Annotated in this window: 52 protein-coding genes and 1 tRNA gene (2 of these 53 only partly in view); 23 read left to right on the top strand and 30 right to left on the bottom strand. The window is 62.1% G+C overall.

The annotated features are described in order from the left end of the window. From THALAR_RS03345 to THALAR_RS03335, 3 genes are all read right to left on the bottom strand, one after another. On the bottom strand, positions 1–576 hold the 5' portion of the coding sequence (locus tag THALAR_RS03345) for a hypothetical protein (RefSeq protein WP_021100070.1). It extends 6 nt beyond the left edge of the window; 576 of the gene's 582 nt are visible here — the first part of the coding sequence; the start codon lies at positions 574–576; the stop codon falls past the left edge of the window. Between the two features lie 166 nt (positions 577–742). Continuing rightward, positions 743–2,080, bottom strand: a complete 1,338-nt coding sequence (tig, locus tag THALAR_RS03340; protein ID WP_021100069.1) for a trigger factor — start codon at positions 2,078–2,080, stop codon at positions 743–745. 21 nt (positions 2,081–2,101) lie between these two features. Next, positions 2,102–2,186: transfer RNA gene (locus tag THALAR_RS03335), tRNA-Leu, on the bottom strand. Positions 2,187–2,436: 250 nt separating this feature from the next. Between THALAR_RS03335 and THALAR_RS03330 the strand changes: the two genes are divergently transcribed. Continuing rightward, complete coding sequence (locus THALAR_RS03330) at positions 2,437–2,946, top strand: Hint domain-containing protein (protein ID WP_021100068.1); 510 nt, start codon at positions 2,437–2,439, stop codon at positions 2,944–2,946. 65 nt (positions 2,947–3,011) lie between these two features. On the opposite strand, the gene THALAR_RS18990 is transcribed toward THALAR_RS03330, so the two are convergent. Together THALAR_RS18990 and THALAR_RS18985 are read right to left on the bottom strand one after the other, a co-directional pair. Continuing rightward, positions 3,012–3,869 carry an NAD(P)H-hydrate dehydratase gene (locus THALAR_RS18990; RefSeq protein ID WP_021100067.1) on the bottom strand — a complete coding sequence of 286 codons (858 nt, stop codon included), beginning with the start codon at positions 3,867–3,869 and terminating at the stop codon, positions 3,012–3,014. Further along, positions 3,866–4,552 (bottom strand): NAD(P)H-hydrate epimerase, encoded by a 687-nt coding sequence (locus tag THALAR_RS18985; RefSeq protein ID WP_040817135.1) that lies wholly within the window; start codon positions 4,550–4,552, stop codon positions 3,866–3,868. Before THALAR_RS18985 ends, THALAR_RS18990 begins: the two co-directional genes overlap by 4 nt. A 150-nt stretch (positions 4,553–4,702) precedes the next feature. Between THALAR_RS18985 and THALAR_RS03315 the strand changes: the two genes are divergently transcribed. Both THALAR_RS03315 and glnA read left to right on the top strand, forming a co-directional pair. Continuing rightward, positions 4,703–5,041, top strand: a complete 339-nt coding sequence (locus THALAR_RS03315; protein ID WP_021100065.1) for a P-II family nitrogen regulator — start codon at positions 4,703–4,705, stop codon at positions 5,039–5,041. Positions 5,042–5,078: 37 nt separating this feature from the next. Next, on the top strand, positions 5,079–6,485 hold the full coding sequence (gene glnA, locus THALAR_RS03310; protein ID WP_021100064.1) for a type I glutamate--ammonia ligase: 1,407 nt from the start codon (positions 5,079–5,081) through the stop codon (positions 6,483–6,485). A 48-nt stretch (positions 6,486–6,533) separates the two neighbouring features. Here the strand turns inward: glnA and THALAR_RS03305 are convergent, their stop codons facing one another. The 5 genes from THALAR_RS03305 to THALAR_RS03285 all read right to left on the bottom strand — a co-directional run bounded on the left by THALAR_RS03305 (position 6,534) and on the right by THALAR_RS03285 (position 12,434). After that, positions 6,534–7,544, bottom strand: a complete 1,011-nt coding sequence (locus THALAR_RS03305; protein WP_021100063.1) for a FliM/FliN family flagellar motor switch protein — start codon at positions 7,542–7,544, stop codon at positions 6,534–6,536. Between the two features lie 94 nt (positions 7,545–7,638). After that, positions 7,639–10,323, bottom strand: a complete 2,685-nt coding sequence (locus THALAR_RS03300) for an ATP-binding protein (RefSeq protein ID WP_021100062.1) — start codon at positions 10,321–10,323, stop codon at positions 7,639–7,641. Continuing rightward, the gene (locus THALAR_RS03295; protein WP_021100061.1) at positions 10,323–10,673 is read right to left on the bottom strand and encodes a hypothetical protein; all 351 of its coding nucleotides are present in this window, start codon (positions 10,671–10,673) and stop codon (positions 10,323–10,325) included. The genes THALAR_RS03300 and THALAR_RS03295 overlap by 1 nt, the downstream gene beginning before the upstream one ends. Positions 10,674–10,682: 9 nt before the next feature. Continuing rightward, on the bottom strand, positions 10,683–11,066 hold the full coding sequence (locus tag THALAR_RS03290) for a response regulator transcription factor (RefSeq protein ID WP_021100060.1): 384 nt from the start codon (positions 11,064–11,066) through the stop codon (positions 10,683–10,685). A 39-nt stretch (positions 11,067–11,105) separates the two neighbouring features. Continuing rightward, positions 11,106–12,434, bottom strand: coding sequence for a short-chain fatty acyl-CoA regulator family protein (locus tag THALAR_RS03285; RefSeq protein ID WP_040817130.1), 1,329 nt, complete (start codon positions 12,432–12,434; stop codon positions 11,106–11,108). Between the two features lie 249 nt (positions 12,435–12,683). Between THALAR_RS03285 and THALAR_RS03280 the strand changes: the two genes are divergently transcribed. From THALAR_RS03280 to aat, 9 genes are all read left to right on the top strand, one after another. After that, positions 12,684–14,042, top strand: a complete 1,359-nt coding sequence (locus tag THALAR_RS03280; RefSeq protein ID WP_021100058.1) for a substrate-binding protein — start codon at positions 12,684–12,686, stop codon at positions 14,040–14,042. A 115-nt stretch (positions 14,043–14,157) separates the two neighbouring features. Further along, entirely contained in the window at positions 14,158–15,189 is a 1,032-nt protein-coding gene (locus THALAR_RS03275) for a branched-chain amino acid ABC transporter permease (RefSeq protein WP_021100057.1), read from the top strand. A gap of 4 nt (positions 15,190–15,193) precedes the next feature. After that, positions 15,194–16,387 carry a branched-chain amino acid ABC transporter permease gene (locus THALAR_RS03270; RefSeq protein ID WP_021100056.1) on the top strand — a complete coding sequence of 398 codons (1,194 nt, stop codon included), beginning with the start codon at positions 15,194–15,196 and terminating at the stop codon, positions 16,385–16,387. Between the two features lie 12 nt (positions 16,388–16,399). After that, positions 16,400–17,158: an ABC transporter ATP-binding protein gene (locus THALAR_RS03265; RefSeq protein ID WP_021100055.1), complete on the top strand. Its 759-nt coding sequence runs from the start codon at positions 16,400–16,402 to the stop codon at positions 17,156–17,158. A gap of 11 nt (positions 17,159–17,169) precedes the next feature. After that, positions 17,170–17,925, top strand: coding sequence for an ABC transporter ATP-binding protein (locus THALAR_RS03260; RefSeq protein ID WP_021100054.1), 756 nt, complete (start codon positions 17,170–17,172; stop codon positions 17,923–17,925). Positions 17,926–18,063: 138 nt separating this feature from the next. Then, on the top strand, positions 18,064–18,387 hold the full coding sequence (locus THALAR_RS03255; RefSeq protein WP_021100053.1) for a hypothetical protein: 324 nt from the start codon (positions 18,064–18,066) through the stop codon (positions 18,385–18,387). Between the two features lie 139 nt (positions 18,388–18,526). After that, positions 18,527–19,030 (top strand): acetyl-CoA carboxylase biotin carboxyl carrier protein, encoded by a 504-nt coding sequence (gene accB, locus THALAR_RS03250; protein ID WP_021100052.1) that lies wholly within the window; start codon positions 18,527–18,529, stop codon positions 19,028–19,030. A 6-nt stretch (positions 19,031–19,036) separates the two neighbouring features. Then, positions 19,037–20,380, top strand: coding sequence for an acetyl-CoA carboxylase biotin carboxylase subunit (gene accC / locus THALAR_RS03245; RefSeq protein ID WP_021100051.1), 1,344 nt, complete (start codon positions 19,037–19,039; stop codon positions 20,378–20,380). 38 nt (positions 20,381–20,418) lie between these two features. Further along, entirely contained in the window at positions 20,419–21,057 is a 639-nt protein-coding gene (aat, locus tag THALAR_RS03240) for a leucyl/phenylalanyl-tRNA--protein transferase (protein ID WP_021100050.1), read from the top strand. Here aat and THALAR_RS03235 read toward each other — a convergent pair. From THALAR_RS03235 to THALAR_RS03205, 7 genes are all read right to left on the bottom strand, one after another. After that, entirely contained in the window at positions 20,963–21,460 is a 498-nt protein-coding gene (locus tag THALAR_RS03235; RefSeq protein WP_040817126.1) for a DUF2155 domain-containing protein, read from the bottom strand. The genes aat and THALAR_RS03235 overlap by 95 nt on opposite strands. Continuing rightward, positions 21,457–21,906, bottom strand: coding sequence for an outer membrane lipid asymmetry maintenance protein MlaD (gene mlaD, locus THALAR_RS03230; RefSeq protein WP_021100049.1), 450 nt, complete (start codon positions 21,904–21,906; stop codon positions 21,457–21,459). Before mlaD ends, THALAR_RS03235 begins: the two co-directional genes overlap by 4 nt. A 24-nt stretch (positions 21,907–21,930) precedes the next feature. After that, entirely contained in the window at positions 21,931–22,314 is a 384-nt protein-coding gene (locus THALAR_RS03225) for an NADH:ubiquinone oxidoreductase subunit NDUFA12 (RefSeq protein ID WP_021100048.1), read from the bottom strand. 60 nt (positions 22,315–22,374) lie between these two features. Beyond that, the gene (locus THALAR_RS03220) at positions 22,375–22,764 is read right to left on the bottom strand and encodes a Rid family hydrolase (RefSeq protein WP_021100047.1); all 390 of its coding nucleotides are present in this window, start codon (positions 22,762–22,764) and stop codon (positions 22,375–22,377) included. 9 nt (positions 22,765–22,773) lie between these two features. Then, on the bottom strand, positions 22,774–23,286 hold the full coding sequence (locus THALAR_RS03215; RefSeq protein WP_021100046.1) for a hypothetical protein: 513 nt from the start codon (positions 23,284–23,286) through the stop codon (positions 22,774–22,776). A 24-nt stretch (positions 23,287–23,310) separates the two neighbouring features. Then, on the bottom strand, positions 23,311–24,576 hold the full coding sequence (gene clpX / locus THALAR_RS03210) for an ATP-dependent Clp protease ATP-binding subunit ClpX (RefSeq protein ID WP_021100045.1): 1,266 nt from the start codon (positions 24,574–24,576) through the stop codon (positions 23,311–23,313). Between the two features lie 155 nt (positions 24,577–24,731). After that, a complete protein-coding gene (locus tag THALAR_RS03205) occupies positions 24,732–25,370 on the bottom strand; it encodes an ATP-dependent Clp protease proteolytic subunit (protein WP_040817120.1) in 639 nt (212 codons plus the stop codon). A gap of 279 nt (positions 25,371–25,649) precedes the next feature. Here THALAR_RS03205 and THALAR_RS03200 point away from each other — a divergent pair, with 279 nt between their 5' ends. Next, positions 25,650–26,894, top strand: coding sequence for a glycerate kinase type-2 family protein (locus THALAR_RS03200; RefSeq protein ID WP_021100043.1), 1,245 nt, complete (start codon positions 25,650–25,652; stop codon positions 26,892–26,894). Positions 26,895–26,897: 3 nt separating this feature from the next. On the opposite strand, the gene THALAR_RS03195 is transcribed toward THALAR_RS03200, so the two are convergent. The 4 genes from THALAR_RS03195 to THALAR_RS03180 all read right to left on the bottom strand — a co-directional run bounded on the left by THALAR_RS03195 (position 26,898) and on the right by THALAR_RS03180 (position 32,527). Continuing rightward, a complete protein-coding gene (locus THALAR_RS03195; protein WP_021100042.1) occupies positions 26,898–28,067 on the bottom strand; it encodes an HlyD family type I secretion periplasmic adaptor subunit in 1,170 nt (389 codons plus the stop codon). Then, positions 28,067–30,346: an ATP-binding cassette domain-containing protein gene (locus THALAR_RS03190; RefSeq protein ID WP_021100041.1), complete on the bottom strand. Its 2,280-nt coding sequence runs from the start codon at positions 30,344–30,346 to the stop codon at positions 28,067–28,069. Before THALAR_RS03190 ends, THALAR_RS03195 begins: the two co-directional genes overlap by 1 nt. Beyond that, complete coding sequence (locus tag THALAR_RS03185) at positions 30,343–31,701, bottom strand: TolC family protein (RefSeq protein ID WP_021100040.1); 1,359 nt, start codon at positions 31,699–31,701, stop codon at positions 30,343–30,345. Before THALAR_RS03185 ends, THALAR_RS03190 begins: the two co-directional genes overlap by 4 nt. Before the next feature lie 70 nt (positions 31,702–31,771). Continuing rightward, positions 31,772–32,527 (bottom strand): hypothetical protein, encoded by a 756-nt coding sequence (locus THALAR_RS03180; RefSeq protein WP_021100039.1) that lies wholly within the window; start codon positions 32,525–32,527, stop codon positions 31,772–31,774. A gap of 148 nt (positions 32,528–32,675) precedes the next feature. Here THALAR_RS03180 and THALAR_RS03175 point away from each other — a divergent pair, with 148 nt between their 5' ends. Continuing rightward, entirely contained in the window at positions 32,676–33,662 is a 987-nt protein-coding gene (locus THALAR_RS03175; RefSeq protein ID WP_322786911.1) for a zinc-dependent alcohol dehydrogenase, read from the top strand. Here the strand turns inward: THALAR_RS03175 and THALAR_RS03170 are convergent. After that, positions 33,659–34,444, bottom strand: coding sequence for an IclR family transcriptional regulator (locus tag THALAR_RS03170; protein WP_021100037.1), 786 nt, complete (start codon positions 34,442–34,444; stop codon positions 33,659–33,661). The genes THALAR_RS03175 and THALAR_RS03170 overlap by 4 nt on opposite strands. A 140-nt stretch (positions 34,445–34,584) precedes the next feature. Between THALAR_RS03170 and THALAR_RS03165 the strand changes: the two genes are divergently transcribed. From THALAR_RS03165 to THALAR_RS03150, 4 genes are all read left to right on the top strand, one after another. Continuing rightward, positions 34,585–36,204 carry a GMC family oxidoreductase gene (locus tag THALAR_RS03165; protein ID WP_021100036.1) on the top strand — a complete coding sequence of 540 codons (1,620 nt, stop codon included), beginning with the start codon at positions 34,585–34,587 and terminating at the stop codon, positions 36,202–36,204. Positions 36,205–36,328: 124 nt separating this feature from the next. After that, positions 36,329–37,432: a TRAP transporter substrate-binding protein gene (locus THALAR_RS03160; RefSeq protein WP_021100035.1), complete on the top strand. Its 1,104-nt coding sequence runs from the start codon at positions 36,329–36,331 to the stop codon at positions 37,430–37,432. A gap of 84 nt (positions 37,433–37,516) precedes the next feature. Then, complete coding sequence (locus THALAR_RS18765) at positions 37,517–38,143, top strand: TRAP transporter small permease subunit (protein ID WP_040817608.1); 627 nt, start codon at positions 37,517–37,519, stop codon at positions 38,141–38,143. Continuing rightward, positions 38,107–39,474, top strand: a complete 1,368-nt coding sequence (locus THALAR_RS03150; RefSeq protein ID WP_245622334.1) for a TRAP transporter large permease — start codon at positions 38,107–38,109, stop codon at positions 39,472–39,474. The genes THALAR_RS18765 and THALAR_RS03150 overlap by 37 nt, the downstream gene beginning before the upstream one ends. Positions 39,475–39,506: 32 nt before the next feature. Here the strand turns inward: THALAR_RS03150 and THALAR_RS03145 are convergent, their stop codons facing one another. Beyond that, entirely contained in the window at positions 39,507–39,848 is a 342-nt protein-coding gene (locus THALAR_RS03145; RefSeq protein ID WP_021100032.1) for a beta-lactamase hydrolase domain-containing protein, read from the bottom strand. A 57-nt stretch (positions 39,849–39,905) separates the two neighbouring features. Then, a complete protein-coding gene (locus THALAR_RS03140; RefSeq protein WP_021100031.1) occupies positions 39,906–40,262 on the bottom strand; it encodes a phasin family protein in 357 nt (118 codons plus the stop codon). Between the two features lie 124 nt (positions 40,263–40,386). Here THALAR_RS03140 and THALAR_RS03135 point away from each other — a divergent pair, with 124 nt between their 5' ends. Continuing rightward, positions 40,387–41,097: a VIT1/CCC1 transporter family protein gene (locus tag THALAR_RS03135; protein ID WP_021100030.1), complete on the top strand. Its 711-nt coding sequence runs from the start codon at positions 40,387–40,389 to the stop codon at positions 41,095–41,097. A 23-nt stretch (positions 41,098–41,120) separates the two neighbouring features. On the opposite strand, the gene THALAR_RS03130 is transcribed toward THALAR_RS03135, so the two are convergent. Then, positions 41,121–41,432 (bottom strand): chaperone modulator CbpM, encoded by a 312-nt coding sequence (locus tag THALAR_RS03130; RefSeq protein WP_021100029.1) that lies wholly within the window; start codon positions 41,430–41,432, stop codon positions 41,121–41,123. A 3-nt stretch (positions 41,433–41,435) separates the two neighbouring features. Beyond that, on the bottom strand, positions 41,436–42,386 hold the full coding sequence (locus THALAR_RS03125) for a DnaJ C-terminal domain-containing protein (protein ID WP_021100028.1): 951 nt from the start codon (positions 42,384–42,386) through the stop codon (positions 41,436–41,438). A gap of 136 nt (positions 42,387–42,522) precedes the next feature. Between THALAR_RS03125 and THALAR_RS03120 the strand changes: the two genes are divergently transcribed. Beyond that, complete coding sequence (locus THALAR_RS03120) at positions 42,523–43,377, top strand: universal stress protein (RefSeq protein ID WP_021100027.1); 855 nt, start codon at positions 42,523–42,525, stop codon at positions 43,375–43,377. Positions 43,378–43,668: 291 nt separating this feature from the next. On the opposite strand, the gene katG is transcribed toward THALAR_RS03120, so the two are convergent. Beyond that, positions 43,669–45,843 carry a catalase/peroxidase HPI gene (gene katG / locus THALAR_RS03115; RefSeq protein WP_021100025.1) on the bottom strand — a complete coding sequence of 725 codons (2,175 nt, stop codon included), beginning with the start codon at positions 45,841–45,843 and terminating at the stop codon, positions 43,669–43,671. Positions 45,844–45,977: 134 nt separating this feature from the next. Here katG and THALAR_RS03110 point away from each other — a divergent pair, with 134 nt between their 5' ends. Beyond that, positions 45,978–46,877, top strand: coding sequence for a LysR substrate-binding domain-containing protein (locus THALAR_RS03110; protein WP_021100024.1), 900 nt, complete (start codon positions 45,978–45,980; stop codon positions 46,875–46,877). Here the strand turns inward: THALAR_RS03110 and THALAR_RS03105 are convergent. From THALAR_RS03105 to THALAR_RS03095, 3 genes are read right to left on the bottom strand one after another with little or no spacing between them, the layout of a single operon-like run. Then, positions 46,874–47,578, bottom strand: a complete 705-nt coding sequence (locus tag THALAR_RS03105) for a hypothetical protein (protein WP_021100023.1) — start codon at positions 47,576–47,578, stop codon at positions 46,874–46,876. The genes THALAR_RS03110 and THALAR_RS03105 overlap by 4 nt on opposite strands. Further along, entirely contained in the window at positions 47,575–48,342 is a 768-nt protein-coding gene (locus tag THALAR_RS03100) for a hypothetical protein (RefSeq protein ID WP_021100022.1), read from the bottom strand. Before THALAR_RS03100 ends, THALAR_RS03105 begins: the two co-directional genes overlap by 4 nt. Before the next feature lie 4 nt (positions 48,343–48,346). Beyond that, complete coding sequence (locus THALAR_RS03095) at positions 48,347–50,740, bottom strand: hypothetical protein (protein ID WP_021100021.1); 2,394 nt, start codon at positions 50,738–50,740, stop codon at positions 48,347–48,349. 592 nt (positions 50,741–51,332) lie between these two features. On the opposite strand from THALAR_RS03095, the gene THALAR_RS03090 reads away from it, so the two are divergent. Beyond that, positions 51,333–52,061 carry a M15 family metallopeptidase gene (locus THALAR_RS03090; protein WP_169788510.1) on the top strand — a complete coding sequence of 243 codons (729 nt, stop codon included), beginning with the start codon at positions 51,333–51,335 and terminating at the stop codon, positions 52,059–52,061. Between the two features lie 22 nt (positions 52,062–52,083). Further along, positions 52,084–56,588, top strand: partial view of a lysozyme inhibitor LprI family protein gene (locus tag THALAR_RS03085; RefSeq protein WP_021100017.1) — the 5' portion only. The gene runs 424 nt beyond the window's last position; only the first 4,505 of its 4,929 coding nucleotides appear in the window; the start codon lies at positions 52,084–52,086; its stop codon lies beyond the right edge, outside the window.

The following is a 56,588-nucleotide window of genomic DNA, read 5'->3' as shown; positions in this document are numbered from 1 at the left end:
GACGCCTGTGTCACCGCGCAAACGGCTGAGCAGCGGCTCAAGCTCTGCCATGTCGCCGCCCACCAGATTGAACCTGCGCTCGCCATGGGCCTGCAAAGTGATGCGGCCATAGTCCAATTGCGTCAGTGCGCTGCGAAGTTCGGACATCAGGCTCGTTTCGGCCAGATCAATGCGTGTGATTTCCTCGAACCGCAGGGTCTTGCGACCCTTCGACCAGCCAAACGGCCCACGCGTGAGGATGTGCAGCACGCGACCTTTGACGTCTACAAACAATTCCTCGCGCTGCTGCGAGAAAGCGCCGTTAGCCACAAGGGCGGCGGCGACAATGTAGATCGCCGTCGACAGGACGGCCTTGGTCATTGCCGGATCACCCGGAAAACTGGCATCGCTCAGCGTCCAGACCATGCCGCCCGCAGCCATCATGCCGAAGCAGACCATCGCCATGGTCGCACGCGCGGCCTGCACCCGCCAACCGTCTTGCTTCGCCTCGAAGACGCGGTAGCCCGCAGCGGTCGGCTTCACCTCAACAGATGGTTGCTGTTCCGGCTCGTCCAGCGTGAAATCCATCAACGTCATAATCGTTTCCCTCGTATTTCATTCCCTAGGAGAGAGTTTGACTCACAATTAAGACGAAATTTCAGCAATGATGGGCAATTCCCAAGGCCTTTCCCGTGAGCCTCAGGCGGCACAAAAAAAGGCCGCCCCCATAGGGCGACCTTCTTTTTACTGCGTTGTCAGTGACTTAGGACGCGTCGTCTTCCAGAGCCTCGACAGCCTTCTCAAGGTCGGCCTTCTTGACTTCTTTCTCTTTCACGTCGGCAAGCTCGAAGATGTAATCGACGACCTTGTCTTCAAAGATCGGCGCGCGCATCTGCTGCTGCATCTGCTGGTTTTGTTGCACGAACTCGAAGAACTGGCGCTCCTGGCCCGGATACTGACGCGCCTGGTTCATGATCGCCTGGGTCATCTCGGCGTCGGTCACTTCGATCTCGTTCTTGCGGCCCATTTCCGCCAGCAGCAGACCAAGGCGCACGCGGCGCTCGGCCAGCGACTTGTGCTCGTCGGTGGTCTCGATTTCGGGGTGGTCGTGGCCCTGCACGTCAGGGTTTTCCTCGTGCCACAGCTGATGCGCGATCTGGCCCGCTTCGGCGTCGACCAGCGACGGGGGCAGCTCGAACTTCACCAGCTTGTCCAACTCGTCGAGCAGCTTGCGCTTCATCACGGCGCGCGACGCGCCGCTGAATTCGGCTTCCAGACGCTCTGCCACTTGCGATTTCAGCGTTGCCAGATCTTCGGCACCGAACTGCTTGGCCAACTCGTCGTTGATCTCGGCGGCTTTGGGTTCCTTGACGGCTTTGATCTTGCACTCGAACACGGCGGCTTTGCCGGCCAGATGCTCCGCCTGATACTCGGCCGGGAAATCGACCTTCACTTCAACTTCGTCGCCCACTTTGACGCCGACCAGTTGCTCCTCGAAACCGGGGATGAAAGAGCCCGAGCCCAGCACCAGCGGATAGTCTTCCGCAGCGCCACCTTCAAACGGCTCGCCATCCACCTTGCCGAGGAAGTCGATCGTCACTTGGTCGCCATCTTTCGACTTGGCGCCTTTTTTGCGATCTTCAAAGTTCTGCGCGTTTTCCGCCAGATTTGACAGGGCTTCGTCGATATCCTTGTCTTCGGCCTTCACGACCATCTTTTCCAGCTTGACCTTCTTCAGATCGACATCGGGAATTTCCGGCAGTTTTTCATACGACACGGAGACGTCGACATCGTCGCCGGGCTTCCAGTCGTCATTGGTCATTTTGATTTCGGGCTGCAACGCAGGGCGGTCGCCGGTTTCCTCGAAATGCTTGGTCATCGCGCCGTCGATGCTCTCCTGCATCGCTTCGCCCATGACCTTGTCGCCGAACTGCTTTTTCAGCAATGCCATAGGCACTTTGCCTTTGCGGAACCCTTTCATTTCGACTTCGGGCTGCGCCTCGAGAAGTTTTTCGTTCACTTTCTCGTCCATCTCGGCGGCGGTGACTACGATCTTGTAGCCGCGCTTGAGGCCTTCGTTCAGGGTCTCGGTGACCTGCATATTAGTCGTCCTTATATATAATGGTGCGGGTGAAGGGACTTGAACCCCCACGCCTTGCGGCGCCAGAACCTAAATCTGGTGCGTCTACCAATTCCGCCACACCCGCGTATCTCTCTAGACCAAACGGAACCCCGCTGGCCTGCTTCGCGCCCATGTAGCAAAGCCCGACAGAGGATGCGAGACGAAAATCACGCAATTGGGCCGCAAAAGGTAAGGCAACGCTTACTTGCGACAGCCATTGCCTATGATTCATCCTGATATGGCCTCTTCTGTGACAGGGTCGCGTCCACTTTTCGCCTCAATTGCGAATGAAAAGTTAACTATCGAAGGACGCAACCATAAGTACGGAGCGAAACATGTCTGCCAACATGCATAAGACTTTCGGTGGGGGAAATGAGACCATCACCAAACTGACCGGCCTTCTGGGCGGCACTCAAGTTCTCACGATGCGCGGCTACGTGCCGATCGAGAGCCTTGAGGCAGGTGACCGCATCGTCACACGCGACGGGATGCGCAATCTCAAAGAGTTGCACGTGCAGCGCCACATGATGCGCCCGATCCGCGTCGGTCAGGGCACGCTGGGCTTCTCGCGTCCGAACACGGATATGCTGATGGCGCCCGATCAGGAGGTCATGGTCCGGGACTGGCGTGCAGAGATGCTGTTTGGCCGCGACATGGTGATCGTCAATATCAGCCGGATGGTTGATGGCAAACACATCGCCGAGGACACCGAACTTGACCTCCACGACGTCTACCAGCTGCGCTTCGACAGCGAAGAGATTTTCTACGCCGACGGCGTCGAAGTAATTTCCGACTTTGCCACCGAGGTGGTGGAGAACGTCGAAACGGCTGTTGAGGCCGCCTGACGCCGATATATGCACTCGCTACACCGCATACGGCAGAGGGGTCCCGCCAAACCGGGGCGCCGCACTCAAATACCCAAGCGTCGATAAATACCCGGGATCTGCTGCGGCAGATCCTCCGCGATAAGCCCCGGCCCCGCCTCGCGGGCCGCCATGGCATGTAGCAGCGCGCCGGTCTCGGCAGCCTGCACCGGCGGGTTGCCTCTTGCCAGAAGGCCCGTCACCAGCCCTGCCAGTACATCGCCCGCCCCAGCCGTGGCCAGCCAGGCTGCGTCTTGCTCCGATGTGGTGTCCAGCACGGTTGCGGGACATCCGGGGGCCGCGATAGTGGTCTGCGCCCCCTTATACAGCACCACTGCGCCAGACAGGTCCGCTGCCCTTTGGGTGGCGTCTTTCTTTTCGTCCAGCGTGAACCCGTCGCCATCTTCTCCAAGCCCCGGGAAAAGCCTGCGGAACTCGCCCGCATGGGGCGTCAGCACGCAGCCGCCATGCAGTTGGGTAAACAACTCGCGGTCCTGCGCCATCAGGGTCAGTGCGTCCGCATCCAGCACCACCGCGCGGTGCGTCGCGAGCGCCGCACGCAGGGTGGCACCGTTCGCAGGTTCCAGCCCGAAGCCCGGCCCGATGCACAGCGCGTTGATCCGTTGGTCTTCGGCGAGGATTAGCGACAAGTCCAACGCCTCCGACACCTCCCGCAACATGATGCCCGTCAGGTGTGCGGCACATTCCGGCAAGGCATCGCGCGGTGCGCCGACGGTCACCAGCCCCGCCCCCACGCGAAGCGCCGCCATGGCCGCCAACCGCGCCGCACCCGTGCGGGTCGCTGGTCCCGATAATACCAACACCGAGCCATGGTCGAACTTGTGCTGATCGGATCGCTTGCGCAGGCTGTCGATCCGCTCCGGCGTCATGGTGAGGACGGTCATAGGCCGATATCCTTTACAACCGTGTAGCGGGCCAGTGCCGCAGACTCAGGGACTATGCCCGGCAGCGATTTCATCTGGTGACACGGTTTGAACGCGTGAAAGGTCACGGTCAGGTCAGCGCGCAACGCAGACCCACCATCCGGAGGCAATCCGGTATCACTGTCCAAACCCGACGGCACATCAATCGCGACACGTGCAGGCTTGTCGGCCTGCGACACAGCTTTGAACAGGTCCCGCAGAACCGGCGCGGTGACCGGGCGCGACAGGCCGATGCCGAACAGCGCATCGACGACCAGATCGCAGGCGTCAAAGTCAACGTGCAAGGCCTGCTTTATATCCGCAACCTCACCCATCGCAGACCATCGCTCGAAGTTCGTTGCGGCATCAGGAGGCAGCGCGGTCGCATCCCCGAAAAGGAACAGCTCCACATCCCACCCCGCCTCTTTCAGCACCCGCGCCACGACGAATCCGTCGCCGCCATTGTTGCCCGGCCCGCACAGGACCACCGCGCGGTGCTGGCCGACGGCCAAGGCGGGCCACTCCTCAAAAATCGCCTCCACAACGCCCCTGCCCGCACGCTCCATCAGCTCCAAGCCGGTGACCTTGCCGGAGGAGATGGCCGCTTGCTCCAGCGCCCGCATTTCGTCGCTGGTTATGACCTCTGGCTCGGGGGAAGTTTTCATTTCGCACACTTTCGCGTCGTTTTGCCTAAAAATTGGGCAGCACAGGTTTCACACGGGCGGTTCCGCGCCGCTTTCGCAGTCTGCCAATTGTCCCTGCCGATTGAAAGTGGTCTGACCCGTTTCAAGACGAGCAAAGGGAGCCCGACCGCGATGAAGAAAATTGAAGCGATCATCAAACCGTTCAAACTGGACGAAGTGAAAGAAGCGCTGCAGGAGCTTGGCATTCAAGGCCTCTCCGTCACCGAAGTCAAAGGTTTCGGCCGCCAGAAAGGCCACACGGAGCTGTATCGCGGCGCGGAATATGTCGTGGACTTCCTGCCGAAAGTGAAAATCGAAGTCGTGCTGGCCGATGACCAACTGGATGGCGCTATCGAGGCGATCATCGACGCCGCCAAGACCGACAAGATCGGCGACGGCAAAATCTTCGTCTCCACCGTGGAGCAAGCCATTCGCATCAGAACCGGCGAGTCCGGCGACGACGCACTTTAACCCACACTATACCAACTGACAGAAGAGGAACGGTCAGATGAGCAACAAAGATTTGCTGAAGACCATCAAGGACGAGGATGTTGAATATGTCGACATCCGTTTCACCGACCCGCGCGGCAGATTGCAGCACGTAACCATCGTCTCCGATCTGGTGGACGAGGACTTTCTGGAAGAGGGCTTCATGTTCGACGGCTCCTCCATCGCCGGTTGGAAGTCCATCGAGCAGTCCGACATGAAGCTGATGCCCGATGCGTCCTCGGCCTATATGGACCCGTTCTATGCGGAAAAAACCATCTGCGTGCATTGCACCGTGGTCGAGCCCGACACGATGGAGCCCTATGACCGCGACCCGCGCGGCACCGCCGAGAAGGCAGAAGCCTACCTGAAAACCACCGGCATCGGCGACCAGTCCTATTGGGGCCCGGAGGCCGAGTTCTTCCTGTTCGACGACGTCCGCTTCTCGGTCGAGATGAACAAGGTGTCCTTCGAGGTCGACGCACAAGACGCGGCGTGGAACTCGGACTCCGAATACGAAATGGGCAACATGGGCCACCGTCCGGGCATCAAGGGCGGCTACTTCCCCGTGAACCCGACCGATGCGGCGCAGGACCTGCGGTCGGAAATGCTGTCCACCATGAAGCGCATGGGCATGAAGGTCGACAAGCACCACCACGAAGTTGCCAGCTGCCAGCACGAGCTGGGCCTGATCTTCGGCTCGCTGGTCCACCAGGCGGACGAGCTGCAAAAATACAAATACGTGATCCACAACGTGGCCCACGCCTACGGCAAATCGGCGACCTTCATGCCGAAGCCGATCGCAGGCGACAACGGCACCGGTATGCATGTGAACATGTCGATCTGGAAAGACGGCAAGCCGCTATTTGCGGGCGACCAGTATGCGGACCTGTCGAAAGAGGCGCTGTATTTCATCGGCGGCATCCTGAAGCACGCCAAGGCACTGAACGCGATCACCAACCCGTCGACCAACAGCTACAAGCGTCTGATCCCGGGCTTCGAGGCTCCGGTTCTGCGGGCCTATTCCGCCCGTAACCGCTCCGGCTGCGTGCGCATCCCGTGGTCCGAGTCGCCCAAAGCCAAGCGTGTGGAAGCCCGCTTCCCGGATCCGGCAGCGAACCCCTACTTGTGTTTTGCCGCCCTGCTGATGGCCGGTATTGACGGCATCAAGAACAAGATCGACCCCGGCCCCGCCTCTGACAAGGACCTCTACGATCTGCCACCCGAAGAGCTGGCGGGCATCCCGACAGTGTGCGGCAGCCTGCGCGAAGCACTGCAATCGCTGGAGGAAGACCACGAGTTCCTGCTGGCCGGTGACGTGTTCACCAAGTCGCAGATCGAGGGCTACATGGCGCTGAAATGGGAAGAGGTCTACGCCTACGAGCACACACCCCACCCGATCGAATACAAGCTGTATTACAGCTGCTGATCGCAAACATCATGCTACCGGAAAAGGCACCCTTCGCGGGTGCCTTTTTTATGTCGAGGCCAGTTCGGGGGCTGCGGGCGTCGCCGGTTCGGACCCGACCGTCGCCAGGTCCGTTCCCCCTGCGGGCGCTGCGGCGTCACCATTTTCATCCGTGCCCGCCACGATCTGGGGTGGTTTGGAATGCTCGACCGCCGGGGTCGGCTGATCCCCCGGCGCGGCGTCCAGCCTTATGGCGCGTCGTCCGTTCAACTGGCCGACCCGACCTTTTAGCAGCACCGGCTGACGACCGACGCGCAGTTGCGCACGGCCCAGAATGTCGTCAGGCAGGGTGATGACCGAGTCCGGTGCCAGACCCAGCAGGGTTTTGACTGGTAATCGCACCGATGGCAGGACCGCATCCAGACGCAGCGGGGCATCCTGTAGCAACGCCACCATGGCGGGGTTGATTTTACGCGGTGTTTGTTGCTCAGCGGTGGCGATTGCTGGAAACATCAACAGCGCCTGACCGGATTTCAGCCCCAGCCCGAGATCCAGCGTCAACCGCAAGACGTCATAGGCCTTTTCCGCCATCGCCAGACTGAGTGCCGCGCGGTCGGTTTGCGGCTTTCCATATTCGAAACCCGATAATGCAGACGCGTCACGCCGCTCTACGCACAAGGCTGCCAGCTTACCGACGACCGACGTGGCGAAACCGGAACTGAGCGCCGCGTCGATCGAGGTAACCGGCCGCGCCACCCTCGGCGCGGCGGAGATGCGGCCCAGCGTCTGCTGCTCGATCAACGCATCCACAAGTGCGCCGTCAAACACGATCAGCCCTGCGGCACCATCGGTGCGTTCCAGCATGTGGGGCACCGCTATTTCGGGAATACGCTCCAGTGCCTTGACCTGCGGCAGGCATTCCGCCTGCGCGTCACGCACCAGCAGGTCAATGCCATGGCCTGTCTTGGCAGGCCCGCGAAACAGCGTATCGGCGATGTCTTCAAGCAGGACATGACTTGCCCCGCGCTTGGGTTTCTGGGGGCGCACCATACGTGCGAAAGCGGTATTCGGTCCGGTCACGGGGGTCTGCCTATGCGGTCTCGGGTCAGGGTCGGGTGCAGATTGGCCCGAAAGGTGCTGCGATTTGGTTAACCGCTCCGCATCTACGGCGAAATCAGGCGGCCCGCTTGACGCGAACCAAGGGCAGATGCACCCGGAACGCAGCGCCCCCCTGCCCCGGCAGGTAGTCCAGCGTCCCGCCCAGCCGGTGCATGATCTCGCGGCTGATCGCCAATCCCAACCCCGCGCTGCCTGCGGCGGCCTGATCGGTCAGGCGCACGAATTTCTCGAATATCACCGGCTCGTCCTTTTGCGAAATGCCCGTGCCGTTGTCGATAAAGTCGATATCCACATAGCCCCGCGACTGCGACACGACGATCCGCAAGCGGGGGTTTTCGGCGTCGCAATATTTCTGGGCGTTGGAGATCAGATTGATGAACACCTGACTAAGGCGGTCCGTGTCAGTTGTCAGGGACAGCCCTTCGCCCTCGCTGCCGCGCACGATTTCAAGGCCGCCGCTCTTGGAGCCGTCGATCCCCGCCGAAGACACCGCACGGTCCAGCAGATCGCGCAAGCTGGCGTCCTGCGTGTTCAGCACCACCTGCCCGTTTTCCAGCACGCTAAGGTCCAGCAGATCGTCGAGCAGTCGTGTCAGCCTTATGCTCTCATCGTGGATGATGCCTGCGTAGCGGGCCTGTGTCTGCGCATCCATGCCGCCCTCCATCAGGAATTCCGAGAACGACCGGATCGACGTCATGGGCGTGCGCAACTCATGGCTGACCTGCGACAGGAACGCATCCTTTTGCACCGACAGCGCGGTCAGCTTGGCATTGGCCTCGCGCAGCTTGCGCGCGGTTTTCTCCAACTCGCGTGATTGGGCTTCCAGCTGGCTGGAATATTCCAGCATCTGTGCGCTCTCGTCGGCCACGGCCAGCAGGTCGCGCACGGTGATTGAGGCCTGCCCGTTGATCTGCGCGATCATCGCATGGGCAGTCGCACCGCCGACGGAGCCCGCCAGTTCCAATTCCAGCAGCGCGATGAAATCCGGCGTCGGATCAGGTAGATAGCCCGTCTTGCCTTGCCGCGTGGCTTCCCGCTGGAACAGGGTCTGCGCCTCCCGCCCGCCCAAAAGCCGTTGCGCCATGACCAGCAGGTCCTCGGCCTCCGCCTGCCCGCCGGTGGGCGCGATCCCGCCATCGCCACGCTCGAAGATGTTGACGAAGGCCGCGCCCTGAAGCCGCTCCATCGGGGTCGGGAAGGACACGAGCGAGACGACGATAAAGGCCAGCGTGTTGAGCGAGATGGACCAGAAGATGGAATGCACCAGCGGGTCCATGCCGCTCAGCCCCATCAGGGCCTGCGGTCGCAACAGGCCTGCGCCCAGCATGCCGTGGCTCAGCATGGTCTGCGGAAACGCCCCGATTGCGGGCAGAAACAACGTGTAGACCCATAGACCGAAGCCAGCGATCAGCCCCGCAATGGCCCCGCGCCGCGTTGCCCCACGCCAGAACAGCCCGCCGATCAGCGCAGGTACCACCTGCGCGACGCCCGCAAAACTGACCAACCCGATGGAGGACAGCGCGGCGGAGCCGCCGGTGGTGCGGTAATAGACATAGCCCAGCCCCAGCACCGCCACGATGGACAGCCGCCGCGACAACAGCACCACATTGCGCATGTCGCCGGAAATCGACGCGCCCGCAGGCCGTGTGTTCAGCCAGATCGGCACGACGATATGGTTCGACACCATCGTCGCCAACGCGATGGATGCGACGATCACCATGGAGGTCGCCGACGAAAACCCGCCAAGGAAGGCCAGCAGGGCCAGCTTTTCCTGCCCCAGTTCCAGCGGAAGAGTCACCACGAACAAGTCTGGATTGGAGCCCTCGGGCATCACGGCCAGACCCACCACGGCGATGGGGATCACGAACAGGCTCATTGCCAGAATGTAGCTCGGGAAGGCCCAGGCGGCGGTGCGCAGATGCCGCTCGTCCGCGTTCTCGACCACCAACACCTGAAACATGCGGGGCAGGCAGATGACGGCGGCGGCGGACAGGAAGATCATGGTGGTCCAACGGCTGGGGCTCGGTTGCCAGTCCGCCACGGGGCTCGCGTCAATTGCGCGCAACGTTTCGCCGACCCCGCCGGAGACACCCCAGACGACGAAGATGCCCACCGCAAGCAACGCCACCAGCTTGACAACGGCCTCCAGCGCGATGGCGGTGACGACACCGTGGTGGCGCTCGTTGGCGTCGAGATTCCGTGTGCCGAATAAAATGGTGAACAGTGCCAGTCCCGCAGACAGCCAGAACGCCGTCGCGTTCAGGTCGGAGCCGCCGCCATTGCCGATAGGAAACTCGGTAAACACGGCCACCGACAGGGTCACCGATTGCAATTGCAGCGCGATGTAAGGGGTTGTCCCTACGATGGCCAAGACCGTGACGATCACCGCGATTGTCGGCGATTTACCGTAGCGGCTGGAGATCATGTCGGCGATGGAGGTGATCCGCTCCGCCTTGCCGATGCGCACCAGTTTGCGCAGCAACCACCACCAGGCAAGGAACACCAGCGTGGGGCCAAGATAGATCGTCAGGTATTCCAGACCGGACCGCGCGGCATTGCCGACCGCGCCGTAGAAAGTCCAGGCGGTGCAGTAGACGCTCAGCGACAGCGTGTAGGTCCAAGGCGAGCGCAGCCAGCGCGACGACCCGCGCTGCGCCCGCCGGTCGGCGTAAAACGCGACGCCGAACAGCACCATGGTGTAGAGCACCGCGACCGTGATCAGGACGTTGAAACTGACCATCAGCGCGCATCCGCGTCGTCGGGCTTGCCGCTGTCATCCACACGTTCCGCACCGGCCAACCCTCGGGCAATGGTGGCGCTGATCGCAATCAGGCAGACCCAGATGAAAAAGAAGTAGATCAGCCGCAACGCGGTGGTGCCGGTGGCGTTGTCCTCGCCGGGCGTGCCCAGCAGCAAGGCGGGCATCACAAACAGAAACAGACCCGCAATCGGCAGCAGCCGCGCGGCATCAATCAGGCGGCGGCGCTGGTAGACGCGCCGCTCCAGAAACAATGTGCGGGAGTTCGGGCGCGTGGCCGATAGCCTTATGCGTCTGCGCCCCTGCCCCTTTGGCTCGTCATTCTCGGGCATCGCGCGCCCCTAGGCTTCGCCTGCCGAGGCGGCATAGAGGTCGCGCACCGTGCTCAGCATGTCGTCGTTGGAAAACGGCTTGGTCATGAAGTGGCTGACGCCGTAGCTTTCGGCCAGTTCGCGGTCCTTGGTCTGGCCCCGCGCGGTCAGCATCAGGATCGGCAGATCGCGGGTCGCCGCATCGCGTCGCAGGTCGCGCAGGATTTCAAAGCCGCTGCGACCGGGCAACATGACATCAAGCACCAACACATCCGGCGCGACACGTTGAACCGCCTCCACCGCGTCATGGCCTTGGGAGTGGATACGCACGGTCCAGCCGTCGCGTTCCAGCAGGAAGCTGATCGCCTCGATGATGTTCGGCTCATCCTCGACCAGCATTACCGATTTCGACATGCGCCGTGCTCCTCCCAAAGTTTGGCCGCTCATGCGCAGTTAGGACCGATTTCCGCCCGTTGTCAAAAGGCCTTGGCTTTGACCGCGCCCCAAAACAGTTGGCTCGCGCCGCGCATCGCAGTCGTCGCGGGTGCAGACACGGCACGAACTGCCGACGGGCAAGGTGTTCGTGTGGCTTTGGTCGTCCTGCGCCACCAACAGCATTGTCGCGTGGTAAACCGGCGGCCGGTCGAAGCGCAGCGGACCGGACGGATGGGCCAGCGCCATGGCCACGAACTGCGCCCCGTCCTCGGTCTCGACGACACGCCGCAGAGGCACCCCCGGAGAGCTGAGCGCGGCAAATAACGGCCAGAGCGGGCACCCCGCCCCGAACCACGGCAGCGCCAGTCCAGATGGGGACTTGCGCACCAGCAATGCCCCCGAGGCGTCGCAGGTGACCAGCCCGATATCGGGCAATGTCGCGCTACGCGGCAGGCTTGCAAGCCGCCGGAACACCGCTTCCAGCGGCACACCGAACTGCCCGGCAAGTGCTGCCGGATCAAGATGCGCGTCCTGCGCCGCGGCCTCGAATTCCGCCAGCGGCATGGCCCGCGCATCCGCGCGGTAGGTCTCGAAATATCGCCGCGCCAGCGACCGCGCCTCGGCGCTGTCGAGCACAGGTAGCTTGTCGGCAAGCTCCGCCGGATCGGCACCTTCCTCCAGCTCCGCCAGATGATGACCACGTCCGTCGAAGGCCGCGAAAACGGCCTCCAGCGGGGTCGCGCGTCCGGTATCGCGCCGCGACAGCCGGTCCAGATGCGACGCCATCGACGCGGAGCTTTCAGCCAACCTCCGGCTTTCGGTGTCGATGTTGCTGTGAAACCGCGCCTGCCAATCGGTACCCAGATCGGGGGTCCCCACGAGAATGGACGCGGTCGAGCGGATCGCGGAAACCGTGGACAAAACCTCGTGCATTTTCTCCGACAGGACAGGATCGTGGGTCAGGCGATCGTTGAGCCCGCCCATGGTCTGCTCCAGCGCCCGCAACCGCCGGTGTTGCGCCGTGATCTTCGCGGCCCATCCCGGAAAGCGGGCCACCAGATCGTCGATCTGGTCCAGTTCCACTGCAACTTCGCTATCCGATGCCGCAGCGTCCTGAAGCTCGGTCACCACCGCCCGCTCCGCCCCTTGAGTGAGCGTCGAGGCGTCGATTTTCAGCACCTCCGACAGCGCCCGCAGCGTCTTGCCACCGATTCTGCGGCGGTTGTGCTCGATCAGGTTGAGATAGCTGGCGGAAATGCCGATGCTTCGCGCAAGATCGGCCTGCTTGATACCACGCATCAGACGGTGCTCGCGAATTCTGGAGCCGGTCAGGGCCGATTTGGGCATGTCTTGTCCTTTGGCGATATCGCGCAAGCGCGGCTTTTCCTAAACGAATCCATAGGCTTTCCGCGCTGCGTGGAAAATTACTTTACATTTTCTGCGCAAGCAATGTCCATTTGTTTACAAAATTTCATTTCATCGCCAATGGCTTGTTGCGCGATTTACCGGTGCCCCCTGATACTACCCCATGCCTGACACCATCGGGCCAAGGCGTTCTCGGAGGAGGAGCGCGCCTAAAACACTTAGGGAGGAAATATGTCCAAATCGAACTTCACGCGTCGTGGGTTACTCAAGACGTCCGCAATGGCAGGCGGCGCTCTGGCGGCCCCGACACTTTTCGACGGCTCCGTCTGGGCCGACGCCCATTCCGGCTATCTGAACGCGCCGACCGGCTCCACCGTCACGCTGGGCTTCAACGTGCCGCAATCCGGCCCCTATGCCGACGAAGGCGCGGACGAGCTTCGCGCCTATGAGCTCGCGGTCGAGCACCTGAACGGCGGCGGCGACGGCGGCATGATGAGCACGTTCTCGTCCAAAGTGCTGCAAGGCAACGGCATCCTCGGCAAGAAGGTCGAGTTCGTCACCGGCGACACGCAGACCAAGTCCGACGCGGCCCGTGCATCGGCCAAGTCGATGATTGAAAAAGACGGCGCGGTGATGATCACCGGCGGCTCGTCTTCCGGCGTGGCTGTGGCTGTCCAGGGTCTGTGCCAAGAGGCTGGCGTGATCTTCATGGCGGGCCTGACCCACTCCAACGACACAACCGGCAAGGACAAGAAGGCCAACGGCTTCCGCCACTTCTTCAACGGCTATATGTCCGCAGCCGCCTTGGCACCCGTGCTGAACGCGCGTTACGGCTCCGACCGTGTCGCCTACCACCTGACGGCCGACTACACATGGGGCTGGACGCAGCAGGAATCCATTCAGGCCGCGACCGAGGCTATGGGCTGGAAGACCGCCAACAACGTGCTGACCCCGCTGGCGACGACGGACTTCTCGTCCTACGTGGCTCCGGTGCTGAACTCCGGCGCGGACGTGCTGGTGCTGAACCACTACGGCGGCAACATGGTGAACTCGCTGACATCCGCCGTGCAGTTCGGTCTGCGCGAGAAGCAGGTGAACGGCAAGGACTTCGAGATCGTCGTGCCGCTGTATTCCCGCCTGATGGCCAAGGGTGCGGGCGAAAACGTCAAAGGCATCTTCGGCTCTACCAACTGGCACTGGTCGCTGACCGACGAAGGCTCCAAGGCATTCGTCAAATCCTTCGGCGAGAAGTACGGCTTCCCACCCTCGCAGGCGGCGCATACCTGCTACGTGCAGACCATGCTCTATGCGGATGCGTGCGAACGCGCTGGCACTTTCAACCCGTGCGGCGTTGTCGAAGCCCTCGAAGGCTTCACGTTCGATGGCTTGGGCAACGGCCCGACCGAGTACCGCGCCGAGGATCACCAGTGCTTCAAGGACGTGCTGGTCGTGAAGGGGAAAGACAACCCGACCTCCGAATTCGACCTTCTCGAAATCGTGGAAATCACCCCACGGGCACAGGTCGAGTACGCGGTGGATCACCCGATGTTCGCCGGTGGCGAGCTGGGGTCGTGCAACCCAGGCGCATAAGCCGAGCTAACGCACTCCAAGCCGGGGCCTCGATGGCCCCGGCATCCCCTGCCCACTTGGCCGCATGCGCGGCACAGGTTTAGGCACGATCACCCCAACAGGCGAGACGGGACCGATGGACGTAATCATTCTTCAACTCTTAAACGGTTTGGACAAAGGCTCCGCATATGCGTTGATCGCCTTGGGCCTGACCCTGATTTTCGGCACGCTCGGCGTGGTGAACTTCGCCCACGGGGCGCTGTTCATGCTGGGGGCCTTCTGCGCGGTCACGCTGCAAAAAATCCTGTCGCTGTCCTTCGAGACAGTCGATCCGACCAAGACCGATTTCCTCGGCAATCCGGCGAAGATCAAGACGCCCTATGTCGAAAGCTGGTTCGGCCCCGAGCTTGGCAGCTCCATCATAGACTGGTCTGTACCGCTGGCGATCCTGTTCGCCATCCCGATCATGATCGGCGTCGGCTTCGTCATGGAGCGCGGGCTGATCAAGCACTTCTACAAGCGCCCGCATGCGGACCAAATCCTTGTGACCTTCGGCCTTGCCATCGTCATTCAAGAGGTCATCAAGCAGTTCTACGGTGCGAACCCAATCCCGACCCCTGCCCCCGACATGTTCAAGGGCTCGTTCGATTTCGGCACGCTTCTGGGCTTTGACCCGAACGTGGTCATCTACCCCTACTGGCGGCTGGTCTACTTCTTCTTCGCGGCGCTGATTATCGCCGCCGTGTTCGGCTTCCTGCAATTCACCACCTTCGGCATGGTTGTGCGCGCCGGTATGGCGGACCGTGAAACGGTGGGCTTGCTGGGCATCAACATCGACAAACGCTTCACCATCATGTTCGGCATCGCCGCCGCGGTGGCGGGGCTTGCGGGGGTCATGTATGCCCCGATCAACTCGCCCAATTACCATATGGGCATGGACTTCCTTGTCCTGAGCTTCGTGGTGGTCGTCGTCGGCGGTATGGGCTCGTTGCCCGGCGCGGTGCTGGCGGGGTTCCTGCTGGGCATTCTGGAGAGCTTCTCGTCGATGAACGAGATCAAGCAGATCCTGCCCGGCATCGACCAGATCATCATCTATCTCGTCGCAATCATCATTCTGCTGGTACGTCCCCGTGGCCTTATGGGTCGCAAGGGCGTGATGGAGGACTAAGACAATGCTAGGTCTCGAAAAGAAAGACACCTCCCTGCTCATCGTCGTCGCGATCCTGACGATGTGTGCTCCATTCATCCTGAACCCGTTTCCGGCGGACTCGGCGCTGGCGCAGTTCAACGCGGGCTATCCCGACCTGATGCAGCGCTTCGTGATCTTCGGCATCTTCGCCATCGGGTTCAACATCCTGTTCGGGCTGACAGGCTACCTGTCCTTCGGTCACGCGGCGTTCCTCGGCGTGGGGTCCTACTCCGCCGTTTGGATGTTCAAGCTGCTGGGCTACAACATCCTGCCGGGCATCTTCCTGTCGGTCATTACCTCGGGCCTGTTTGCCTTGCTGATCGGCTATATCTCGCTACGGCGGTCGGGGATCTATTTCTCGATCCTGACGCTGGCCTTCGCCCAGATGTCCTTCGCGCTGGCCTACTCGGTGCTGACACCGCTGACCAATGGCGAGACCGGCTTGCAGGTCTACACCTCCGACCCGCAATATTTCCACTCCGACGCGATGCCCAATATCCCGCATCTGTTCGGGCAGGAAATGCAGTCCACCTACACGCTGGACGCGGGCGCGTGGAGCTTTGACTTCAACACCGGCTACTACCTGTGCGCGCTGATCATGCTGGGGATGTTCTACCTCGCCATCCGCATCTTCCGCTCGCCCTTCGGGCTTATGCTGAAGGCGATCAAGACAAACCAGACGCGCCTGAACTACACCGGCCTGAACCCGCGCCCTTATACGTTGGCGGCCTTCGTGATCTCCGGCATGTATGCCGGTCTGGCGGGTGGCCTGATGGCGTCGATGGACCCGCTGGCCGGTGCGGAGCGGATGCAGTGGACGGCGTCCGGCGAGGTTGTTCTGATGACCATCCTCGGCGGCGCGGGCACCTTGATCGGGCCAGTGCTGGGCGCAGGCTTCATCAAGTATTTCGAGAACATCTTCTCGAAGATCAACGACACCGTGCTGCACCAGTGGTTCGCCTTCCTGCCCGACGGCATCGAGGACTTCCTGATCGCCATCGTCCACCCCTTCGTGGGCAAGGGTTGGCACCTGACGCTTGGCCTGCTGTTCATGGCCATCGTGATCTTCCTGCCCGGCGGGCTGGTCGAAGGCGGACAGAAGATCGCCAGACGGCTGGGCCTGAAAAAGGCCAAGGACGAGACGCCTGCCGCCACCGACACCACCCCTGCTGAATAAGGAGCACCTGACATGAGTATCCTGGAGATCAAGAATGTCGGCAAACGCTTCGGCGGGTTGCAGGCGCTGTCTGACGTAAACCTGAGTGTGGCCGAAAATACCGTCCACGCCATCATCGGCCCCAACGGGGCCGGCAAATCCACGCTGCTGAACTGCCTTGTGGGCAAGCTGATCCCCGACACCGGATCGGTCACCTTTCAGGGGCAATCCCTGCTGGGCCGCAAACCGCACGAGATCAACCAGATGGGGGTCTCCCGCGTGTTTCAGACGCCGGAGATTTTCGCAGACCTGACGGTGTTCGAGAATGTCGTGATCCCCAGCCTCGCGGCGCGGGACGGGTCGTTCCGGATGAACGCGTTGTCCGCGGTGCGCGGGCAAGGCGACATCAGGGCCACGGCGGAGGCGATCCTCGAAGACGTCAACATGCTCGACAAACGCCACATGATCGCGTCCTCGCTGTCACGCGGCGACAAGCGCCGGTTGGAAATGGCGATGTGTCTGGTGCAAAACCCCAAGCTGCTGCTGCTCGACGAGCCGACCGCAGGCATGGCGCGCGCCGACACCAACAACACGATCGACCTGCTGAAAGAGATCAAGGACAAGCGCGACATCACCATGGCGATCATCGAGCATGACATGCACGTCGTCTTCTCGCTCGCGGAGCGGATCACCGTTCTGGCCCAAGGCACGCCGCTGGTCGAGGAAACCCCCGAAAACATCAAAGGCCATCCCAAGGTGCGCGAAGCGTATCTGGGTGAAGCCCAAGTCTGAGGATTGGCCCCATGAATGTAAAACCCGACTTCAACAAGAACGCCAACAACGCCGCCACCGCCCCCGCCTTCCTGTCCGCATGGGAGATCGAGGCCTACTACGGCGAAAGCTACATCGTGCAGGGCGTCAGCTTCAACGTGCACGAGGGAGAGATCCTCGCCCTGCTGGGTCGCAACGGGGCGGGCAAGACCTCTACCCTGCGCACGTTGGCGCGTCTTGGCGACCCGCAGCTCAAACATGGTGAAATCTGGCTGGATCACCAGCCGCTGCACAGTATGCAGTCCTATGAGGCGGCAGCGGCGGGGATCGCTCTGGTCCCGGAGGATCGCCGCATCATCGCCGGTCTGACCGTGGAGGAAAACCTGCAACTGGCCCAAATCGCCCCACCCATCGGCTGGTCGCTGGAACGCGTCTACGAGCTGTTCCCCCGCCTGGGCGAGCGCCGCAAGCAAGAGGGCGTGACCCTGTCGGGCGGCGAGCAGCAGATGCTGGCCATCGCTCGGGCCCTTTGCCGCGACATCAAAGTCCTGTTGCTGGACGAGCCTTACGAGGGGCTGGCCCCCGTGATCGTGCAGGAAATTGCCAAAACGCTGCAAATCATCCGTGATCAAGGCATCACCACGATCATCGTGGAGCAAAATGCCGTCGCCGCGCTGAAACTGGCAGACCGCGCGGTGATCCTTGATACGGGGTCTGTTGTCTTCGACGGCTCTGCCGAAGAAGTGCTGGAGAACGACGCGTTGCGGGCCGAGTATCTGGCGATCTGAGGCAGCGATGCTCCGAACAATTCAAGGCGCAGTTTTCTTAAACTGCGCCTTTTTTCATGCGCATCGTTAACACTCGCTTCATCAAGGTTAAGCACTTTGGAAGACGGGTGGGCTCCTCGTCGACGGAAGGGCAATGCGATGACGACACTTTCACAACATCTGAACGGCTTGCTGCCGCTCCCCCTGAAACCTGCCGCACCACAGGTCACCGACCGCACGCAGGTACCCGAACAGCGCCTGATGGCACCGCCGGTATCGCAAGCGCGGGTCGACCCGGTAGCGCCTGCGGCGGTATCGGCGGCGGCGCTGTTTCCTCCCGACCAAATCCCGCCCGCGCCGCTGCGCGACCGTGAGCAGCACGAATTGCAGGCCCTCTTGCGCAATATGCAAGGGATAGAGCAGCCTCCGCCCAAGGGCGAACGCGTCGACCTTCTGGTCCCGCGCCCGACCGATGCCGCGTAGGGCCAACCCTAGCGCGCTATAATTCACGGCTTTTCACCTATTCCGCCTTGGCCTATAAGCGGTAGAGTCAAAGCAATGCCGCATTACCGGACCAGGTTCCGGCACGTAAGAACGGCACCCCGGGTCGAGGATGAAACGAATGGCAAAGAACTCCCATGACGGCGACGTCGCTTTTGTAAAAGCGCTGGCAGAGATTCTGAAAGAAAACGATCTCACAGAACTGGAGGTGATGCGCGAATATGGCGAGGATGACAGCCTGAACGTGCGTGTCTCCAAGCAGGTCAATGTCGTGCAGCAAACCATGGCTGCCGCACCGGCGGCCCCCGCCTCAGCACCCGCGGCCAGCGCGCCTGCAGCGGCACCCCAACCGGCATCTGCGGCAGCGACGGACGATGATCCCGCGCAGCATCCCGGTGCGGTAACCTCGCCCATGGTCGGCACGTGCTACCTGCAGGCCGAGCCCGGAACCCCGCCTTTCGCCGCTGTCGGCGACAAGGTGACCGAAGGCCAGACCTTGATGATCATCGAGGCGATGAAAACCATGAACCACATCCCGGCCCCAAGAGCCGGCACCGTCAAGCGCGTGCTGGTCGAGGATGGCACGCCTGTGGAATTCGGCGCACCGCTGATGATCGTGGAGTAATCCTCCATGTTCAAAAAGATCCTCATCGCGAACCGTGGCGAAATCGCCCTGCGCGTCATCCGTGCGGCACGCGAAATGGGCATCCAGTCCGTCGCCGTGCACTCCACTGCCGATAGCGACGCCATGCATGTGCGCATGGCTGACGAGGCGATCTGCATCGGCCCGCCCCCAAGCACCGATAGCTATTTGTCGATCCCCGCCATCATCTCGGCCTGTGAAATCACCGGCGCGGAGGCGATCCATCCGGGCTACGGGTTCCTGTCGGAAAACGCCGGATTCGTGCAGATCGTTGAAGATCACGGCATCAAGTTCATTGGCCCCACCGCGGAGCATATCCGTGTTATGGGCGACAAGATCACGGCCATCGACACCATGAAAAAGCTGGGCGTGCCCTGCGTCCCCGGCTCGGGTGGCGGCGTCACCTCGCTTGAGGATGCCTACCGTATCGGCGACGAAATCGGCTATCCGGTCATCATCAAGGCCACGGCGGGCGGCGGCGGCAAGGGCATGAAGGTCGCAACCTCCCGCGATGATATGAAAAGCGCGTTCCAGACCGCAAGGTCGGAGGGTAAGTCCAACTTCGGCAATGACGAAGTCTATATCGAGAAGTATTTGACCACCCCCCGCCACATCGAAATTCAGGTCTTCGGCGACGGTAAGGGCCGCGCCGTGCATCTGGGGGAGCGGGACTGCTCCCTGCAACGCCGCCACCAAAAGGTGTTCGAGGAGGCCCCCGGCCCTGCCATCGACGCAGAGACCCGTGCGCGGATCGGTAAGGTGTGTGCCGATGCCGTCGCCAATATCGACTACGAGGGCGCAGGCACCATCGAGTTTCTGTACGAGAACGGCGAGTTCTACTTCATCGAGATGAACACCCGCCTTCAGGTCGAACACCCTGTCACCGAAGCCGTCTTCGGCGTCGATCTGGTGCGCGAGCAGATCAATGTCGCCGCCGGATTGCCGATGTCCTTCCAGCAGGACGACCTTGTGGTGAACGGCCACGCGATCGAGGTGCGCATTAACGCGGAAAAACTGCCCAACTTCAGCCCCTGCCCCGGAAAAATCACGCAATATCATGCCCCCGGCGGGCTTGGCGTGCGGATGGATTCGGCGCTCTATGACGGCTATTCGATCCCGCCTTACTACGACAGTTTGATCGGTAAGCTGATCGTCCATGCCCCCGACCGCCCCGCCGCCTTGGCAAGGCTGCAACGCGCGTTGGGAGAGCTGATCGTGGACGGGATCGACACAACCACGCCGCTGTTCCATGCTCTTCTGGCCGAAAAAGCTGTGCAAACCGGTGACTACAACATCCACTGGCTGGAACACTGGCTGGCTGAACACACCTAAGAGTTGCGCACAACGCGCAGCCCTGCTTTCCTGACGGCATGGCCCGAGACGATCACACGCCGGAACTCACGCCCGATCTGATCCTGCACGCCTATGCGCGCGGGATATTTCCGATGGCTGAAAGCGCCGAGGATGACGGCCTGTTCTGGCTCGACCCCGATATACGTGGCGTGATCCCGCTTGACGGATTTCATATCTCGCGGTCTCTGCGCAAAACCATCCTGAGCGAGCCGTATCAGATCAAGGTCGATACCGATTTTGCAGGCGTCATCGAAGGCTGTGCGGACCGCGCCGAGACATGGATCAATGGCCCGATCTTCGGCATCTACATGGACCTGTTCCGCGCAGGCCACGCCCATTCGGTCGAGGTCTGGGACGGCCCGGACCTGGTCGGCGGCGTCTACGGCGTCACTTTGAAAGCCGCGTTTTTCGGGGAATCCATGTTCTCCCGCCGCCGTGATGCGTCGAAAATCGCGCTGGCCTATCTGGTGTCGCGACTGAATGCCGGCGGGTTCAAACTGCTCGACACGCAATTCCTGACGCCACATCTGGCATCGCTGGGCGGCGTCGAGATTTCGCGCGCTAGTTACCAGCAAGCCCTTCAGGACGCATTATCGGCAGAGGCGAACTTTCTCCGGCAACCACTGACGGTGTCCGGTCGTCAAGTTTGCACCTGATCGCCCAGACGTCATAGCGCGGGTGATCCATCGCGTTCAGCGCAGGGCTGGAGGCAACCATCCAGCCCTCGAAAACCGGCTTCTGGGTGTTGTTGTCGACGATACTCAGGCTGACGAACGCGTCGCCGCTGGGGTTCCCCTTTGGGTAGCGGCAGTCATGCATTGTAATGCTCAACGGACCGAACCGCGCCACCTCGCCCACTGTCAAAACGATATCGTCACTGGTCGCGGCAAGCTTGTCCAGACCGCGCATGACGGCTTGCGCAGCACTTGACGCGGCGGCGCGGGCGCGGCTTTCGACCACGGGCGCGTTGCCCAAGCGGATCACAGTGTCATCGCCTTGAATGGTGGTCTGGGCTGCTGCGGGCGTTGCCAACAGAATGGCGGCGATAAGTCGCCTCATTCCTCGCCGTCTCCGGCCACAAACTTCATGAGCAGGGTAATCAGGGACACCGAGCTTTGGGTATCCTCGATCTCGCCGCCCGGCTCCAGATTGAACGGCGAACCGCCGGGGATCACCTCGACGAAATTGCCGCCCAACAGCCCCTCGGAGCTGATGGAGATCGCACTATCGTCAGGAACCTCAATCCCCTGCTTCATCGTAAATGTCGCGTCGGCCCGGAAGGTCTGCGGGTTCAGCTCAAGCCCCGTCACGGTGCCGACCTTGACCCCCGCCATGCGCACGTCGGTGCCGACTTTTACCCCTTCGGCAGAGCGAAAACTCGCCGCCAAGGAATATGCGTCCCCGCCGGTGGCAAACGACGTCGCGCCGGTCGCGAAGACCAGAAACCCGATCGCCACGGCCAGAACGCCGGTCCCGACAATCACTTCAGTAATGTTCTCAGACATATACGCCCCCAGCCCGTCTTGCGCCTATTCCGGCGTCCAGGCCTCGTAGTCCTGACGCCGTTTTGGCTCTGCCCGGCGCAGCGAGCCCTTCGGCACATAGGCCATTTCTGTGCCAGTGAGGTTCGGCAAGTGCGGTTTTTCCCACGCCTTGCGCTTGATCGGGGCCTCGCTGGGCGGCTCGTCCCATGTGTGGTGCAGCCAGCCGTGCCAGTCCGGGCTGATACGTGACGCTTCGGCTTCGCCGTTGAAAATCACCCAGCGGCGCTTGCCGCCAGACGTCTGGTAGAAGATGTTTCCGCCTTCGTCCTCGCCCACCTTTTCACCTTTTCGCCAGGTGAACAGTTGCGTGTTCAAAGTCTGCCCGTTCCACCAGGTTACCGCGCGCAAAAGAGTGTTGAGAATGCCCATACCGGCCTCCGAAATTCGTCCTGCTTTATATGGACCATAGCCACGCCACAGTCCAGAGCGCTAAGCCGCCGGTTTATACGCCGTCACCTCGATCTCGATGCGGTATTTCGGGTCGATCAGCCCGCATTCGATCATCGTGGCCGCTGGCGGGGTGCTGCCGAAAGTAGCACTCAGGATCGGCCAGCAGGATTCGAACTCGCTGGCGGCGGGCAGCATGTAAGTGACACGCACCACATCGGCAAAGCTGGCGCCTGCGTCCAGCAATGCCTTGTCGATGATTTTCAGCGCCGCGGCGCATTGCGCGGCGGCCCCTTTCGGCGGCTCGCCGGTGTCCTCCAAGGGCGGTGCCACCGTTCCCGAAACGTGTATCCAGTCCCCCGCCACCACCGCGCGGCAGTACCCGATTTTGGCCTCGAACGCGCCGCCGGAGTGGATTCTTTTGATGGTCATAGTCGTCTCCTAGTCGCCATACCGCACCCGGGCGGCAAACCCTTGCGGCTTTGAGTAGATGAATACTGTCTCGCCTACGCCATCCACAATAACAAATGACCCCGCCTTGGTTACCGCGTGGTCAACACGGCGTCGGATGTCGGCATCCCATTCAGGCGCGCAGGTGGACAGCGCATCGCGGGTCATGTCGCCCAAAGGCGGCATGGGCGTCGCGGTCCAGTCGTCGCCGCCGTAGGACAGTTGCCAATGCGGCGAGGTCTGTGTCGGCACCGGCGGCATTGACAACGCGTCATCGGGCAAGGCGACGACTGCATATGTGCAGGCCCAGTCGTTATCGCCAGGACCATGCCAGCGCTTGCTTTCAAGCGGCGTGCTTCCGGGCAAAACCTGTTCGAAAACCTGTGCGGCATAGCGTGGGTTTTCAAAGAGGATGTTGTGAAGATGCCAAGAGCCCCAAACGAGGAACGGGAATGCCAGCAGCCCCAAAAGCGAAAGGCCGACCCGTCGGGCCGACCTTTTCAAATCTCGTCTCCAAGGCAATCAGCTTTACCCCGCTTCTGCCCCGGCTTCCTTCTTCGCCTCGCCGTAGATGATCAGCGGCTTGGCGGTGCGGCTCACTGCGTCTTCATTGACCAGAACCTCGTCCACATTGTCCAAGGCAGGCAGCTCGAACATGGTGTCGAGCAGGATGTCCTCAAGGATCGAGCGAAGGCCACGTGCGCCAGTTTTGCGTTCAATCGCGCGTTTCGCGATGGCAACCAAAGCGTCGTCGGTGAAGGTCAGTTTGGCGTCTTCAAGCTCGAACAGGCGCTGGTATTGCTTGATCAGCGCGTTTTTCGGCTGGGTCAGGATGATGACAAGCGACTCTTCGTCAAGGTCTTCCAGCGTCGCGATGACCGGCAGACGTCCGACGAATTCCGGGATCAGCCCGAATTTCAGCAGATCTTCCGGCTCCAGCTCCTTGAACAGATCGCCCACGCCCTTTTCGTTCTCGTCGCGCACGTCAGCGCCAAAGCCCATGGCAGAGCCCTTGCCCCGCTGCGCGATAATCTTGTCGAGACCCGCGAACGCACCACCACAGATGAACAGGATGTTGGTCGTGTCCACTTGCAGGAATTCCTGCTGCGGATGCTTGCGCCCGCCTTGCGGGGGAACGGAGGCCACGGTGCCTTCCATGATCTTCAGAAGCGCCTGCTGCACACCCTCGCCCGACACATCGCGGGTGATCGACGGATTGTCGGACTTGCGGGTGATCTTGTCGACCTCGTCAATATAGACGATGCCGCGCTGCGCGCGCTCGACATTGTATTCGGATGCCTGCAACAGCTTGAGGATGATGTTCTCAACATCCTCGCCCACATAACCGGCCTCGGTCAGGGTCGTGGCGTCGGCCATGGTAAACGGCACATCCAGAATGCGCGCCAGCGTTTGCGCCAGCAGTGTCTTGCCGCAGCCCGTGGGACCGATCAGCATGATGTTGGATTTCGCCAGCTCGATATCGCTGGATTTCCCAGCGTGATTGAGCCGCTTGTAATGGTTGTGAACCGCAACAGACAGCACGCGCTTCGCGTGGCCCTGGCCGATCACATAGTCGTCCAGCACTTCGCAGATTTCCTGCGGTGTCGGCACGCCATCGGCGGCTTTCAGGCCGGCGGTCTTCGTCTCTTCGCGGATGATGTCCATGCAAAGTTCGACGCATTCATCGCAGATGAACACGGTCGGGCCTGCAATCAGCTTGCGCACTTCATGCTGGGATTTGCCGCAAAAAGAGCAATAGAGGGTGTTTTTGCCGTCACCTGAATTGTTAGCCATTGCACCACCTATCCTGATTTTGCCCGCCACATTTTGCAGCGTCGGGTGTCGTTTGCGCCTGTTTGGCCAAGTTAGGCCACCAGCAAGGGAGGCACAACGCCAAAAAACGTATTTCCTGCGCCCTGCTTCCCGAAGGAAACAAGGCGCAGATTTGCCTATTTACCGCCGTCTTTGTCGTCATCGCCCTTGCTGCGATTCTCGACGATTTCGTCAATATGGCCCCAGTCTTTCGCTTCTTCGGGGGACATGAAGTTGTCGCGGTCCAGCGCTTTCTCGACCGCCTTCTTGGTCTGGCCGGTATGCTTCACATAAATGTCATAGAGCCGGTCTTTGAGCTTCTGCGTCTCGGCGGCGTGAATCATGATGTCAGACGCCTGCCCCTGATAGCCACCCGACGGCTGGTGGACCATGATCCGCGAGTTCGGCAGCGAGAACCGCATGCCCTTTTCGCCACCCGCCAGCAGCACGGAGCCCATGGAGGCCGCCTGCCCGATGCACAGCGTCGAAACCTTCGGCTTGATGTACTGCATCGTGTCATAGATCGACAGACCCGACGTCACAACGCCACCGGGCGAGTTGATGTAGATGCTGATTTCCTTGGAAGGGTTTTCCGCCTCCAGATGCAGCAGCTGCGCCACCACCAGATGGGACATGCCGTCATGGATGGGCCCGTTGATGAAAATGATCCGCTCCTTCAACAGGCGCGAGAAAATGTCGTAGGCCCGTTCGCCGCGGCTGGTCTGTTCGACCACCATCGGGACGAGGTTCATATAGGTTTCGACTGGATCGTACATGCCTGCCTGCCTTCTGCTTTTGAGCGGTTCGTAATGCGTAAATATGAACGCGAGGTTAGTGGCGGAGAAAAACGGGCGCAAGCGCATCTCGCCGCTGCACCCTTGCGTCCTCGAATTGGGGCGTTTTGCGGGAAGTTCAAGCGGGCGACCATGACCTTATGCAGCTGATGTGGTAGGCATTCTTTGGTCGGCAAAGGTCGCCAAGCGTCACATTCGCCGAAATGTGCTTTAACATTTCATCACAAACCGCTGCTCTCAAACTATAAAAGAACTCCTACAATGACGAAAACTGCCGATATACGCGAACAGGCCTCCCGTCTTTTCAAGGTAGCTGTCGCTGCCGCCGACCCTTTCAAAGCCGTCGAAAGCGCCTTGGCGGGCGCCCCCTTGGACGCGAAAGGAACCCTCTATCTGGTCGCGGTCGGCAAGGCTGCCGTGCCGATGATGCAGGCCACGCTGAAAAATGTGACGCCGGAGAGCAGAATTCAGGCGCTCGCCGTCACCAACCCCGAAAACGCAGCCCCGTTGGATGGGTGTCGCGTTTTGCAATCGGGCCACCCCGTGCCCGATCACGCCGGCGAGATGGCCGCACGCGAGGTGGAGCAGATGCTGGCGGACACAACCCCCGACGACCGCGTAATCGCGCTCATTTCGGGCGGCGGGTCGGCGCTGCTGCCCGCTCCGGTTGACGGCGTGACTCTCGCGGATAAGGCGCAGGTCAATCAGCTTCTGCTCGGATCCGGCCTTGATATCAACGACATGAACCACATCCGTCAGCAGCTATCGCGCCTCAAAGGCGGCGGGTTATTGCGGGTTGCCGCCCCCGCGCCTGTAACGGCGTATATTCTGTCCGATGTTGTCGGCGATGATCTGCGTGCAATTGCCTCCGGCCCGACCGTCGCCCCGATCGGCACCAGAGCCAGCGCCAAGGCCTTGCTGGAAAAGGCAAAAATCTGGGAAAAGATGCCCGACAGCGTCAAGGCGCATCTGAGCCAGCCGGAGCTTGCCCCCCCCAAGCTACCGGATGCCGAGAACCACCTGATCGCGTCGAACCGCCAGAGCCTCGACGCCATGCGCGCGGCTTGTCCGGAGGCGCAGGTTATCAACGACAGGCTGGAGGGCAACGTGGCAGACGTTGCCCCGCAGCTGGCAGAGATATTCCGCGCCCTGCCACAAGATGCACCGGCCGTTCTGCTGTTTGGTGGCGAGACCACCGTGACCCTGACCGGCACGGGAAAAGGCGGGCGAAACCAGGACCTTGCATTGCGTATTGCACTTGAGCACATCCCCGGCGACTGGGTGTTTCTGTCAGGCGGCACCGACGGGCGCGACGGGCCGACGGACGCTGCGGGCGGCTTGGTGGACAACCGGTCTACCGAGCGCATGCGCGCAGCAGGCGTCGATCCCGAGACGCTGCTTGCCGATAACGACGCCTATGCCGCGCTCAGCGCGTCCGGTGATTTGCTGATGACGGGCGGCACCGGCACCAATGTGGCCGATGTGCAGATATTCATCCGCCGCTAACACCTAAGGCTCGCGGAAGGCCTCGCGCGATTTATAGAGCGGCTTCGTCAGGTATTGCAGGATGGTCTTCTCGCCCGTGTGCAATTCGACCTGTGCCAGCATGCCGGGGCGAATCTCTACTGATTGCTGGCGGGGTGACAGGTGCTCGGTATCAACCGACAGCAGCACCTTGTAATGCGGATCGCCATCGGCCACCCGCTCGTCCTTGAACGTGTCGGCGGAGATCACCTGTACCTTGCCCGCCAGCGTGCCGTAAATGGTGTAGTCGTATGCCGACAGCTTTACGGTCGCGTCCTGACCGGGGCGCAGGCTGGCGATGTCTTTCGGTTTCACCTTGGCCTCGACGAACAGCTCCTCGCCCATCGGGATGATCTGAAAAATCTCCTCGCCCGGACGCACGACCCCGCCGATGGTGGAAATCGCCACGTTGTTCACGATGCCCTTCATCGGCGAGCGGATCACCGTGCGGGCCAGCTGGTCACGGCTCAGCTTCATGTTCTGGCGCAGCGTCGCCAGTTCCTTGAGCGTGTCGGAATATTCCGACGCACGGTCCAGTTCGGCCTTGGACACGATCTCGCTATACTTGGCCTCTGCGTCGGTATTCGCCTTGCGGGCGCGGGTCACCTCGATCAGGGAAACGATCTTCTGCGTCAGCAGGTCCTCCATCAACGCGGCCTCGCGGCGGGTCTCTTTCAGAATGGCGCGCGCGCTGTCGGTGCGCCCTTCGAAATCGGTCTGGCGCGCGTTCAGCAACGCGCGCTCGGAGGCGACGATCTCAGGCTGCCTCTTCTCAAGTTCATCGGCCACCTCAAAGTCGAATTGCCCTGCAAGCTCCGCTTCCAGTCGCATCCGGCGGATGTCCAGCGCGTCGATCTGGTCTTGCAGGTCGTCCACCGAGGTCTGGAAGTTGGTGCCAGACAGCCGCGCGAGAATGTCGCCGGGGTTGACCGTGTCCCCTTCGGCAACCAGCAATTCCGACAGGATGCCGCCTTCAAGGTTCTGGATGATCTGGGGGCGCGACGACGACACGAATTCCCCGTCAGACCGGACGATCTCGTCCACCCATGCAAAGGACGCCCAGACGATGAACGCGACAACGGTCAGGCCAATAATGCGGATCACCCAGGACGGGCCGCGCAACTCGTCGTCGAATGCGGCGTCGATCGTGGCCATCAGTTGCCCCCTTTCGGCGCGGTGGCCGTGGTCTTTTTCAGATGCTCCAACACCTGCGCGCGTGGCCCGTCCACGGACAGCTTGCCGCCCTTCAGGATCATCACACGCTCGGTCAGGGTCAGAATCGGCATCCGATGCGTCGCGATCACCGCCGTGCGGCCCTTGAGCCAGCCTTGCAGGTTCGCCACCAAAGCGGCTTCCAGCGACTGGTCAAGCGCTGCGGTCGGCTCGTCCAGTAGCACCACGGACGGGTCTTGCAGCCACAGCCGCGCCCAGCCAATGGACTGGCGCTGCCCGATGGACAGCCCCGCGCCGCCATCATGGATGGGCAGGTCCAGCCCCTTGGCATGTTCGCGTACATAGCGCCCCAGCCCCGCAAAATCGAGCGCCGCCAGCAAGCGAACATCGTCGCGCTCCAGCCCCGACAGGTTGAGGTTGTCGCGCAGCGAGCCTGCGAACAGGCGCACCTCCTGGCTCAGATAGCCCACGCCGCGGCGCAGGTCTTTGGGGTGGATCTGCCCCATGTCGATCCCGTCGATCAACACGCGGCCCTTGTCGGGCGCGTAAAGCCCCGACAGCAGTTTGATCAGCGTGGACTTGCCGGAGCCATTGGCCTCGAGGATCGCCGCATGCTGGCCCGCCGGAATGGCCAAGCCGCCGAGGTCCAGAACCGGCGCCGCGTCCTCGTCATAGCGGTGGATCACGTCGCGCAGCTCGAACCGGCCGGTGATCCGCTCGCGGCGCAAGTAGCTACGGCCTTCGTCGAAGTCCTGCGGGCTGTCAACCACGGCATCAAGCCCCGCAAGCGCGGTTTTCACATTCGACCACCGCGCCATGGTGCCTGCCAGTTGCGTCAGCGGTGCCAGTGTGCGGGACGTCAGGATGCCGACCGCGATGATTGACCCCACGGTGAACTCGCCCGCGAAAACCAGAAACGTCCCCAGCACAACCGCGCCCACATAGGTCGCCTGCTGCACCCCTTGCGACCAGAAGGTCAGCGCGGAGGCGAGGCGACGTTGCTCGGAGGATTTCAGCGCGGACAGCGCGTTCAACTCGCCCCAGACGCGGGCAAAGCGGTCCTCGCCCCGATGCGCTTTGACGGTGTCGGCCTCGTAGATGGCTTCGTGCAGCAAGCGGTTTGCCTTCACCGACGCGCCTTGCGTTTCCTCGGTCAGGGTCATCATCCGCTTTTGCAAAAAGAAGCCCGGCAACACCATCAGGAAGCCGCCTGCGATCAGCACCCAGACGACATTGCCCGCGATGGAGGACACCAAGAGCAGGAACAGAAAGATAAACGGCACATCCGTCAGCGAGCCGATGGTGGACGCGGTGAAAAACTCGCGGATCGAAGAAAATTCCCGCATCGCCGAGAACGTGCCGGACGGCGTCGCACCCGGCGTGCCTGCCCGCATGCCCAGCAGGCGGCTCATCAGGGTTTGCTGCACCGCCAGCTCGATCTTGCGCCCCGCCCCGTCCATCATCCGCGCACGGGCGATCTTCAGGAACGCCTCAAGCGTCAAAGCACCAACGGCGCCGATGGCCAGCACCCACAACGTCGCGTGGGACTGGTGCGGGATCACGCGGTCATAGACCTGCAAGGAAAACAGCGCGACGGCGACTGCGAGGATGTTGGCCACGAAAGAGCCTGCGGTGATCTCGATCAGGTGGCGTTTATACTTCGGAAATTCACCCCAAAACCAGTGGGCAGGCTTCGCGTCCAGCCGATGCTTCTCCTCGACCTGGGCCATGGAGCTTTCGGCCTTCAGCACTTTGCCGGAAAACACCTTGGCAAACTCGGCCAGCGGCACCTCGGCACGGCGGTCGCCGACTGTCTGGTCGAAGATCGTCAGCGTCAGGTCGTGCTGTTCCAGCACCAAAACCAACTGGCCGGTTTTCATCTCGGCCAGTGCGGGCCACAGATCGGGCTGCAAGCGTACATCGCGCACGGCACAGACCAGGCCCAGCGACTTCATCGCGCGGGCCAACAGTTCAGGCGACACGCCGCCCGCATCCAGCGGCATCTCCACCGCCGCGTCCAGCACATCGGACGGTTGCAAGTCCACACCCAGAAGGCCCGCATAGACCGACACCAGCTCCGCCCGGCTGCGCAACTTCTTGGAAAACCGTCCCGCATTTTCCGGCGCTTGCGGCATCGGCACCCTCAAGCCCGGATCGTTCGCCACGGCGGTTGGCGTCTCGACCGGTTTCAGCTTGGCCGTGTTCGATGCCTGAGCCGCCTTGGCCCGTGCCATGTCAAACGCGATGACGGGCGTGGTCATATATCCTCACCATCCACCAACACGCCCATCAGATGGGCAATCTGCAACTCGACCAACGCGACCTGATACGTGAGGCCGATCTGGTCCCGCTCGGTCGCGACCTTGGTCTCGTAGACGCGTACCACATCCATCACGGGGCGCTGCCCCGCCTTATACTGGCGGTCGAACAGCGACAGGTTTTCGTTGGCCGAAGCCAGAAGCCCCTGCCCCTGTGCCTGTTGGCGCTTCAGGGAAATCAGGTTCTGCTCCAGCCGGCGCATGGTGCGCGACTGGTCTTCGGACGCCTGCGCCACCCGCCGCGCGGCGGCTTCCTTGGTGGCCTCGATGGCTTTCAGGCTGGACTTGGTGCCAAAGCCGAAGCCGTTGGGGGCGCCAGCGGTAATGCCGCCCGTCGCGCCACCTTCTTGCAAGGTGCCCTTGGCAGACAATCCCGGCAGAAACCCTGCGCGGTTGATCGTGGCCTCGGCAATATCGCGGTCCCGTTCGGCTTCTGCCTTCAGGATCGACAATGGCTTGACACTGGAGGTGCTCACAATCGGGGCCAGACCGCGCACATCACTCAAAGGCTTGAGTGACATCGCGTTCAGTTCCGCAATCGCGGTGCGGGCGGTCTCCAGATCGGAATTGCGCTGGTTTTCCGCCTCGGCCAGTTTCTGGTTCACGATCTGGCGGTCCGCAGGGTTGGACACCCCGCCGCGCACCCGCTGGTCCATGATCCATGCGAACTCGCCCAAACGCTCCGCCGCGCGGCTGCCCGCCTGCGCCTGTGCACGGGCTTTCTCGGCGGTGATATACAACTCCAGCGCGGAATAGACGCGGTCGTTGGTGTCTTGCGCCAGCGCCACGGCGACAACCTCGACGTCCGCTTTCGCAAAGCTGCGTTCCGCCTTCTTGCGGCCGTTATCGAACAACACCTGGTCGATGACCATGGAGGCGACAACTTCTCCAAGCGACGACAGCGTCAGTGCGGGGCCGATCGTCGGCAACCAGTTCTTTGACGCGGCCTCCGCACGCAGCTTGGCGGAGCGCAACTCGGCCTCCGCCGCGCGGGAGTTCGCAGCCAGCACCGCGCCCGCAACCTTGCCATAGGGCGACCGCGCGTCCAGTGCCGCTTCACGTTGCAGTAAGGTCTGGATCAGCACGGAGCCGTCCCCGCTCCCCGCCAGCGCGGCTTGCGCCTCCGGCTGCGTGGTGGCATCCGGCAGGTTTTCCCCCATCGCGATGTTGGCCGCTGGCGTCGCGCCGGAGAATATCCCCCGCGTCACCTCGCCCCCCATGCAGCCCGTCAATACAGCCGCGGTGGTGCCAGCCAGCACCATGCGCAAAATCGCGCGTTTCCTCGTACCCTGTCCCATGCGGAGCCCCTTCTTATGCGTCGAGAGGTTGGAAAAGGGCGCATCCATGTGGATACGCCCCCGCCCGCTTTTAGTAGTTCACGTTGACCGTGTGGTCGATGATCAAGCTGCCATCATCCCCCAATGTGTAGACGTCATAGACGCGGCCACCGATCGTCTCGGTCGCCCCTGTGGCCTGCGCGCCTGCGATGTTGACCGTGTCGGATGTATCGCCGTGGATGATCAGCGCATTGGTGTCGTCGGACAGGCCCAGCAGGTCCGCCTCGCTCAGGGTCAGCGCACTGTCGCCCGCGATGGACAGGTCGATCGCCCCCACATCGAAGCCGGAAAGCCCCGCCAGCGACACGTCAACCACGCCGGGGGCATTGTCGTCCAGCACCACAAACGTGGCGCTTTCGTTGCCCACCGCATCCTCGGCGTTGATCACGAGGTTGGAGCCGTCGGGAATGCGTTCGTTGAAGGTGAATTGCAGCTCGCCATCCCGCACACCCGGAATTTCGGCCACGGTGCGGGTGTCATAGGCCACGTTGCTGACCTGCCCGGTCCCGCTGATCTGACTGATGGCGACGATATCGTCGCTCAGCTCGGTGCCAACGCCCGACACGCCGGGATCGCCACGGGTGTATTCCGTGTAGGAGATCACGACAGGCGCATCCGGCACCTCGGTATCCACAGTGACAGGGGTCGAGACGCTGTCAGGGTTGCCGTTGCGGTCGATGGTCGTGACCGTGACGTCAGAGATGTATTCGCCCTGCGGGATCTCGTTCGAGCCAAAAGTCACCGACCAGTTGCCGTTCGCGTCCATCATCGCCGGAAATGCCGACATATTTGAACCCCCTCTAGATGTAGTGGTAATTCGTGACCTAGGGGCAACGGGGGATGGTGACCAAAGTCACTCAGCGCGAACTGGAGGCTTGCCTGCCGTCGCACTTGCGCCGAAGCTGCACCGGAACGCCCCGAGGAAAGCCGCCAACATGATGCAAGCCCTTGTCTATACTGCTCCGAAGAGCATGGAGATGCAGCAACGCCCTCGCCCGTTCCCGGGCGCAAACGAGGCGCTGGTTAAGGTCAAATCCGTCGGCATCTGCGGCTCCGACATGCACGGCTATCTGGGCCATGACGACCGACGCCCCGCCCCGTTGGTGCTGGGTCACGAGGCTGCCGGCGTCGTCGCATCGGGCGAGTTGACCGGCACCCGCGTCACGGTAAACCCGCTGGTAACCTGCGGCACCTGCCCCGCCTGCGCAAGCGGGCGCACGAACCTTTGCCCGACACGCCAGATCATCTCCATGCCACCCCGCGAAGGCGCATTTTCGCAATGGCTGACCATGCCGGAGGACAACCTGATCCCCCTCCCTGACCACCTAAGCTTCGATCAGGCCGCGCTGGCAGAGCCGCTGGCGGTCTGCTGGCACGCCATCCGGCTGTGCGCGGAGCAGCCCTATGCCGACCTGAGCGCGCCCGTGATCGTCATCGGCGGCGGCGCGATCGGGTTCGGGAGCGCGTTGGCGTTACAAGCGTTCGGGGCGACCGACATTACGTTGCTGGAAACCAACCCCGTTCGCGCATCGCATCTGCGCGAACTGACCGACATTCCCGTGCGCGACCCCGCCGAAATAAACGCCGGACAAGCGGCGCTCGTGGTCGATTGCGTCGGCTTCCAGGCAACCCGAAAAGCCGCCTGCACGATGGTCGCACCCGGTGGCACGATCTGCCATATCGGGCTTGGAGACAGCAATGACGGACTTGATGTTCGCCGCATAACCCTACAGGAAATAACAGTTTTCGGAACTTACGCCTATACCGATCAGGACTTCCGCGACACCGTCGCCGCAATGGCCGACGGGCGCTTGGGTCCGCTCGACTGGGCCGAAACACGCGCGCTCTCGGAGGGGCCGCAAGCCTTTGCGGATATCCTCAGCGGACAGGTCATGGCGCCGAAAGTGATCCTGCACCCCTAGACAAACAAGGTATCGCGCAGCTTGTCTGCCGCGACTTGCAGCGTCGGCAACATGCTTTTTGCCTGAACGAGGCTCATCCGCTGGGCAGGCCCGTGCACCGCCAGGGAAGCCACGTAGCGCCCCGCAGGGTCGCGCACCGGCACCGCGACGGCCACCATGTCGTCGATGAACTCCTCGTCGTCTTCCGCGAACCCCTGCTTCGCGATCACCTTCAACTCGGCCAACAGTGCATCGGTCGAGACGTGGGTCTTGCGCGTCTCCCGCGACAGCGTCAACGCGCTGACGAAGGCCGCTCGCGCCTTCGGGGTCAGCGAAGCCATGAACACCTTGCCGGAGGCTGTGCAGTGGAACGGCACATGGGTGCCGATGGGCAACTGGATGCGAAACGACCAGCTTGTATCGACCCGGTCAAGATACCGCATCCCCGCCTCTTCCGGCACGACGAAGTTCACGGTTTCGCCGACGCTTCTGGCGACCTCGCTCATGATCTGGTGCCGCGCGACGTTCGCCCAGCCGGCATGAAGCAACCCCGACGCCATCAGACGGGCGCGACGGGCGGCGCGGAACCCCTTGCCATCGCCGTCGCGCACCAGAAACCCCTCCGCCTCCAGTGTCGCGCATAACCGGTGCACCGTCTGCTTCGGCAATCCGACCGACGCATTCAGTTCTGTCGGGGTCATCGCCTTGTCGCTTTGCCCAAGCGCCTCCAACAACAGCAGCGTCCGCATGTTTGTCGGAATCCGCGCGTCAGCAGTGTCGTCCGGCGTCGCCTTATCGTCCAAACCATCCTCCGTTCGTCACAGATTGCGGGACGTGCCTGCGATACCCTCACAGGAAACCGCTTGTGCAATGCACGAATCGTTGTAGGCTAAACCATCAAAAACGAGACGCAAAGTCTCATTTTTTGACATATGGAGGGGTTTTGGAATTTGACTACGTGATTGTGGGCGCCGGTTCTGCCGGATGCGCCATTGCCAACCGCCTTTCCGAGAGCGGCAGGTTTACCGTTGCCCTGCTTGAGGCTGGCGGTCGCGACACAAACCCGTGGATCCACATTCCGGTCGGCTACTTCAAAACCATGGGTAACCCCAAGACCGATTGGCGCTATCAGGCGGCCAGCGATCCGGGGCTGAACGGGCGCTCTATCCCGTGGCCGCGCGGGCGCGTGCTGGGCGGCTCGTCGTCGATCAACGGGCTGCTATATGTGCGCGGGCAAGCGCAGGACTACGACCACTGGGCACAGATGGGGAATACCGGCTGGGACTGGGAAACGGTCCTGCCATACTTCAAGAAATCCGAAAACTGGCACGGCAAAGACAAGGGCGAAGATCGCGGCACGGGCGGTCCCTTGCACGTCTCCCCCACACGTCTGAAACGCGACGTGGTGGACAAGTGGATCGACGCCGCCGAAGCCGCTGGCTACAAGAAAAACCCCGACTACAATGACGGCGATCAGGAAGGCGTCGGCTACTTCCAGTTGACCATGGCAAACGGGCGCAGATGCTCCTCGGCGGTGGCCTATCTGAAACCTGCGCGAGGGCGCTCGAACCTTGAAATCATCACCCACGCCCAAACCAAGCGCCTGATCCTCGACGGCAAACGTGCCACAGGGGTTGAGGTCGACCTGAACGGCAAGCACACTGAAATCCGTGCCCGCAGGGAAGTCATTTTATCAGCAGGCGCAATAGGTTCCCCGCAGATCCTCATGTTATCCGGCATCGGTGACGTGGATGGCATCAAGCCCCACGGCATCGAGATGGTGCACGAATTGAAAGGCGTCGGGCGCAACCTTCAAGACCACCTGCAAGCCCGCCCTGTGTTCAAAACCGACCTGTCCACGATCAATGTCGAGGTCTCCAACTACTTCAAGCAAGGTCTGATCGCGCTGGAATATGCGCTGAAGCGCACCGGCCCCATGGCGATGGCCGCGAGCCTCGGAACGGGCTTCTTGAAGACAGAGCCGCATCTGGACACGCCTGACATCCAGTTCCACATCCAGCCCTTCTCGGCCTCGCACCCCGCCGAAGGGCCGCACAAGTTTTCCGCCTTCACCGCCAGCGTGCTGCAACTGCGCCCCGAAAGCGCGGGGCATCTGGAACTGACATCCGCCAACTGGCGCGACCACCCCGCCATTCACCCGAACTATCTGGCGACGGAAACCGACCAGCGCACCATCGTCAAAGGCATTCAGGTCGCCCGTCGCATCGCGCAGCATAGCCCGCTGAAAGAGCATATCATCGAAGAGTTCGCCCCCGGCCGCGAGGTCGCGTTCGACGACCATGACGCCACGCTCGACTGGGCGCGCAACACCGCCGTGACGATCTACCATCCGACCGGCACTTGCAAAATGGGCAACGACGACATGGCCGTGGTCGATGCCCGCCTTCGGGTGCATGGCATCGACGGGCTGCGCGTGGCGGACTGCTCCATCATGCCGACCATCGTGAGCGGCAACACCAACGCACCGGCGATCATGATCGGGGAGAAAGTCTCCGACATGATCCTTGAAGATGCCGCGTCCACTGAAAGGAGGGCGGGGTAGCAGAATTCAACCACCGCACCTTGGAGGAGGAGCGCGGTGAGACGTTGAAGAAAAGGCGGCGCGGGATGCCTTCCCCGTTTTGCCAGAGATTAATCGGAAGGCTTGGACCTTAAGGGAGGACCTTATGTTGAACTTGAAAACCATCACGGCAGGCGCACTGGGCTTGTCCATGCTGGCCTCGGCGGCATTTGCCGAGACCACGATCCGCGTGCAATCGGTGATCCCGTCCTCGGCGGACGAGATCGTCATGCTCAAAGACTTCGCAGAGGATGTCAAAGCCCTGACCGACGGCGAAGTCGTCATCGAGGTGCTGCCCGCAGGCTCCGTCGTGGGCGTGCAGGAAACGCTCGACGCGGTTGACGCAGGCCTGATCGAAGGCGGCTTTGCGTGGACGCATTACTGGTCGGGCAAGCACCCTGCCGCCATGCTCTTCGGCTCGCCGGTGGCTGGTGCCGGTGTCGGCATCGACAACATCGCGTTCATGTCGTGGTTCCTGAATGCAGGCGGCAAGGAGCTGTATGACCAGCTGTGGAAAGAGATGGGCGTGAACGTCAAAGGCTTCATGCTGCAACCCGTTGGCCCAGAGGCCTTGGGGTGGTTCAAAGAGCCGATCGAGACGATGGCCGACTTCCGCAAATACCGCTTCCGGACACCTCCGGGCATTCCGGGCCAGACCTATAAGGACATCGGCGTGGCCTCGGTCGCCATGGGCGGCGGGGACATCCTGCCCGCGCTGGAAAAAGGCACTATCGACGCGGCGGAATGGTGCTGCCCGAAGCCTGACTCAGTCTTCGGCTTCCAGAAAGTCCTGAAGCACTACTACCTTCAAGGCCTGCACCAGGTTGTTGTGAACGCTGACCTTTACATCAATGGTGACGTCTACAACGGCCTGACGCCTTTGCAGCAGAAAGCCATCGAAGTCGCCGCAAACGCGTCGCTGATGAAATCCATGGCCTACCGCATCCGTGAAAACGGTCTGGCGCTGGACAAGCTGGTGAACGAGGACGGCGTGATCCTGCATGACACCCCTGCCGACTACTTCACCGAGTACATGGCAGCCGCCAACAAAGCGCTGGAGACCAACGCCGCCGACAACGCGTTCTTTGCGGAAGTGTGGCAGTCCCAAAAGGACTTCGCACGGACCGCAGTTCCGTTCTGGGCCGGTGCGCAAACGTCCAACGCCAATCTGGGCCGCGCCTATGCGGCTGAACTGGCTGGCGAAAAGTAACACAAAACCTCCCCTGCCCGCGTCGTGTGATGCGGGCAGGACCACACACGCCAAGGCTCATTTGCCAAGGGGGACAGTCCGATGATGAACGAAGATCAAGACAAGATCGACTTCTCGGAATACGAGAATGTCGGTGACGAGCTTCTCGCGGATGCGGGCGGAGCCGTGGGCAAGAAACTGCCCGACGACATGCACCCCCTCGCCCGCAAGGCGATCTACGCCATCGACCATTTCTCCAACTGGCAAGGCCGCATCGCGTGCCTTCTGGTCGTGCCGATCATCCTCGCCATGGTTTACGAGGTCATCGCCCGCAAGTTCTTCATCGCGCCGACGCTGTGGTCCTACGACCTGTCGCGGATGCTCTACGGGATGTCCTTCATGCTGGGTGCCGCCTACGCGCTGATGCGCGGGCTGCATATCCGGGCTGACTTCATCTATCGCGGCTTCTCGGACCGCACGCAGGGCCGCGTCGATCTGATCCTCTACGTGGTGCTGTTCATGCCCGCGATGCTGTTTTTTCTGAAGGCGGGCTACGACTTCTCCGCCAAGTCCTTCCTGCAAGGCGAGCGCGCCGGTGACAGCACATGGGCACCCATCGTGTGGCCCGTCAAAATGGCCCTGACAGCTGGGGTCTTCTTCCTGTGCATTCAGGGTATCTCTGAAATCTTGAAATCGTGGTACGCCGCGACACGCGGAAAGTGGCCCGTCTGATGGAATTCTCCAACGAAATAATCGGCCTGTTCATGATCGGGGCCATGCTGTTCGCGATCTTTATCGGCTTCCCGATCTCCTTCACCCTGATCTTTCTGGGCGTCGTCTTCGGCGCTTGGGGCTTCGGCGTGAAACTGACCGTCTTCCTGATGACGCTGCAATTCTACAACTCGATGATGGAGCAGACCCTCGCGGCGGTCCCGCTCTTCGTGTTCATGGGCTTCATGATGGAGCAGGCCGGATTGATGGAGCGATTATTCGCGGCCATCCAGATGATGCTGGCCCGCATGAAAGGCTCGCTCTACCTCGCGGTGCTGTTCGTGTCTGTGGTCTTCGGCGCGGCAACCGGCATCGTGGGCGCCTCTGTCACCATCCTTGGCATCATGGCGGCGAAGACCATGAACCGCTCCGGCTATGACGTGCGGCTGGCGGCAGGGACCATCACCGCAGGCGGCACGCTGGGCATCCTGATCCCGCCGTCGATCATGCTGGTGGTCATGGGGCCGGTGCTGGAAATCCCCGTCACCGACCTGTTCGCGGCGGCCATCTTCCCCGGCATCCTGATGGCCGGTCTCTATGTGATCTACGCCTTGGGACGCTGCTGGATAAACCCCAAGCTTGGCCCGCCCCTGCCCGAGGACATGATCCCCGAAAACCGGTCCATCATCTGGAAAGAGCTGTTCTTCGGCCTCGTCCCGCCCACGATCCTGATCGCCTTCGCATTGGGCTCGATCCTCGCAGGCTGGGCCACTCCGACCGAGGGCGCGGGCATGGGGGCATTCGGCTCCATCCTGCTGGCCATCGGGTATCGCAAGTTCACTTGGGCAGGCCTATATGACGCGCTGATCAAGACGCTGGAAATCTCGGTCCTGATCCTGTTCCTGGTCGCCGCGTCCAACTTCTTCGGCGCCGTGTTCTCGCGCCTTGGCACACCGACCATGATCACCGAGCTGCTGCTGAACCTCGACGTCTCGGCTTCCGTGGTGGTGATCCTGATCCTCGCGCTGGTCTTCGTGCTCGGCTGGCCGCTCGAATGGGTGCCGATCGTGCTGATCATCCTGCCGATCCTGTCGCCCGTGCTGCTGGAGTTGCAGGTCGATATGCTGTGGTTCGCCATCCTCGTCGCGGTCTGTCTGCAAACCGCGTGGCTCAGTCCGCCCGTGGCCTTGTCAGCCTACTTTCTGAAAGGCGTGGTGCCGGAATGGGATCTCAAGGACATATACTTCGGCATGATGCAGTTCATGGTCATCCAGATACTCGGGCTGTCGCTGGTGTTCCTGTTCCCGGCAATCGCGACATGGCTGCCGATATATATCTACGGCGGCGGCTGACCGACGCCGTAGGCTCTGACGCGCCTTCGCCCTCAGACCTCGCTGGCCATCATGGCGTTGATCAGCCGTTCGCACCGGTCGCCCGTTTCGCAATACGCCAGTATCGGGCGCGGCAGAGTCCGGACCAGCTCGGCCAACTTTTCCACGTCGGCCTCCGTCGGGCCGTCCTGCCCGATCGGCAGGTATGCAGCCTTGAGGCCGCTATAGGCGGCAGCCTGTCGCATCTCTTCGTAAAGGCTCTGGTCAATCGCTTCGCCGTCGGGGCGGTTGCACAGGATGGACTTGAAGCCAAGCGTATGGATCAAGCCCACGTCTCTCGCCGAGGGTTGCGCACAGATGCTGATGTCAGCCGTCATCTTGGTCGGTGTAATCATCGGTTTTCCTTTGGTAGAGCCAGTAGCGCTGCCACATATCAGCGGCGGTCGCGTTGGTCAGTCAGGCATGATCTTCGTGCCGGGCAGTTTCGCCATCGCGGCCTGGCTCAGTTCGACAAGCCTGCCGGTCTCGGCCGAATACTGGTCCAGAGCCTTTTGCACGAACTCACCTTGAATCTTCTGCACTTCTTGCAGGGACTTCGCATGCATCAACTGGTGTTGCGTGCGCACGTCTTCTTTCACGCGTTCCGCCACGAAGTCGAACACTTCCACGCCAAGGTTACTCAGCGCTTCCGCCCAAGCGTTGCCGAGAGCGGATGCCGATTTGAATCCCGCTTGCTGCACATCCTGAATCGCTTTCAGCCCCGGGGCTTCAGGCGTTTTTTGTGTCTTATCAGTGGTTTTTCCAGTCATATTGGTATCCTCCTGAATGTAGCTACGGGTCCGATCATAGCATATTCGCCCCGCCCCCTATTGATCCGCATCAATGTTGTCGCCCGCAACCTGCGCAAGAGTCGTCCGCACAGGAGGCGGCGTCATGGAAGATCACGGCCACAGCAAAACCGAAATCGCGGAACGCCTCGCCGGAAGTGGGGGCACACTCCATCTGCGGGACATGATCTATGGCGGGATCGACGGCGCGGTGACGACTTTCGCCATTGTGGCGGGCGTGCAAGGGGCCGGGTTGTCCCACACGGTTATCATCGCGCTCGGGGTCGCAAACGTGCTGGCTGACGGCTTCTCCATGGCGGCGGGCAACTATTCCGGCACCAAGGCCGATCTGGATGATCGCCACCGCCTCAGCGCCATCGAGCAGCGCCATATTCACGACTACCCCGACGGAGAGCGCGAAGAGCTTCGGCAAATTCTGGAGGCCAAGGGGTTGACCGGCACCTTGCTCGACCAAGCAACCGACGCCATCGCCAGCAAGCCGCGCAAATGGATCGAGCTGATGTTGACCGACGAATACGGCCTGTCACCTACGCCCCCTGCCCCGATGGCCGCCGCAATCGCGACGTTCCTTGCGTTTCTGGCCGCAGGCATCGTGCCACTGCTGCCGTTCCTGCTGGGGCTCGATAACCCGTTTACCATCTCCATAGCGGCGACCGCTGTGGTCTTTTTCGGCATCGGGGCGGCTAAAAGCCGGTGGTCCCTTGCGCCATGGTGGCGCTCGGCGCTCGAAACGCTGGCGATTGGATCGACCGCCGCGGCGATTGCTTACTTCGTCGGGACCATGTTCCACACCTGACGGCGAACCGCCCGTGGCATCGCCTAGGAGGCCAGCCCGAACCGCCCAAGCATCCGGCGTAGGTGGTCGCGCTCCTCCAGCAGGTCCAGAGCCAGCGCGATACCGGGCATATTGACCCCCAGATCGCGCTCCAGCCGACGGGCCTTCTTGGCCCGCAGCACGCTGATATGGCTGAAACTGTATTCCGAACCGCTGGCCTGGCGCGGCTCCACCACACCGTGCTGGATCAACTGCACCACCCAAGCCTCGTCCGCGTCGCAAAAGCGGCACAGCTCGTGCAATGTCAGCTCGTCCAGCGTTTCAGCTTCGTCCTTGTGCATCTTCGCTTTCTTCATGGCTTAGCCCTCCATGTTCTTGCGGGGATCAAACTTCATCTCCTGTGCCATCTGCTCGTACAGAGCCCGCGCCTTGTCGTTGATCTTCGGCGGGTTCACGATCTTGAGCACGGCATACAGATCGCCCGCCCTCTTGCCCGGAAGCCCGCGCCCTTTCAGGCGCAGCTTCTGTCCCGCCCGCGCGTTCTTCGGGACCGTCACGCCGACCTCGCCCGCAGGTGTCGGCATGCTGATCTTACCGCCAAGCGCGGCCTCCCACGGGGCAACCGGCAGGTCCACATAGATGTCGCGCCCGTCAATGCGATAGGTCGGATGCGGGGCGAACGACACTTCAAGAAACAGATCGCCCGCAGGCCCGCCGCCAAATCCGGGGGAGCCCTTGCCCTTCAGCCGTATATGCTGGCCCTCGCGGACGCCTTTGGGGATTTTAACAGAAACGCTGCGGTTTTTCATCACCAACCGACCGGCATCGTCCATTTCCGGCGACTGCATGGTCAGGACACGCGTCGTGCCGTGATATGCGTCCTCAAGGTCCAGCACCACGCGGGCGTGCTGGTCCTGTCCTGCCGCCTGCCTGCGCGACGTGAAGCCTTCGGCCCGCGACCCCGACCGGAACAGATTTTCGAAGAAGTCGCTGAACGCCGCGTCATCCGGTCCGCCCGCGCCATGTGGCCGCTCGGAAAAATGATAGCGCTGATCCCAATCCGGTGGCGGCCGGAACCCCTGCCCGCCACCTTGCGGCTCCGCGCCAAGCTGGTCATAGGCGGCGCGCTTTTCCGCGTCGCCAAGCACCGCGAACGCCTCGCCCGCTTCCTTGAACTTGGCATCCGCACCATCTTCGGTGTTCACGTCAGGATGGTATTTTCGCGCCAGCTTGCGATAGGCGCGCTTGATCTCGTCCTGAGTCGCCGTCCGCTCCACGCCCAGCGCCTTGTAGTAATCCTTGTAGTCCATGATCGACGGATGCTCCGGCTGAATAGTCCTATTGCATTGCAGTGTATCACAAATATCTGGGGTCGCATTTGCGCTAACTCAAGCGACGGTCGCGCCGCTCTGGTATACTGGGGACATATAGCGATGAGGTTACAACATGAAAAACTCGACCATTCTGACCGTCATAGGCGCGAAATGCCCGATGGACGTCCTTTCTCCGGTAACCGACGCCGCGCGGGCCGGAAACCTGCACCTTGCTTATCTGGCGGTGGGGGCAGTGCCGCAATTCCCCAACTATGGCGTGGGCATGCTGCCTTACGGAACGCCCGTGGTTCCCGACGCATGGCAGGAAGCCGTCCAGCAAACAGGGGCCGACCTGAAGGCCAAACTCGACGAGGTCGAGGACATGCTCGCCAAGGAAGGCCTGTCCGGTGATGTCAATTCCGCCTGCGCCGAACCGGTAGGCCTTGCCGACCTCGTCGCATGGCGCGCCAATCTATGCGACTTATGCCTTATCTCTAACGACTTGCGAGACGATCCTTACACGTTCAAAAACGTGCTGCACGGGTTGTTGTTCAACTCCTCCGCGCCTGTCGTGATCAACGACACCGCTGGCGAGAAGACGCTCTCTCCAAACCATATCCTGATCGCGTGGAACACCAGCCTGCCCGCCGCACGCACGGTCAAACAGGCGCTGCCTCTGCTCAAGCAGGCGAAGGCCGTCACGGTGGCGTGCTTCGACCCAGTGATGAGCGAGATGGCTGACGGCGAAAACCCCGGCTCCGACCTGGGCAAATGGCTGACCCGCCACGGCTGCAATGTCACGGTCGAGCAGCATCCAAGCGGCGGTCGCGAAATCGCGGAGTGCATACTGGGCCGCGCCAAAGAGGTTGGCGCCGACCTCGTGGTCGCCGGTGCCTACGGTCGGTCCCGCCTGCGCGAAAACCTGTTCGGCGGCACGACAGCCAGCCTGACGGCGCAAACGAAAATGCCGGTGCTTATGACGCACTAGCCAGCAGAAAAGCCCCCCGCGCGCGCTGTGGCCGCGCGCGGGGGGTATATCTTACGCCAGATCGAAGCGGTCCGCGTTCATCACCTTGGTCCACGCGGCGACGAAGTCGTTTACGAACTTCTCCGCGTTGTCGTCTTGGGCGTAGACCTCGGCATAGGAGCGCAGGATCNAAACCTGTTCGGCGGCACGACAGCCAGCCTGACGGCGCAAACGAAAATGCCGGTGCTTATGACGCACTAGCCAGCAGAAAAGCCCCCCGCGCGCGCTGTGGCCGCGCGCGGGGGGTATATCTTACGCCAGATCGAAGCGGTCCGCGTTCATCACCTTGGTCCACGCGGCGACGAAGTCGTTTACGAACTTCTCCGCGTTGTCGTCTTGGGCGTAGACCTCGGCATAGGAGCGCAGGATCGAATTCGAGCCGAACACCAGATCGACCCGCGTTGCGGTCCATTTGACCTCGTCGGTCTTGCGGTCCCGCAGCTCGTACATCGTATCCGACACCACGTTCCACACACCGCCCATATCCATCAGGTTGGTGAAGAAGTCCGGCGTCAACGCACCCTCGCGGTCCGTAAACACACCATGCTTGGTACCGCCATGGTTGGTCCCCATGACGCGCATACCGCCGACCAGCACGGTCATTTCCGCAGCGGTCAGCCCCAGCAGTTGCGCACGGTCGACCAGCAGTTCTTCGGCGCTGATCTCATAGTGCTCCTTCGCCCAGTTGCGGAAACCGTCATGCAGCGGCTCCAGCGGATCGAAGGACGGCGCGTCGGTCATTTCGTCCGTGGCATCGCCACGGCCCGGCGCAAACGGCACCTCGATGTCGAAACCAGCCGCTTTCGCCGCCTGCTCCACACCGACATTGCCCGCCAGCACGATCACGTCCGCCACACTGGCGCCTGCGTCCGATGCAATGCCTTCCAGCACGCCCAACACGCGGGCCAGACGCTCCGGCTCGTTGCCGGCCCAGTCCTTTTGCGGAGCCAGCCGGATACGCGCACCGTTCGCCCCCCCACGCATGTCGGAGCCGCGATAGGTCCGCGCGCTGTCCCATGCGGTCGCAACCATGTCGCTGACCGACAGGCCGCTATCCGCGATCTTGGCCTTCACCGCGTCCACGTCATAATCGGTGTTGCCAGCGGGGATCGGGTCCTGCCAGATCAGGTCTTCCTGCGGCGCTTCCGGCCCGATATAGCGCGCCTTCGGCCCAATGTCGCGGTGGGTCAGCTTGAACCAGGCGCGGGCGAACACTTCCGAGAAGTAGTCGGGGTTCTTGTAGAACTTTTCCGAGATTTCGCGGTAGATCGGGTCCTTGATCATCGCCATATCCGCGTCGGTCATCAGCGGCATCTGACGGATCGACGGGTCTTCCACGTCAACCGGCATGTCCTCTTCCGCGATCTCGACCGGCTGCCACTGCCACGCGCCAGCGGGGCTCTTTGTCAGCTCCCACTCGTGGTTGAACAGCATCTCGAAATAGCCGTTGTCCCATTTGGTCGGGTGGGTCGTCCACGCGCCTTCCAAGCCGCTGGACACCGTCTCGCGGCCGATGCCGGTGCCGTTGGGGTTCGCCCAGCCCAGACCTTGCGCCTCGATGCCGCCGCTTTCGGGGTCGGGCCCGATTTGCGACGCGTCACCGTTGCCGTGGCATTTGCCGACAGTGTGGCCCCCTGCGGTCAGCGCGACGGTTTCCTCGTCATCCATCGCCATGCGGGCGAAGGTCTCACGCACCTGCGCAGCGGTTTTCAACGGATCAGGCTGGCCGTTCACACCTTCGGGGTTCACATAGATCAACCCCATCTGCACCGCCGCCAGCGGGTTCTGCATCGTCGCGGCGTCGTCCACGCTGTCATAGCGCTCGTCGCTCGGGGCAAGCCATTCCGTCTCGGCGCCCCAGAAGATGTCCTTTTCGGGGTGCCAGATATCCTCGCGGCCATAGGCGTAGCCATACATTTTCAGCCCCATGGACTCATAGGCCACGTTGCCTGCCAGAATAAGCAGATCGGCCCAGCTGATCTTGTTGCCGTATTTCTTCTTGATCGGCCACAGCAGACGGCGGGCCTTGTCGAGGCTCACGTTGTCGGGCCATGAGTTCAGCGGCGCGAACCGCTGGTTGCCCGTCGCCGCACCACCGCGACCATCGGCCAGACGGTAGGTGCCCGCCGCATGCCACGCCATGCGCACCATCAAGCCGCCATAATGGCCCCAATCGGCAGGCCACCAGTCCTGACTGTCGGTCATGAAGGCGTGCAGGTCTTTCTTCAGCGCGTCGAAATCAAGGGTCTTCACCTCTTCGCGGTAGTCGAAATCCTTGCTCATCGGATTGGTCTTGGTGTCGTGCTGGTGCAGAATGTCGAGATTCAACGCGTTCGGCCACCAGTCCAGCCCCGAGGAAGATGTGTTGGTATGCGCCCCGTGAAGCACCGGGCATCCGGCCGTGCCGCTGATCTTGTTTCCGTCCATGATAAATCTCCGCTTGCTGTTTTCAGGGGTTGCTGTCCGGCGCGTGGTGCGACGCGCTTCGCATGGGCTTGTTATAGGTCGCAAAAGCTATAGGTTAAATTTGTATTTTCTAATCGCATTGATAACCTGTTCCTATGGCCCAGATTACACTGAAACACCTGAGATATTTCGAGGCGCTCGCCCAGCATCGCCACTTTGGACGGGCTGCGGATACGTGCTCGATTTCCCAGCCCGCCCTGTCGGTGCAAATCAAGGAGTTGGAGCAAATTCTCGGTGCCCCGCTGGTTGAGCGCGGCGCGCGCCAGATCCGCCTGACCCGCCTGGGCGAGGATTTTGTTCCCCGCGCCCGCGACGTGCTGCGCTCGGTGGACGAATTGACCGACCTCGCCCGGGCCTCCACCGGCGATCTGTCCGGCCCGTTCCGCATCGGCATTATCCCGACCATCGCGCCCTACCTGCTGCCCGCCTTCGTCAAGCATCTGTCGCGGCATCACCCCGATGTTGACCCGCACCCGCGCGAGGCAGTCACCCAAACGCTGATCGACGACCTGCTGGACGGGCGACTGGACGCCGCCATCGTCGCCCTGCCCATCTCCGAGCCTTCCCTGACCGAAGTGGCATTATTTGACGAGGCCTTCGTTCTGGTCCGCCCGCTGGCAGACGCGGAAAACCCGGTGCCAAGCTCTGACAAGCTGCGCGAAATGCGCCTTTTGTTGCTGGAAGAAGGCCACTGCTTCCGCGATCAGGCGCTGTCCTATTGCAACCTGTCGTCGTCAGTGCCGCGCGATCTGATGGAGGCGAGTTCCCTGTCCACATTGGTGCAAATGGTCGGCGCGGGCATCGGCGTAACCTTGATCCCCGAAATGGCCGTCCCGATCGAAACCCGCTCCGCCGCCGTGTCCATAGCCCACATGCCCAAACCGGAGCCGTCGCGCACGGTCGGCATGGTCTGGCGCAACACCAACCCGCTGGCGGCGCATCTGACCGGTATTGCAGAGCTGTTCAGGCAGGTCGGACTTGGCGCGGACGCCTAACCCGGAGACCGCTTGTCGGGCGGAGGATACCTGACCTCGCCCGGCGTCAGGGCGCGAAGATAGCCAAGCTCCTCGATCCGGCGGCTTGTCTCCAGCGCCTCGGACACGTTTGGCGCGATCTTGCGCCAGACCGCTGGGGTTTTCTCGGGGACGCTCTCACGCACCCCCAAAAGAACTTCACGACCGGCCTCGTTTGCCGCCAGCCCAAGGCCGTTGACATGCAGCTTGGCCAGCAAAAGCTCGCGCGTGCCCGGCTCCCAGCCGCGAACGGTCCACCCCAGCCCGCGGCGGGCAATCACGTCGGGGTCGACGCCTTCACGAAGATACGCGAACGCGCGGCTCTCCGGATCATTGGCCGCAAAGCCCAGCGCTTGCGGGACCAGCAGCAGCGCCTGCTGCTGGTTCGGATCGACATAGCCCTCGAACCGGTCTTCCAGAAAGCCGATCAGGGTCGCGGTCGTCTCGGGCGTTGCGATCACACCCAGCACCCACACGGCACCGGCCCAGAAGGGCGCCATATCCTCATCGGCCAGAATCTCGCGCAACGCGGGCACCGCTTCGGCGTCGTAGCGCGAGGCCACCCTGTAATCCATGCCATGGAAATTGCGCGCCTGAACGAACTCCTTGACCGGCGGCAACCTGGCTTCCTGCGCGGTGGCGGCACCGGCCAGAAACACCAGCAATGCAAGAACACGTTTCATTGCGCCGCGTCCTGATAGGACGTGCATTGCTGCGCCGTGATGAGCCCCTGCGCGGGGGCGCCGTTGCAAATGCTGCAAAACATGACCCGGTCGATAAAGCCATCCGTGCAGTCGCAGTCGCCGCACTGACCGGGCGTCGGAGAGCAAGTCTGGCCCACATGATCCAGCCCGGCCCAGTGCCCCACCTCATGCGCAACTGTCGCGGGGTCGGTGAAGACGTTGACTGCCGGCGGGTTGAAGGTGTTGATCGTGATGATCGAATTCCCGTCCGCACATCCGACAAACGTGGAAGGCGGGACGGCCGAAACGCCGCAGAACTGGATGCCGTTCACAACCTTGATATCGGCATTCACCGCAAACACCGCATTCGATTCCGCTTGGGTGGTAATGATGCCACCCACCATGCTGGCAGGCGGCGCGAAATTGATGATGTTGCCGTTGCGGTTAAGGTCGACGCAGCAATTCACGTCATTGGCTCCCAGGTCGGATTTCAGCAGATCCGCCGCCAGGTCAAGCGTCGTGTCGACGCCCGCATTGGTGATACCCATGCCCGTGATCTGCGCCACGCCAAGCGACCAGTTTGGCAGCCGCAACTGATAGCCCAGCCGCGTCATGGTGCCTGCCAAGGAGGAGCGGACCTGAAATCCGCAGCTCTGCTCCACATTGGACTCGGTGCTCAGAAGCCTGAACGCACGCTCTTGCACGGTTTGCGCCGTGGCCGGGGCGACAAGCAGGATCGCCGCTAGGAGAGCGAAGACACGCATCGCCCTACTCCTCCAACCGAAGCCGTGGCAGGGCAGAGATATCGCGCGTCTCGATCCCTTCCTTGCCGACCTCTGGCCGACGGACCCTTGTCTCGGCATCCTCTGACGCAGCCTCGTCCAGCTCAGCTTTGTCGATGGCAATCTCGGCAAGCTCGGCCTCATCGACTTCGACACCGTCATCACTGTCCTGAGCAGGATCAAGCGGCGTGAAAAGTATGGTCTGGCCGGGTTTCGCGATCTCCCGGCGGCCTGTGGGGTCAATGTCGACGCGCTCGGCGGCAATCGTTATCTTCCGGTCTCGCAGCGGTTTGATCTGTGCGATGTCCCCGCGCTCGGCATGGACAACATAGTCGAAACCAAAGCTCCCCGTGCCGCGCCCCAGTTCGCCCACTGCAATCTCGTCTACCGATTTTTTCACCACGGCAAGGCCGCGTGTCTCGGTACTGTGCGGGGTAAGTTGAACGGTAATCGAGCCGGGCCGCGCAACCGCCGCGAAATGCTCCGGCAGCTTCACCGACCCGCGCCCGTTTTCGACCTTGCCGGACCCGCGCGCATAGATGCCCGCCTCCGGCCCCTCAAGGCTCGCATAGAAAATCTCGCGCCGCGGGTCCTTGGGGTGCGCGATCAGAAACCCGTTGAGCCCGGCCTTGGTGATAATCCCCGTAGCCCCGTCAAGCACGATCGTCGGCGTGCCCGCCGCGTCAAACAGGGTCAGTGTCCCGCCCGATGTGGCGGGGTCCGCGATCATCTCGCCCAACAGGTTGGACCCGCCACCATCCTCAAGCGCAGCGAAAACCCGGAAAGCCCCGTGATTGGCACCCGCCGCAGACTGGCGCGAGCCACTGGCAATGGGCCACCCGCGCTGCCCGCGCAACACCAGAAGGCCGGAATCGTCGTCCGGCTCAAGCGCCAGACGGCTCTTCTCGATGCTGTCACCGTCAGAAAGCACCAACTCGCCGTTGGTCTCCTCATCGACGGCAAGAACCGCGTGGATATCGCCGTCCGTGTCGTGAAGGCGAATACCGGCATTGTCTGTCGCATCATCGACAGACAATTCGATGCCCGCGTTTCCGGCCGTATTCAACAGCAACAACTCGCCCTGCTCCGCCCCGTCCACGAAAAGCCGCACGCGCCCGTTCCCGTCAGTTCCGTCAAGCCGCATGGCCCCGCGACCTGCTCCGACAACCTGAAGCCGTGCGCGGGTGTCACCACCGGCGGCACCAAGCTGAAGGGCACCCGCATCGGTGCTGTCCGCAACAAAGAGCGCGGCCACCGTCTCGCCGCTTGTTCCGTCAAGACGCAAACCGCCTTGGTTCAGCGTGTCCACATAAAGTCGGGAACGCGCATCCACGCCCGCCCCGTCAAGCGACATCTGACCGCGCCCTGCCGAATTGACGAACACCCGCGCTCTGGCAGAGCCGTTTGCATCGTGTAGCAAAAGGCCGCCCGCATCGCTGGTATTGCCGACATAGAGGCTCACGGAACGCTGGTCGGTGCTGTTGTCGAGCCGCAAGCCACCCTGCTCCAACCCGTCGATATACAGGCTCGCCCGCGCGCTGTTGTCCGACCCGTCAAGGGACAGCCCGCCGCGCCCTGCGGAATTGACTTGCAGTCTGGCCCGCGCGTCCCCGTTGGACGCATTGAGCCGGAGCACGCCGGTGTCGCTACTGTTCCCGACATAGAGTGTCGCCGCATCGTTTCCCCCCGAGCCACGCAACCGCAATCCGCCTTGATCCGCCGAGTCGATGTAAAGAAACGCCTTCCCCACGTCGTTGGCCCCATCAAGATAAAGCTGGCCGCGTCCAGCGGCATCGACCCGCAAGCGCGCGCGACTGTCACCATCGGTCGCATTCAAATGGAGCGCCCCACCCTGACCTGCATTCTCCACGAACAAGCCGACAGCATTGCTGGCATTGCCACGGGCAAGCGTCAGCCCGCCCTCTTCCTGACCGTCCACATAGAGCGTGGCGCGGCCGGAGCCGTCAGCGCCGTCAAGCACAAGATGCCCCTGCCGGTCGTCATCGACGAACAACGCCGCCCTTGTGCCGCCGGTGCGGTCGCGCAAGAAGAGCAGGCCGTGTTCGGTCCCGTTGTCCACCGCCAGCGTGGCTGCGTCGTCCCCGTCGCTTTGCTCAAGAACCAGACCACCCTGACCGACGCTGTCCACATAAAGCCGGACCCGCGTATTGTCGTCGTCATAGAGATGGAGAAACCCGCGTGTGTTGTCGTCGCTATCGACGCTCAGCCGCGCCGCGCGATTGTCGTTGGTCCCGCGGATGATAAGATAGGCGGAGTCTTTATCGCCATTATATTGCAACTGACCTTTGGTCTGCGCCGTGGTGCCAAGAGGCAAGGCGGCGACGAGGAATCCCAAAAACAAGGACTGATACCGGTTCATTCCGACCTCCTCCGCAGCATGTCTGTAAAGGGTAATCATACCACAAAACGGGGTCGCAACCAAATGCGCCTTTTGGGAAAGCCGCGACCCGTCCGTTGGTCAGTTCGCGTGGCACAAGGGACGTGCGGGCATGTTGCCATACAATATGCCGACCGTTTGCCGACACATTGCAGACAGGGATATTCGGCATGCCAGCCACCTGCGTGACGACAAATTTTTCACAACGCGATGACATAGGTGATGCACGAATGAGGCTGCGTTTTGTCGCGTGACGGGTGGAGTAGCGTTAGCCCGATCAGAACAAGCGGGGTCAGGGTCTGGCGGCAAATCCAATCGCCCTCGCAGGCTGCCAGCTTGATTTTTTCGGCCTTTCGGCGCAAGTTTACAGGGTAAATGGTGTTGAGGTGTGAGGCGGGCTTAAATGCAGTGCGGGGTTCATTCGAAGCATGGCCTGCCGACCCACGGCAACCGTAAGTCATGGAATTACCTGCAAAAACTTCTCCTCGCTTGTTTCCTGTTTGTCTGCCTGGGGACAGCGCTCCAAGCGAAATGTGCGCCGCGTGATTTTCTGTCGATACCTTTGCCCGCCCCTATGGCGGACCCCGTCCATGTAGCTCTCACCCACGCCTATCCAGACGTCACGATCCCACAGGACGGCCTTTTCATACGCGTAAACAACGGCTTGGCGCTGGAGTTGCGGGGGCCGCCAGTGCGCAGCCCCGCCGAGAGGCTGGCAAACGCCACGATTGCAGACCAGTTTGCCCAAACCTACCCTCTGGATTTCGACCTAAAGGCGCGTAGCTCTCCTTGGTTCGACCCGGGCCGCGCACGCAACGACGCGTTCTTCCGCGCGCTTTGGTTCGCCGACCGGCAGGCCGCGGAAGCATCGCTTGTCCAAGTCGCCGCGCCGCGCCTTGGCAACGTGATCTACAGCGTTACCGCCAAGCGTAATGTCGCGTGCCAGCTTGCCACAGTACTGGATGCGCTGAGCAATGCTCCGGAAGACCTGTCCTACATTTTCGCTTCAGCCGCGGGCGGATTCAACTGGCGTCTGATCGCTGGCACCGACCGGTTGAGCGCGCACAGCTTCGGCATCGCTGTCGATGTCAACGCCGAGATCGGACAATACTGGAAATGGACCGGCGCGCCCGAGGGGCGCGTGGGCGCATATCACAACCGCATTCCGCCACACGTCGTTCAGGCATTCGAGCGATACGGCTTTATCTGGGGTGGCAAGTGGCACCACTTCGACGGAATGCATTTCGAATACAGACCCGAGCTCATTCTGCACGCTCGGTTGGTAGAGGGCGGTCGGCACTAGGGCTCAACAAGGGGGAACAGTCATGAAACTCGTCATCGGAGGTGCCATACTGGCGACCGCTTTTGCTTTGGCTCTGCCTGCCCATGCACAGCAGACGCTGGATCGCTACACCGCCGTGATCGGGCCACAGGATCGCAGCAATTCAAGCGGCGTCCGTCTCAGCCAGCCGGACCAGATTTTGGCGCAGGACCGTGCCAACGTCCATCGGTTCGGCATCAGGCAGCCCGGTGACACGCTGGACAGAACTTTCGGCACCCCCGAGGCGCGGCGTCAGATCGCGAACCTGCTTGCGCGGGGTACGATGGGTGCAGGCGTGGCGCAGGCGCTGGCGAGCGGCGGCATGACGGCCTTGGACGTGCAGATCATGGGCGCCAACGGTCGGGCGCAGAGCCTTCATGTGACGCTGGCGGGCAGCACCGCGCAGCCACAGGTTTCAGGCAGCGCAGCCGCCCCGCAGACTGGCCAGATGCAGTGGTCCTACGCCATAGGTGATGCAGGGGGCGCGACCGTGGCCAGTATGAACCTGCAACGGGACGGGGCTTTGCTCGCGACCCTGCGCTGCATGACGAGCGCGGCACCGGCTCCGGTGCTGGGGGTTGATCCGCGGGCGGGCGTCGTGACCATCCAGTTCAGCCCCGCAATCACTGGCCCCCGCGTCGAGGGGGGGCGCACCGCACAGCTTCACTTGGGCACCCAGCCCAGATTGCGCCAGTCGCTGACCTTTGATCCCACGATCCAGATCTACGCGATGTCCCGCACGCTGACGCAACGGCTCAGCGATGATCTGGAACGTGGCGCGCGGTTTTCGCTTACCACATCCCAGTCTGGCACCATTCACGCGCCGGTGCCGCAAGACGTGGGTCGGGCCTTCGCCGCAGCCTGCCGCGCCCGCGGCGTCGATGCGTCGGTATCTCCCGGTTTCGACTGTGCCCGCGCCGGAGCCGCGGCCGAGCATACGATCTGCGCCGTGCCCATGCTGGGGGCTCTGGACCGACAGCTTAACGCCGCCTATGCCGGCGCGCCCGAGGGCCTGAAGGCCTCGCAGCGCGCCTGGATCGGGGCGCGCAACGATTGCGGGGCTGACGTGGATTGTATCGCCCGCATGACGCAGCAGCGTATCGCGATGCTATCGGGCGGAACGCTCGCAACAATACCGCTGCCCGGGATGGCAGGTGCGTCTGCCACCACCCCAGCCCCCGCTGCCGCGACACCCAATTTTGCGCAGATGCCGCAGGCCGCGCCCACGCCTACAGGTGGCGACGTACTGGTCGGAAATCAGGCGTTACTCGACCGGTTCCTGCTCTGGACGCTGGGACAGAACCCGCAACTGGCCGCAGAACAAGTGGTTCAATTCCGTCTCAGAGACTTCGACTTTCCGCCGCATTTCCCGGAAATCGGCCCGACCGAGACCACGGGTGCCAAGGCGCAGGCCCGCCTAGAGGCGGCGGGACAGCTCTATGCCGACCGCCCGCCGACACGCGCCCTGCTGGAGCAACCGATGAACATTCAGCGAAGCGCGCCCGACCCGGCCTCGTCGCTACAACTGCATGGCGGGTTCGCCACGCAGATCGGAGACCTTCCGGCCATTGTGCAGATAGCCCTTCAGGACCGCGGCGCTGGCGCCTTGAAAGGTCTACAGTTGAACCTCGAAAAACCCTTCTATCTGCCAATCCCCGAAAGCTTCACGCCACTGGCCGCCAACATGGTCAGGTCCAACCGTGGGCAAAGCCTGGCGCTGGTCGATGTGACACTTTCCGACCACGCGCCCGAGTTTCGCGGCCAGCGCTATTATGGCGGGTCGGCGAAAGCCACGGTGCATAGCGTGACACTGGTCTACCGACCCAGAAGCCGTGGTCAAAACGGCCAGCTCGTTGAGGGCCCCGATCAGGTTTTGCATGTCTGGAAGGGTGGCAACGCGCCCGGTGCAGACGTGGCGTCCCCCTCGGACCCTTCGACCGTCGCGGCACTCTACGGCGGTGGCGTGAGCAACGGGCGCTACATGCTGAACGCCTATAGTCTACCCACCGCATTTGCGCAGCCGTCAAACCCGCAATTTCAAGGATCGTCACCCGCCGAACTGCTGATGACAGCCATGAACCTGACAGCGATCACATCGGCCCAGCCCGACCGCACGTTGCATCCGGAACTGGCGCAAAAGATCATGCGCTCGCTGCTGACCGAACGCGAGCGTGTCGAGATGTTTCCGCTGAACATCGCCACCCCAATCCACAACAACCAGCCAAGCGAGATCGAAATCCGCAGCGCCTATGCCAAGAACGACCAGCCGATGCGCGACCGTGTCGCGGCCCGTACGCCTGCGCTGCCTTTGAACCTGCGCTTCGCCTCTCTCGTGTCATTGGGGGAGTATGATTTTGCGACCGGCGGCTTTCCTGTATCGCGGGTGTCGCAGCTCGGCCCGTTGATGCCTACCACATCCGAAGGTCGCCCTGTGACCGAGTCCATGCCGGATTTCCTGCCTATGGAGCCGGACGCCGCGCAAGCCCTGCTCGACCGGCTAAAACGGACGGGATCGGGCAACGCCCGCAGGCTGGTGCTCGTCGTCGACTACTCGCTGGATGCGCTCACGCCCCGGCCCGGCGGGGCCGGCCCGATCTCGCAGCAGGAGCTTGGCAGCGTGCGCCCGTCTTTCACAGTTGCCGCCATGGGGCTTTACGTCGAGGATGACCCGGCACAGCCGATGTTCCAGATAGCGCTGCCGGACACCGCGCAGCCGCAAGATGCCCCCGTCACCCCACCCTCGGAAGGCACGCCATTTACCACGGGTGGCAGCCTGCCTGAAGACCTGTTCAAAACCACCGCACGCAGCCTTCAGGGTGCGGCGGACAGACTGGATAACAGCGGCAAAATTCTCGATGACGCGATGCTGAACGCCTATCGCGTGATGCCGCCGACACCGCAAAGCACCTATGAGGCCCGAAAAGCGGCATTGCGCGCCGAATTGCAGGCAGAGGCGCATGACAGCTACTGGATCGGTGCCAATATCGAGATGCAACCATTCGACGCCGAACGTGGCGGGTTTCCGATCAAGAGCCTCAATTTCATACCCCTGAGCCGATCCGTGGAACGCGGCGCTATCGCGCCACCCAATCTGGCCCCTGCCGAGCCGGAGGATTACAGCCTGCTGCGCGTCCCCGAAGGCGCGGTGCCGGTGTTGCAGAAGATGCTGGGCACGCAGCGCTATATCACCGCCTATCTCAAGGTCACGCCGATAGATGCGATCTATGATCGCAGAAACAGCGGGTCTCTCTTACTCTCCGCCCCCTCGGAGGCGATCTTCGGTGACGGTAACGGCATGCCACGGGCCGCCGATTTGTGGCTGCGAGTCGTGGCTCCGAAACGGATCGGCACCGCGCTGGACGCGGCAGAGGTCACTCCGCCAGAGGCGCTGATGCTGGACCCGGAGGGCATTGACCTTTTGGCACTGTCGCTGGCGCCGGAAGCGTTCAACGACGCGATGTTTTTGCGGATGCTCGTCGACAGGCTGCTGAAAGAGCGCAGTTTTGCGGCGCAAACCGACGCACAAAATGACGAGGTTCGGGCGGCACTGCCGTGGCGGCGCTTCTTCTCGAACCCCGATCAGTCGCTGCGCACCGATGCGGCGCAAGCTCTCCTGCCCGAGTTCAAGGCATGGACGCTCGCACGCGCCGCGGCGCTGCCATCGGAGTTGCTCCTGCCCATGGGCGGCGCACATCCTGAAAGCGGCTGCCGTGGTCTGCAATCGCTATCGACCCCCCAGATGGATGCGACCCAGCCTTATTTCAGAGCGGATCTGCCCGCGTTGCTGGGCAGCGGGCAAAGCCTGCCTGATGGAGCCCGAAATTTCTACAGCTCCGGCCGCCCGAGACCCGGACCCGATCAGGTCTGGTATTGGGAAGGCGGCGGCAAGAACGGCGGCGGAATGGCCTGCCAATACGTGCAGCGCGGGTTGCGCGGGATTGACCAAGGCCTGCGCCCTGATGATGCGGATCATGTCTCGGCCATGGTGGTCGTCAAGGCCCAGCCCGGCGTGGGTCAGGTCAAGGAATTTCCCGACAGCTACACCTATCGTCTATCGGTCAGCGACCTGAAATTCGTCCCCGCCTCGCAGCTTTCCAAACCTGCCCAAGGTCTTGCGGGGATGGTGGTGCTAAAAAGCGAGGTCGAAGCCGCTGTTGGCTATCGCAGCGGTCGCTTCGGGCGTGGCGCGAAGGTCGTGGCGCGGATTGAAAAAGGTGACTGGGATCTGCCCACGGCGAAGGCACTCAAATCCGCTGACATCCTGAAACTTACGCTGGAAATGCCGCAACAGGCTTTTGTGAAGGCGCTCCGAGAGCGCAACTCCGATGCCGCGTTTTATGTGACCGATGTTCCCGGCAAAGGTCAATTCGGCCATGCCGTCGCCAGTCACGACCCGCAAACCCGTGAAAGCATCGTCGGCATCTATGCCGATCATGTGCCCGACAAGCCGATCATGGCGATCATGAGACGCATGGAGCTCGACGCGGCAAATGTGTCGATGGAGGCCCT

This window comes from Litoreibacter arenae DSM 19593 (genome assembly GCF_000442275.2).
GTDB lineage: Bacteria > Pseudomonadota > Alphaproteobacteria > Rhodobacterales > Rhodobacteraceae > Litoreibacter > Litoreibacter arenae.
The sequence above is the reverse complement of the archived record's forward strand: the minus strand, read 5'-3'. Positions and strand labels throughout refer to the sequence as shown.

Coding starts and splice junctions, on each gene's coding strand:
- glnA (WP_021100064.1), top strand. CDS start 5,079: ATGAGCAACAAAGATTTGCTGAAGACCATCAAGGACGAGGATGTTGAA.
- THALAR_RS03160 (WP_021100035.1), top strand. CDS start 36,329: ATGTTGAACTTGAAAACCATCACGGCAGGCGCACTGGGCTTGTCCATG.
- THALAR_RS03140 (WP_021100031.1), bottom strand. CDS start 40,262: ATGACTGGAAAAACCACTGATAAGACACAAAAAACGCCTGAAGCCCCG.
- THALAR_RS03265 (WP_021100055.1), top strand. CDS start 16,400: ATGAGTATCCTGGAGATCAAGAATGTCGGCAAACGCTTCGGCGGGTTG.
- THALAR_RS03270 (WP_021100056.1), top strand. CDS start 15,194: ATGCTAGGTCTCGAAAAGAAAGACACCTCCCTGCTCATCGTCGTCGCG.
- THALAR_RS03295 (WP_021100061.1), bottom strand. CDS start 10,673: ATGCCCGAGAATGACGAGCCAAAGGGGCAGGGGCGCAGACGCATAAGG.
- accB (WP_021100052.1), top strand. CDS start 18,527: ATGGCAAAGAACTCCCATGACGGCGACGTCGCTTTTGTAAAAGCGCTG.
- tig (WP_021100069.1), bottom strand. CDS start 2,080: ATGCAGGTCACCGAGACCCTGAACGAAGGCCTCAAGCGCGGCTACAAG.
- accC (WP_021100051.1), top strand. CDS start 19,037: ATGTTCAAAAAGATCCTCATCGCGAACCGTGGCGAAATCGCCCTGCGC.
- THALAR_RS03315 (WP_021100065.1), top strand. CDS start 4,703: ATGAAGAAAATTGAAGCGATCATCAAACCGTTCAAACTGGACGAAGTG.
- THALAR_RS03280 (WP_021100058.1), top strand. CDS start 12,684: ATGTCCAAATCGAACTTCACGCGTCGTGGGTTACTCAAGACGTCCGCA.
- THALAR_RS03235 (WP_040817126.1), bottom strand. CDS start 21,460: ATGAGGCGACTTATCGCCGCCATTCTGTTGGCAACGCCCGCAGCAGCC.
- clpX (WP_021100045.1), bottom strand. CDS start 24,576: ATGGCTAACAATTCAGGTGACGGCAAAAACACCCTCTATTGCTCTTTT.
- THALAR_RS03300 (WP_021100062.1), bottom strand. CDS start 10,323: ATGGTCAGTTTCAACGTCCTGATCACGGTCGCGGTGCTCTACACCATG.
- THALAR_RS03105 (WP_021100023.1), bottom strand. CDS start 47,578: ATGAAACGTGTTCTTGCATTGCTGGTGTTTCTGGCCGGTGCCGCCACC.
- THALAR_RS03225 (WP_021100048.1), bottom strand. CDS start 22,314: ATGGGCATTCTCAACACTCTTTTGCGCGCGGTAACCTGGTGGAACGGG.
- THALAR_RS03180 (WP_021100039.1), bottom strand. CDS start 32,527: ATGTCGGCATTTCCGGCGATGATGGACGCGAACGGCAACTGGTCGGTG.
- THALAR_RS03095 (WP_021100021.1), bottom strand. CDS start 50,740: ATGAACCGGTATCAGTCCTTGTTTTTGGGATTCCTCGTCGCCGCCTTG.
- THALAR_RS03185 (WP_021100040.1), bottom strand. CDS start 31,701: ATGGGACAGGGTACGAGGAAACGCGCGATTTTGCGCATGGTGCTGGCT.
- THALAR_RS03275 (WP_021100057.1), top strand. CDS start 14,158: ATGGACGTAATCATTCTTCAACTCTTAAACGGTTTGGACAAAGGCTCC.
- THALAR_RS03110 (WP_021100024.1), top strand. CDS start 45,978: ATGGCCCAGATTACACTGAAACACCTGAGATATTTCGAGGCGCTCGCC.
- mlaD (WP_021100049.1), bottom strand. CDS start 21,906: ATGTCTGAGAACATTACTGAAGTGATTGTCGGGACCGGCGTTCTGGCC.
- THALAR_RS18985 (WP_040817135.1), bottom strand. CDS start 4,552: ATGAAAACTTCCCCCGAGCCAGAGGTCATAACCAGCGACGAAATGCGG.
- THALAR_RS03220 (WP_021100047.1), bottom strand. CDS start 22,764: ATGACCATCAAAAGAATCCACTCCGGCGGCGCGTTCGAGGCCAAAATC.
- THALAR_RS03260 (WP_021100054.1), top strand. CDS start 17,170: ATGAATGTAAAACCCGACTTCAACAAGAACGCCAACAACGCCGCCACC.
- THALAR_RS03125 (WP_021100028.1), bottom strand. CDS start 42,386: ATGGACTACAAGGATTACTACAAGGCGCTGGGCGTGGAGCGGACGGCG.
- THALAR_RS18765 (WP_040817608.1), top strand. CDS start 37,517: ATGAACGAAGATCAAGACAAGATCGACTTCTCGGAATACGAGAATGTC.
- THALAR_RS03190 (WP_021100041.1), bottom strand. CDS start 30,346: ATGACCACGCCCGTCATCGCGTTTGACATGGCACGGGCCAAGGCGGCT.
- THALAR_RS03255 (WP_021100053.1), top strand. CDS start 18,064: ATGACGACACTTTCACAACATCTGAACGGCTTGCTGCCGCTCCCCCTG.
- THALAR_RS03200 (WP_021100043.1), top strand. CDS start 25,650: ATGACGAAAACTGCCGATATACGCGAACAGGCCTCCCGTCTTTTCAAG.
- THALAR_RS03195 (WP_021100042.1), bottom strand. CDS start 28,067: ATGGCCACGATCGACGCCGCATTCGACGACGAGTTGCGCGGCCCGTCC.
- THALAR_RS03175 (WP_322786911.1), top strand. CDS start 32,676: ATGATGCAAGCCCTTGTCTATACTGCTCCGAAGAGCATGGAGATGCAG.
- katG (WP_021100025.1), bottom strand. CDS start 45,843: ATGGACGGAAACAAGATCAGCGGCACGGCCGGATGCCCGGTGCTTCAC.
- THALAR_RS18990 (WP_021100067.1), bottom strand. CDS start 3,869: ATGACCGTCCTCACCATGACGCCGGAGCGGATCGACAGCCTGCGCAAG.
- THALAR_RS03290 (WP_021100060.1), bottom strand. CDS start 11,066: ATGTCGAAATCGGTAATGCTGGTCGAGGATGAGCCGAACATCATCGAG.
- THALAR_RS03100 (WP_021100022.1), bottom strand. CDS start 48,342: ATGCGTGTCTTCGCTCTCCTAGCGGCGATCCTGCTTGTCGCCCCGGCC.
- THALAR_RS03205 (WP_040817120.1), bottom strand. CDS start 25,370: ATGTACGATCCAGTCGAAACCTATATGAACCTCGTCCCGATGGTGGTC.
- THALAR_RS03145 (WP_021100032.1), bottom strand. CDS start 39,848: ATGATTACACCGACCAAGATGACGGCTGACATCAGCATCTGTGCGCAA.
- THALAR_RS03285 (WP_040817130.1), bottom strand. CDS start 12,434: ATGCCCAAATCGGCCCTGACCGGCTCCAGAATTCGCGAGCACCGTCTG.
- THALAR_RS03135 (WP_021100030.1), top strand. CDS start 40,387: ATGGAAGATCACGGCCACAGCAAAACCGAAATCGCGGAACGCCTCGCC.
- THALAR_RS03120 (WP_021100027.1), top strand. CDS start 42,523: ATGAAAAACTCGACCATTCTGACCGTCATAGGCGCGAAATGCCCGATG.
- THALAR_RS03130 (WP_021100029.1), bottom strand. CDS start 41,432: ATGAAGAAAGCGAAGATGCACAAGGACGAAGCTGAAACGCTGGACGAG.
- aat (WP_021100050.1), top strand. CDS start 20,419: ATGGCCCGAGACGATCACACGCCGGAACTCACGCCCGATCTGATCCTG.
- THALAR_RS03090 (WP_169788510.1), top strand. CDS start 51,333: ATGGCGGACCCCGTCCATGTAGCTCTCACCCACGCCTATCCAGACGTC.
- THALAR_RS03330 (WP_021100068.1), top strand. CDS start 2,437: ATGTCTGCCAACATGCATAAGACTTTCGGTGGGGGAAATGAGACCATC.